61 protein-coding genes and 1 other annotated feature are annotated in these 53,546 nt (G+C 42.3%); of the genes, 60 read left to right on the forward strand and 1 reads right to left on the reverse strand.

Annotated features, from left to right (window positions below; all coding sequences use genetic code 11):
* The first annotated feature begins 218 nt into the window (after window positions 1–218).
* The 11 genes from PV403_RS22085 (at window position 219) to PV403_RS22135 (ending at window position 10,730) form a co-directional block, all read left to right on the forward strand.
* A complete protein-coding gene (locus tag PV403_RS22085; protein WP_332085998.1) occupies window positions 219–911 on the forward strand; it encodes a DUF2953 domain-containing protein in 693 nt (230 codons plus the stop codon).
* Between the two features lie 96 nt (window positions 912–1,007).
* Complete coding sequence (gene ytfJ / locus PV403_RS22090; protein WP_213529635.1) at window positions 1,008–1,445, forward strand: GerW family sporulation protein; 438 nt, start codon at window positions 1,008–1,010, stop codon at window positions 1,443–1,445.
* Window positions 1,446–1,593: 148 nt separating this feature from the next.
* Window positions 1,594–2,790 carry a D-alanyl-D-alanine carboxypeptidase family protein gene (locus PV403_RS22095; RefSeq protein WP_332085999.1) on the forward strand — a complete coding sequence of 399 codons (1,197 nt, stop codon included), beginning with the start codon at window positions 1,594–1,596 and terminating at the stop codon, window positions 2,788–2,790.
* Window positions 2,791–2,817: 27 nt separating this feature from the next.
* Window positions 2,818–3,459, forward strand: coding sequence for a nucleoside recognition domain-containing protein (locus tag PV403_RS22100; RefSeq protein ID WP_213529631.1), 642 nt, complete (start codon window positions 2,818–2,820; stop codon window positions 3,457–3,459).
* Between the two features lie 4 nt (window positions 3,460–3,463).
* Complete coding sequence (locus tag PV403_RS22105) at window positions 3,464–3,997, forward strand: spore maturation protein (RefSeq protein ID WP_213529629.1); 534 nt, start codon at window positions 3,464–3,466, stop codon at window positions 3,995–3,997.
* A gap of 118 nt (window positions 3,998–4,115) precedes the next feature.
* Window positions 4,116–4,862, forward strand: a complete 747-nt coding sequence (locus PV403_RS22110; protein WP_213529627.1) for a pseudouridine synthase — start codon at window positions 4,116–4,118, stop codon at window positions 4,860–4,862.
* Window positions 4,863–4,978: 116 nt separating this feature from the next.
* Complete coding sequence (locus PV403_RS22115; protein ID WP_160033333.1) at window positions 4,979–5,506, forward strand: redoxin domain-containing protein; 528 nt, start codon at window positions 4,979–4,981, stop codon at window positions 5,504–5,506.
* 23 nt (window positions 5,507–5,529) lie between these two features.
* Window positions 5,530–7,206 (forward strand): cytochrome c biogenesis protein ResB, encoded by a 1,677-nt coding sequence (gene resB / locus PV403_RS22120; protein WP_332086000.1) that lies wholly within the window; start codon window positions 5,530–5,532, stop codon window positions 7,204–7,206.
* Window positions 7,203–8,468: a cytochrome c biogenesis protein CcsA gene (gene ccsA, locus PV403_RS22125; RefSeq protein ID WP_213529623.1), complete on the forward strand. Its 1,266-nt coding sequence runs from the start codon at window positions 7,203–7,205 to the stop codon at window positions 8,466–8,468. The genes resB and ccsA overlap by 4 nt, the downstream gene beginning before the upstream one ends.
* Window positions 8,469–8,547: 79 nt before the next feature.
* A complete protein-coding gene (locus PV403_RS22130) occupies window positions 8,548–9,264 on the forward strand; it encodes a response regulator transcription factor (RefSeq protein ID WP_160033327.1) in 717 nt (238 codons plus the stop codon).
* Window positions 9,264–10,730: an ATP-binding protein gene (locus PV403_RS22135; RefSeq protein WP_213529621.1), complete on the forward strand. Its 1,467-nt coding sequence runs from the start codon at window positions 9,264–9,266 to the stop codon at window positions 10,728–10,730. The genes PV403_RS22130 and PV403_RS22135 overlap by 1 nt, the downstream gene beginning before the upstream one ends.
* A 207-nt stretch (window positions 10,731–10,937) precedes the next feature.
* On the opposite strand, the gene serA is transcribed toward PV403_RS22135, so the two are convergent.
* On the reverse strand, window positions 10,938–12,533 hold the full coding sequence (serA, locus tag PV403_RS22140; protein ID WP_160033323.1) for a phosphoglycerate dehydrogenase: 1,596 nt from the start codon (window positions 12,531–12,533) through the stop codon (window positions 10,938–10,940).
* A gap of 200 nt (window positions 12,534–12,733) precedes the next feature.
* Window positions 12,734–12,970 (reverse strand) — a binding site (T-box leader).
* A gap of 230 nt (window positions 12,971–13,200) precedes the next feature.
* Here serA and PV403_RS22145 point away from each other — a divergent pair.
* The 49 genes from PV403_RS22145 (at window position 13,201) to PV403_RS22385 (ending at window position 53,379) form a co-directional block, all read left to right on the forward strand.
* Window positions 13,201–13,794, forward strand: a complete 594-nt coding sequence (locus PV403_RS22145) for a CPBP family intramembrane glutamic endopeptidase (protein ID WP_213530239.1) — start codon at window positions 13,201–13,203, stop codon at window positions 13,792–13,794.
* Entirely contained in the window at window positions 13,791–14,207 is a 417-nt protein-coding gene (locus PV403_RS22150) for a hypothetical protein (RefSeq protein ID WP_213529620.1), read from the forward strand. Before PV403_RS22145 ends, PV403_RS22150 begins: the two co-directional genes overlap by 4 nt.
* Window positions 14,208–14,338: 131 nt before the next feature.
* Window positions 14,339–14,698, forward strand: a complete 360-nt coding sequence (locus PV403_RS22155; protein ID WP_332086001.1) for a hypothetical protein — start codon at window positions 14,339–14,341, stop codon at window positions 14,696–14,698.
* A 194-nt stretch (window positions 14,699–14,892) separates the two neighbouring features.
* The gene (locus PV403_RS22160; protein WP_332086002.1) at window positions 14,893–15,510 is read left to right on the forward strand and encodes a genetic competence negative regulator; all 618 of its coding nucleotides are present in this window, start codon (window positions 14,893–14,895) and stop codon (window positions 15,508–15,510) included.
* Between the two features lie 47 nt (window positions 15,511–15,557).
* Window positions 15,558–16,262, forward strand: a complete 705-nt coding sequence (prsW, locus tag PV403_RS22165) for a glutamic-type intramembrane protease PrsW (protein ID WP_332086003.1) — start codon at window positions 15,558–15,560, stop codon at window positions 16,260–16,262.
* Window positions 16,263–16,372: 110 nt separating this feature from the next.
* A complete protein-coding gene (locus tag PV403_RS22170) occupies window positions 16,373–16,522 on the forward strand; it encodes a hypothetical protein (RefSeq protein ID WP_213529613.1) in 150 nt (49 codons plus the stop codon).
* Between the two features lie 80 nt (window positions 16,523–16,602).
* On the forward strand, window positions 16,603–17,958 hold the full coding sequence (ypeB, locus tag PV403_RS22175; protein WP_332086004.1) for a germination protein YpeB: 1,356 nt from the start codon (window positions 16,603–16,605) through the stop codon (window positions 17,956–17,958).
* Between the two features lie 127 nt (window positions 17,959–18,085).
* A complete protein-coding gene (locus PV403_RS22180; RefSeq protein WP_213529609.1) occupies window positions 18,086–18,742 on the forward strand; it encodes a flagellar brake protein in 657 nt (218 codons plus the stop codon).
* Between the two features lie 88 nt (window positions 18,743–18,830).
* A complete protein-coding gene (locus tag PV403_RS22185; RefSeq protein WP_332086005.1) occupies window positions 18,831–19,064 on the forward strand; it encodes a DUF5359 family protein in 234 nt (77 codons plus the stop codon).
* Window positions 19,065–19,161: 97 nt separating this feature from the next.
* Window positions 19,162–19,866, forward strand: coding sequence for a (d)CMP kinase (gene cmk / locus PV403_RS22190; protein WP_213529605.1), 705 nt, complete (start codon window positions 19,162–19,164; stop codon window positions 19,864–19,866).
* Window positions 19,863–20,453 carry a lysophospholipid acyltransferase family protein gene (locus tag PV403_RS22195; protein WP_332086006.1) on the forward strand — a complete coding sequence of 197 codons (591 nt, stop codon included), beginning with the start codon at window positions 19,863–19,865 and terminating at the stop codon, window positions 20,451–20,453. Before cmk ends, PV403_RS22195 begins: the two co-directional genes overlap by 4 nt.
* 117 nt (window positions 20,454–20,570) lie before the next feature.
* On the forward strand, window positions 20,571–21,800 hold the full coding sequence (gene rpsA, locus PV403_RS22200; RefSeq protein WP_332086007.1) for a 30S ribosomal protein S1: 1,230 nt from the start codon (window positions 20,571–20,573) through the stop codon (window positions 21,798–21,800).
* 182 nt (window positions 21,801–21,982) lie between these two features.
* Entirely contained in the window at window positions 21,983–23,305 is a 1,323-nt protein-coding gene (gene der, locus PV403_RS22205; RefSeq protein ID WP_160033301.1) for a ribosome biogenesis GTPase Der, read from the forward strand.
* A gap of 12 nt (window positions 23,306–23,317) precedes the next feature.
* Window positions 23,318–23,938 carry a glycerol-3-phosphate 1-O-acyltransferase PlsY gene (plsY, locus tag PV403_RS22210; protein ID WP_213529598.1) on the forward strand — a complete coding sequence of 207 codons (621 nt, stop codon included), beginning with the start codon at window positions 23,318–23,320 and terminating at the stop codon, window positions 23,936–23,938.
* Entirely contained in the window at window positions 23,931–24,971 is a 1,041-nt protein-coding gene (locus PV403_RS22215) for an NAD(P)H-dependent glycerol-3-phosphate dehydrogenase (protein ID WP_213529595.1), read from the forward strand. Before plsY ends, PV403_RS22215 begins: the two co-directional genes overlap by 8 nt.
* 96 nt (window positions 24,972–25,067) lie before the next feature.
* On the forward strand, window positions 25,068–25,346 hold the full coding sequence (locus PV403_RS22220; RefSeq protein WP_191799234.1) for a stage VI sporulation protein F: 279 nt from the start codon (window positions 25,068–25,070) through the stop codon (window positions 25,344–25,346).
* 193 nt (window positions 25,347–25,539) lie between these two features.
* On the forward strand, window positions 25,540–25,719 hold the full coding sequence (locus PV403_RS22225) for a DUF2768 family protein (RefSeq protein ID WP_160033293.1): 180 nt from the start codon (window positions 25,540–25,542) through the stop codon (window positions 25,717–25,719).
* A gap of 47 nt (window positions 25,720–25,766) precedes the next feature.
* The gene (locus PV403_RS22230) at window positions 25,767–26,366 is read left to right on the forward strand and encodes a hypothetical protein (RefSeq protein ID WP_332086008.1); all 600 of its coding nucleotides are present in this window, start codon (window positions 25,767–25,769) and stop codon (window positions 26,364–26,366) included.
* Between the two features lie 39 nt (window positions 26,367–26,405).
* The gene (locus tag PV403_RS22235) at window positions 26,406–26,750 is read left to right on the forward strand and encodes a 2Fe-2S iron-sulfur cluster-binding protein (protein WP_332086009.1); all 345 of its coding nucleotides are present in this window, start codon (window positions 26,406–26,408) and stop codon (window positions 26,748–26,750) included.
* Between the two features lie 48 nt (window positions 26,751–26,798).
* Window positions 26,799–27,560, forward strand: a complete 762-nt coding sequence (locus tag PV403_RS22240; protein ID WP_332086010.1) for a hypothetical protein — start codon at window positions 26,799–26,801, stop codon at window positions 27,558–27,560.
* 405 nt (window positions 27,561–27,965) lie between these two features.
* Window positions 27,966–29,444 carry a stage IV sporulation protein A gene (spoIVA, locus tag PV403_RS22245; protein WP_213529587.1) on the forward strand — a complete coding sequence of 493 codons (1,479 nt, stop codon included), beginning with the start codon at window positions 27,966–27,968 and terminating at the stop codon, window positions 29,442–29,444.
* A 368-nt stretch (window positions 29,445–29,812) separates the two neighbouring features.
* Window positions 29,813–30,085: an HU family DNA-binding protein gene (locus tag PV403_RS22250; protein WP_160033283.1), complete on the forward strand. Its 273-nt coding sequence runs from the start codon at window positions 29,813–29,815 to the stop codon at window positions 30,083–30,085.
* 83 nt (window positions 30,086–30,168) lie between these two features.
* Window positions 30,169–30,396 carry a trp RNA-binding attenuation protein MtrB gene (gene mtrB, locus PV403_RS22255; RefSeq protein ID WP_213529585.1) on the forward strand — a complete coding sequence of 76 codons (228 nt, stop codon included), beginning with the start codon at window positions 30,169–30,171 and terminating at the stop codon, window positions 30,394–30,396.
* Between the two features lie 127 nt (window positions 30,397–30,523).
* Window positions 30,524–31,078: a hypothetical protein gene (locus PV403_RS22260; RefSeq protein WP_332086011.1), complete on the forward strand. Its 555-nt coding sequence runs from the start codon at window positions 30,524–30,526 to the stop codon at window positions 31,076–31,078.
* A gap of 94 nt (window positions 31,079–31,172) precedes the next feature.
* Window positions 31,173–32,024, forward strand: coding sequence for a heptaprenyl diphosphate synthase component 1 (locus PV403_RS22265; protein WP_213529581.1), 852 nt, complete (start codon window positions 31,173–31,175; stop codon window positions 32,022–32,024).
* Window positions 32,025–32,066: 42 nt separating this feature from the next.
* Window positions 32,067–32,795, forward strand: a complete 729-nt coding sequence (locus PV403_RS22270) for a demethylmenaquinone methyltransferase (RefSeq protein ID WP_213529579.1) — start codon at window positions 32,067–32,069, stop codon at window positions 32,793–32,795.
* Window positions 32,788–33,654: a UbiA-like polyprenyltransferase gene (locus PV403_RS22275; RefSeq protein WP_213529578.1), complete on the forward strand. Its 867-nt coding sequence runs from the start codon at window positions 32,788–32,790 to the stop codon at window positions 33,652–33,654. Before PV403_RS22270 ends, PV403_RS22275 begins: the two co-directional genes overlap by 8 nt.
* 1 nt (window position 33,655) lies before the next feature.
* Window positions 33,656–34,264: a UbiX family flavin prenyltransferase gene (locus PV403_RS22280; RefSeq protein ID WP_236570537.1), complete on the forward strand. Its 609-nt coding sequence runs from the start codon at window positions 33,656–33,658 to the stop codon at window positions 34,262–34,264.
* Window positions 34,261–35,121, forward strand: coding sequence for a menaquinone biosynthetic enzyme MqnA/MqnD family protein (locus tag PV403_RS22285; RefSeq protein ID WP_332086012.1), 861 nt, complete (start codon window positions 34,261–34,263; stop codon window positions 35,119–35,121). Before PV403_RS22280 ends, PV403_RS22285 begins: the two co-directional genes overlap by 4 nt.
* Window positions 35,118–36,092 (forward strand): polyprenyl synthetase family protein, encoded by a 975-nt coding sequence (locus PV403_RS22290; protein WP_332086013.1) that lies wholly within the window; start codon window positions 35,118–35,120, stop codon window positions 36,090–36,092. The genes PV403_RS22285 and PV403_RS22290 overlap by 4 nt, the downstream gene beginning before the upstream one ends.
* Before the next feature lie 78 nt (window positions 36,093–36,170).
* Window positions 36,171–36,614, forward strand: coding sequence for a nucleoside-diphosphate kinase (gene ndk, locus PV403_RS22295; RefSeq protein ID WP_332086014.1), 444 nt, complete (start codon window positions 36,171–36,173; stop codon window positions 36,612–36,614).
* A gap of 34 nt (window positions 36,615–36,648) precedes the next feature.
* Entirely contained in the window at window positions 36,649–37,443 is a 795-nt protein-coding gene (locus PV403_RS22300) for a CheR family methyltransferase (RefSeq protein WP_332086015.1), read from the forward strand.
* A 43-nt stretch (window positions 37,444–37,486) separates the two neighbouring features.
* A complete protein-coding gene (locus PV403_RS22305; RefSeq protein ID WP_332086016.1) occupies window positions 37,487–37,696 on the forward strand; it encodes a hypothetical protein in 210 nt (69 codons plus the stop codon).
* Window positions 37,697–37,854: 158 nt separating this feature from the next.
* Window positions 37,855–39,024: a chorismate synthase gene (gene aroC, locus PV403_RS22310; protein WP_332086017.1), complete on the forward strand. Its 1,170-nt coding sequence runs from the start codon at window positions 37,855–37,857 to the stop codon at window positions 39,022–39,024.
* Window positions 39,025–39,026: 2 nt separating this feature from the next.
* The gene (gene aroB, locus PV403_RS22315; protein ID WP_332086018.1) at window positions 39,027–40,121 is read left to right on the forward strand and encodes a 3-dehydroquinate synthase; all 1,095 of its coding nucleotides are present in this window, start codon (window positions 39,027–39,029) and stop codon (window positions 40,119–40,121) included.
* Between the two features lie 6 nt (window positions 40,122–40,127).
* Window positions 40,128–40,505, forward strand: a complete 378-nt coding sequence (gene aroH / locus PV403_RS22320; protein WP_332086019.1) for a chorismate mutase — start codon at window positions 40,128–40,130, stop codon at window positions 40,503–40,505.
* 520 nt (window positions 40,506–41,025) lie between these two features.
* Window positions 41,026–42,588, forward strand: a complete 1,563-nt coding sequence (gene trpE, locus PV403_RS22325) for an anthranilate synthase component I (protein ID WP_332086020.1) — start codon at window positions 41,026–41,028, stop codon at window positions 42,586–42,588.
* Between the two features lie 21 nt (window positions 42,589–42,609).
* Window positions 42,610–43,659 carry an anthranilate phosphoribosyltransferase gene (gene trpD, locus PV403_RS22330; RefSeq protein WP_332086029.1) on the forward strand — a complete coding sequence of 350 codons (1,050 nt, stop codon included), beginning with the start codon at window positions 42,610–42,612 and terminating at the stop codon, window positions 43,657–43,659.
* Window positions 43,643–44,440 (forward strand): indole-3-glycerol phosphate synthase TrpC, encoded by a 798-nt coding sequence (trpC, locus tag PV403_RS22335; protein ID WP_332086021.1) that lies wholly within the window; start codon window positions 43,643–43,645, stop codon window positions 44,438–44,440. Before trpD ends, trpC begins: the two co-directional genes overlap by 17 nt.
* Window position 44,441: 1 nt before the next feature.
* Entirely contained in the window at window positions 44,442–45,140 is a 699-nt protein-coding gene (locus PV403_RS22340) for a phosphoribosylanthranilate isomerase (RefSeq protein WP_332086022.1), read from the forward strand.
* On the forward strand, window positions 45,137–46,333 hold the full coding sequence (gene trpB / locus PV403_RS22345) for a tryptophan synthase subunit beta (protein WP_332086023.1): 1,197 nt from the start codon (window positions 45,137–45,139) through the stop codon (window positions 46,331–46,333). Before PV403_RS22340 ends, trpB begins: the two co-directional genes overlap by 4 nt.
* Before the next feature lie 8 nt (window positions 46,334–46,341).
* The gene (trpA, locus tag PV403_RS22350; RefSeq protein WP_332086030.1) at window positions 46,342–47,148 is read left to right on the forward strand and encodes a tryptophan synthase subunit alpha; all 807 of its coding nucleotides are present in this window, start codon (window positions 46,342–46,344) and stop codon (window positions 47,146–47,148) included.
* A gap of 42 nt (window positions 47,149–47,190) precedes the next feature.
* Entirely contained in the window at window positions 47,191–48,288 is a 1,098-nt protein-coding gene (hisC, locus tag PV403_RS22355; RefSeq protein WP_332086024.1) for a histidinol-phosphate transaminase, read from the forward strand.
* Window positions 48,289–48,298: 10 nt separating this feature from the next.
* Window positions 48,299–49,408 carry a prephenate dehydrogenase gene (locus PV403_RS22360; RefSeq protein WP_332086025.1) on the forward strand — a complete coding sequence of 370 codons (1,110 nt, stop codon included), beginning with the start codon at window positions 48,299–48,301 and terminating at the stop codon, window positions 49,406–49,408.
* A 703-nt stretch (window positions 49,409–50,111) separates the two neighbouring features.
* The gene (locus PV403_RS22365; protein ID WP_213529558.1) at window positions 50,112–50,705 is read left to right on the forward strand and encodes an RNA polymerase sigma factor; all 594 of its coding nucleotides are present in this window, start codon (window positions 50,112–50,114) and stop codon (window positions 50,703–50,705) included.
* Complete coding sequence (locus tag PV403_RS22370; protein WP_332086026.1) at window positions 50,702–51,295, forward strand: hypothetical protein; 594 nt, start codon at window positions 50,702–50,704, stop codon at window positions 51,293–51,295. Before PV403_RS22365 ends, PV403_RS22370 begins: the two co-directional genes overlap by 4 nt.
* 27 nt (window positions 51,296–51,322) lie before the next feature.
* Window positions 51,323–51,925, forward strand: coding sequence for a histidine phosphatase family protein (locus PV403_RS22375; RefSeq protein ID WP_332086027.1), 603 nt, complete (start codon window positions 51,323–51,325; stop codon window positions 51,923–51,925).
* Between the two features lie 109 nt (window positions 51,926–52,034).
* A complete protein-coding gene (locus tag PV403_RS22380) occupies window positions 52,035–53,138 on the forward strand; it encodes a hypothetical protein (RefSeq protein WP_332086028.1) in 1,104 nt (367 codons plus the stop codon).
* Window positions 53,139–53,196: 58 nt separating this feature from the next.
* Window positions 53,197–53,379: an IDEAL domain-containing protein gene (locus PV403_RS22385; RefSeq protein WP_160033227.1), complete on the forward strand. Its 183-nt coding sequence runs from the start codon at window positions 53,197–53,199 to the stop codon at window positions 53,377–53,379.
* The last annotated feature ends 167 nt before the right edge of the window (window positions 53,380–53,546 follow it).

The following is a 53,546-nucleotide window of genomic DNA, read 5'->3' on the forward strand; positions in this document are numbered from 1 at the left end:
AAGTGAAAGTGACAAATAACACTGAGCCTGAACAGATTTATGGTCAGGCTAGCGTCTTTAGGCGCAGTTTGGCGACAAGGGGTTATACCCCAAGTACAAACCACCCGTTTTACGGGTGGTCCTGATTCAGCAGCAGAATGCTTTCCATTTTTTATGAACATACTAGACTAATGTATGCATGCAAGTAAGCAGAGACTTATAAAACAGGAGGAAACCGCGTGTGGATTTGGATTGGATCGATATGTTTAGCTGTTATTATTCTACTCCTCATCTTGGTCTTGTTATCCAATATACATATTGAAGCTAGTATAAAGACGCGTAACACCCATGCAGAAATGGAATTTCGGGTGAAGTTGATATATGGCATAGTCCGTTTTCATTACGAACTTCCAGCTGAGCGTTTTGAAGAGCTCAAGCGACATTTCGCTCAATTGGTAACAGAGAAATTATCCGAAAAAAAGGGTAACGATGGATCTCAAGATGCTCCTTCTACAAATAAACGAGGTAAAAAAGGATTCAATTATCAAATCAAGGACCTTATGAAAAGTGCTTATGCACTCCGTATCTGGGAGACAAATGACTTTTCCAAGCTCCGCATAACGAAACTTGTTTGGCATACCAGGCTGGGTACGGAGGATGTGGTAACCACATCTGTACTGACTGGCTTGTTGTGGGGGATTAAAAATACCTTGCTCGGATGGTTGTCTTACAAAGTGACATTTACAGACGGACCTGATCTAAAAGTAAATGCCAGCTGGGAGGAAAAGTGGTCCTTTGATACCCTTCTGGAGTTTCGGGCCTATATTCGATTTTTCAGGTTGATGAAAATCTTCCGTACCATTAGTCACGGTATCGTAAATGCGCATGGTGGAATCAGGGCTTGGCGCCGTGAATTAAGTAGCAGAGAATAACGAGAATCTTTTTTTCTTCAATTTACACATAGCAAGACGGAAAGTTGGGAAACCTATATTATGTCAAACTATTGATTAGCAGGAGGTATGTATTCTATGTCCGATCATCCGATTCAAGGTCTAATGAAAACAGCCATGGAAAATATTAAAGCGATGGTTGATGTGAATACCATTGTAGGAGATGCAGTAGAAACACCGGACGGTACCGTTATTTTACCGATCAGCCGCGTTGGTTTTGGATTTGCAGCAGGAGGAAGTGATTTTCATCTAGATACAGAACAGCAGTATGACCGCAGTGGCGCCCATTCGTCATCATCCGTTCCTTTTGGCGGAGGTAGCGGGGGCGGTGTATCCATACATCCGATCGCCTTTCTTGTTGTGGGAAAAGATGGAGTGAATATCGTTCCTCTAGATAACAATACGCATCTGTTCGAGAAAATTATTGATCAAGCGCCTAAATTAATTGATCAAATGCAGCAGCTTTTTAAGAATAATCAAACAAACACAACAACGACTATATCTTCTTCCCAGTAGTAATAAAAAAACAAATTCCCTTCCAGTCTTGTGCTGGAAGGGAATTTGTTTTGGTAACGACAAGCAGTTTGTCCAAACAAGGACATACTTCGATGGACAAGGACATAGTATAGTACAAGATTCTGCAAAAGGACCCGGAGGAGAACTTATGAAACTATTGAAAAAATGTGTGTTGCCCCTGGTAGTAACACTTATGTTATCACCTCTTACTGCTTATGCTGATCATAAACCCGAACATAAGGAACCCCCAGCACTTCATACCAATGCAGAAACGGCTTCTCTCATTGATGTGAGTTCTGGTCGCATTTTGTACAGCAAAGACGGAGATAAAGAAATGAGAATTGCAAGTCTAACCAAAATCATGACTGCCCTAGTTGCGGTGGAAAAAATGGACTTAAAGAGTATGGTCACTGTAAGTAAAAATGCAGCCGGTAAGGAAGGCTCCTCTTTGTATCTGAAACTTGGAGAGGAAATGTCGCTGGAGAATATGCTGTACGGTCTTATGCTCCGCTCAGGAAATGACGCAGCAACCGCGATTGCTGAACACGTTGGGGGATCAGAAGAAGGATTCGTTCACTTAATGAATCTGAAGGCTGAGGAAATCGGGCTCAGTCACACTCAGTTTAAGAACCCCCACGGGCTTGATGCCGAAGGTCACTATTCTACAGCTAATGATGTGGCCAAGCTAACCGCGTACGCACTTCATAATGCGGATTTCAAACGCATTGTCGGTACGCAGCAGAAAAAAGCACCCAATCCGAATGAAACCTGGGATTATAATTGGCTGAATAAAAACAAGATGTTGCGGCTTTATGAAGGAGCTGACGGAGTAAAAACCGGGTATACCAAGATGGCATTTCGCTGTCTTGTGAGTTCTGCAACTCGCGAAGGGCAACAGCTCGCAGCGGTAACTTTAAATGATGGGGATGACTGGAACGATCACGCTAAAATGCTGAACTATGGATTTGAGCACTATCCGCTTGTTGATCTCGCACAAAAAGGCCAGTCGATCCAAAAATTTCAATATGTCACAGGTAACTCATTTAAATACCCTTTACTCGTATCCGAAGCGGAAAATATCAAAACAAAGCTGATTCTTTATGATCAGCAACTTGAAGAAGCTAAAAAAATTGTGGATAAGGATGCAGACTTTGGGCTTAAAGGCCGGGTAGAATTTATGCTGAATGGAGTGAAAATCGGTCATATCCCTGTGTATAAGAAGGGAAGTTATATTCCGAAGGATACTTCAGCCGAAACTTCCGTCTTATCTTACAATCTGGTTCATAAAAGTACATTTTTAAGTTCGCTCCGAGAAGTCCTCGGCCAAATATTCACAAGAGAATAAAGGAATCCGAAGCGGGAGGGGTTCGCGTTGATAAATGTCATTTGGCTTGCCATGATTGTGATTGGATTTTGTTTTGCAGCGGCAAAAGGGAACATTGAAGTGGTTACTCAGTCCGCCTTTGATGGTGCCGCTACCGGTGTAACGGTGTGTTTTGGACTCATTAGTGTGCTTGTCTTCTGGATGGGAATGATGAAGATGGCGGAAGATGCTGGATTACTGTCTAAGATTGCAAAACTTTTAGGACCCGTTGTTGCTTTTTTATTTCCTGATGTTCCTAAAAATCATCCTGCCATGGGATATATCCTCTCCAATATGAGTGCCAACTTACTGGGGCTTGGAAATGCAGCTACGCCAATGGGGATAAAAGCAATGCAGCAACTTCAGGAACTGAATCCGGATAAACAAGTAGCAAGTCCAGCGATGTGCACACTACTGGCTATAAATACAGCAAGCATTACGTTGATTCCGACCACACTGATAGCGATCCGGCTGAATTACCATTCTGCCAATCCCGCTGAAATTGTGGGGACTACCCTTGTTGCTACTGCATTTGCAACGGCGGCAGCCATTATCCTGGATCGCTATTACCGAAGTAGGTTGCCGAGGACACCTAAACGCATAGTAGATAGAAAACAGCCACCGCAGGCGGAAACAAGTGTGAAAGGGTGAGCACATGTTAGCATTCGTTAATCTCATTTCTACATGGGCCATCCCGATCATTATTGCTTTTGTTCCATTATATGCCTATTATCGTAAGGTCCTTGTGTATGAATCCTTTGTAGACGGAGCCAAAGAGGGATTTGGAACTGCGATTTCTATCATTCCTCAACTCGTAGCCATGATGGTGGCAATCAGTGTATTTCGCGCTTCGGGGGCACTCGATTTCTTTTTGAGTTTCTTTACTCCCTTTTTTCAGTGGATGGGGGTTCCTTCTGAAATATTACCTCTCGGTATACTTCGGCCGCTGACAGGGACAGGTTCTCTTGCCTTTACAACGGATTTGATTGGAACCTATGGTCCTGACTCCATGATTGGAAGAATCGCTTCAACGGTGCAAGGAAGCACGGATACGACGCTATATGTACTTACTGTTTATTTTGGGGCTGTCGGTATTAGAAATGGCAGATATGCACTCAAAGTAGGGCTTCTTTCTGATTTAGTTGGCTTTGTTGCAGCTATTTTTATATGTCTTCTTGTATTTGGTTAAAACCCTTTTACGCTGATAGCAAGCCCTTGGAGAATGCCCCGAGGGTTATTTCCTTTTCATAACCTTGTTATTTCTCCTTCTGATGGGTATCATTAATTCCTGAGGTGACTTATTGAATATGGAGAGATTACAAAAAATTATTGCACAAGCAGGGATTGCTTCCAGACGTAAAAGCGAAGAGCTTATTTTGTCCGGTAAGGTTGAAGTCAACGGAGAAGTAGTGACCGAGCTTGGTACGAAAGCAAATCCTGATGAGGATATCATTACGGTAAACGGCAGACCGATTCGTAGTGAGAAGAAAATTTATGTCATGCTGAATAAACCAAAAGGAGTCATCACAAGTGCTTCTGATCCAGAAGGCAGAAAAATTGTGTCAGACTATCTGAAAGGGATCAAAGAAAGAGTCTATCCGGTAGGAAGACTGGATTATGATACCGAAGGACTTCTTTTGCTAACTAATGATGGTGAATTTGCACATTTGCTAACGCATCCCAAACATCATGTACCTAAGACTTATCTGGCTACAGTAAAAGGAGTTCCGCACGGAACTGCACTGGATCAGCTGAGAAAAGGGATTATGCTGGACGATGGAATGACATATCCTGCAGAAGTTGAATATAAGGATGTAGATACCGACAAGAAAGAAGCGGTCATTAGTATCACGATTCATGAAGGACGTAACCGTCAGGTTCGACGTATGTTCGAAGCCATCAATCATCCGGTAACCAGACTAAAACGGATATCTTTTGGCGGACTTCTCCTTCAAAACTTGAAACGGGGATTATATCGCCACTTGACGAAAGAAGAAATCAATAACTTGATGCAATCTGCTCAATCCGCAGCAGAGAAGAATAACAGAAAATAAATCCGTAAGGACACATAATTTTCAAAAAACAGACGAAGTTTTGTGACATTTTTCGTTATAATTATCCATAGGCTGGATAATTGGAACATAATTGTCATAAAAGGAGCGCATTAACGATGGGGAAATCAAAAAGAACCGTTCAGGTTATTATTTTGATATTCATTGTCATCTTGGGTGCCTACGCCATTGGCTCGTCTGTTTTTGGTTCGGATGGAAAACCCGGTGTCGGTGATCGTGTGCCTGATTTTGAATTGCTTGGAATGGATGGCAAAGTTCATACCCTTGCAGAATACAAGGATAAAGTCATGGTTATCAATTTTTGGGGGACTTGGTGTGAGCCATGTGTTGATGAAATGCCCGCCTTGCAGAAACAATGGGACAAATGGAAAGAGCAGGGCGTGGTATTCATCGGCGTAAATGTAGGGGAAGATCAGATGACGGTGGATCAGTTTGTTCGCGGAGTCGGTGTAGATTTTCCAATTATGTATGACAAGGGAAGAAAAGTGACGGGTGAGTTTGGTATTTCACCGATGCCTTCTACTTTTTTTGTATCTAAAGACGGAAAAATCTCCGAGAAATTTGAAGGTCAGCTGAATTTGGACACGTTGGAGTACAAAATCAAGCAGCTAGTCAATTCAAATTGAAGGAATAGGAGGTTAACGTCACCATGATTCAAAACACAAAGTGTGAATGCGGCCACCAGAATCCAGTGGGTACCGTACTGTGTGAAGCCTGCGGTAAACCGCAAGACGAAAAAGATCTTGTTTCCACTGAACTGCTTGAAATGCGTTATGACGGCAGGGCGAGGCGTTCACAGCGAAGTAATCCAAATACGATTGACCGAGTATGGAATTTCTTTTCATCTGTTAAAGTGGCGATCTATTTGATCGTCTTTACTTTGGTTGGAGCCATGCTTGGAACTATTTATCCTCAGGAGAACGCTTTTGTTAATCTAGATCCTTCTGTCTACTACAAAGAAACGTATGGTCTACCAGGAAACATCTATTACATATTAGGACTTTCACATACATACGAATCCTGGTGGTTTATTTTACTGCTTGTTATGATCGGTGCTTCTCTTGTTATTTGCAGCATAGATCGGGTACTACCGCTGTATAAGGCACTGAACAAGCAACGAATTCCTAAACATATGCAGTTCCTAACAAGACAAAGAATTACCTATCAGACAGAAATGTCTGAAGAGCAAACAAAAGAATGGATTGAGAAAGCGGTTACCCCGCTTAAGAAAAAAGGATATCGTGTAAAAACAGACGAATCTGCACTGCTTGCAGAAAAGTATCGTTTTAGCCGGTGGGGTCCCTATGTTATACATATTGGACTGATTATTTTCTTACTGGCGGTATTGGCAAGAGGGCTGCCTGGCCTGCATATGGACAAGCATGTTGCTTTTCCGCAAGGTGAAATTGTGAATTTACCGGATACTACGTTTTATCTCGAAAATGTAAATTTCCGGGTGGAATATTACAGTGAGGAAGAAACGCCGGAAGAGTTTAAGAATGTAGGAAGAATTGTTCCCAAACTGTTTGAGACAGAAGCGAAGCTGTATGAATGTACAGCGGATTGTACAGATCTATCAAAAGAGCCGCAGTTGAAACAAGTAGATCATCATTTTATTCAGGTGAATGACCCGCTAGACTACAAAGGACTCAAAGCGTACCAGTATGATTATGATTTGACTCCTATTCTTAGGGCCGTTTCACCAGAAGTGATCGATACGAAAACAGGCGAATCTTATGGAACGATTGAGCTTAGTATGAATGATCCGCAGCTTGAGTATGAAGCGGGACCCTATCATTTGGAACTCACCAGCAAATTTATGGATTTTGGCCTAAATGACCGGGGAGAACCAGTATCCAAGACTCCAAGTCCCAATGCGCCTGCCTTTTTATTTACAGTTACAGGCAAGGATCTTCCAGCAGACGGGGTGAAGTATCTTTATTTTCCGAAGGAAATTGATAAGGAACGCTTTCAACAGGATCTGATTAATGAAAGACTAAGTGAAGGAATCATGCCGCTAAGGCTTGATGTGAATGGAATGGATAATGTCGATATCATTAACTCCACTACTTATCTTAATATTCGTGTTGATAAAGCCATGCCGTTTGTTTGGCTGGGAGCAGCAATTGTTATGCTTGGTCTGATTATGGGATTCTACTGGCAGCATCGCAGAATTTGGATTCGAATTGACCAGGGAACTCTTACCTTAGGTGCCCATACAAATAAAAACTGGATTGGTCTTAGGCGAGAAGTGGCTGATGTGCTGAAGAAAGGTAATCTTATAGTGGATGAAAAGTCACTGGACAACGGAGGGAATAAAGCGTGAACATGCTTAACGTAAGCAGTAATGCATTTATGATTGCCTTTTTCTTATATTGTGGAGCTTTTATCGTACATGCAATCGCCGTTATGGGTCGCAAGTTCAGTAATCGAGAGCCGGAAGCTCATGTTAGAAAATGGGGAAGATTTGGTTTAATTCTTACCTTAATCGGTCTAGGATCACAGCTCGTTTATTTTTTCACTAGATGGGCAGGGTCAGGACATATTCCCGTGTCTAATATGTATGAATTTATGACCTTCTTGTCTATGATGGTCATTGTTGCTTTTGCTATACTTTACATGATATATAAAACATCGCTTCTCGGACTCTTTGCATTGCCTATTACAATTATACTAATGGCATATGCAGCTGTCTTTCCACAGGAGGTGCAGCCTCTAGTTCCATCCCTGAAATCGATTTGGCTGAATATCCACGTTACCCTTGCTGCTCTTGGTGAATCGTTCTTTGCAGTGGGCTTTGCAGCAGGGCTGATGTATTTGCTTCGAACTGTTAAATTCGATAGTTCTGCGAAAGTGGATAAAAGACAGCAAAAGTGGCTTGAATTTACGTTAGTTGTTATTATTATTGTTATAGGATTTATTGGTACCGTATTTGCCTTTCGCGCAAGCGGGTACGAAGCGGTATTTGTTCAGCAACAGGTGACTGACGTTGACACCGGGGGGACAAATAATAGTAAAATAGAGAAAGTCATTTATCACATGCCGCCTCTTGTAGCACCACATAACAGTGATACAGAAAGTTATACTTCATTCCTTGGAATGAAAGAACCTTTATTTGAAGCACCTTCATGGATGAATGGTGTAAATGCAGGACGCAAACTGAATACAGTCGTATGGTCTGTTATTTCGGGTCTGCTATTATACGGGGTGCTTCGATTAATCATTAGGAAACCACTTAGCCGGGCGCTGAGTCCTTATCTGGCGGATATTGATCCTGATGATTTGGATGAAATCAGTTACCGTGCAATTGCGATAGGGTTTCCCATCTTCACCTTAGGTGCACTTATTTTTGCCATGATTTGGGCAGAGATCGCCTGGGGACGGTTTTGGGGCTGGGATCCCAAAGAAGTATGGGCACTAATTACTTGGCTCTATTACAGTGCTTATTTGCATCTTCGTTTGTCTAAAGGTTGGCAGGGACGTAATTCCGCATGGCTTGCTGTACTCGGCTTCCTGATCGTGATGTTTACACTGGTTGGCGTGAACTTGATTATCGCTGGACTTCATTCCTATGCTGGAACAGAATAACTGGAAATGAAGTTTATGTTTTTATTCAAATAGAGCATACTATGAGAACTGGTTTAAGAAAGTGAGGCGAATCGTACGAATGGCAGATCATGAGAACCGGATACTCGTCGTCGATGATGAAGAAAGAATTCGGCGTTTGTTAAAGATGTATCTGGAAAAAGAAGGCTATGACATCGACGAGGCGGAGGATGGTGAATCCGCACTCAGTAAAGCGACATCAGAAGATTATGGCTTGATCTTGCTGGACGTAATGTTGCCGGGTATGGATGGTATTGAAGTGTGTACTAGGCTGCGTCAAGTGAAATCAACTCCTGTGCTAATGCTTACAGCCAAAGGGGAAGAAATTAATCGCGTACAGGGTTTTGAAGTTGGGGCAGATGATTATGTAGTTAAGCCTTTCAGCCCTCGTGAAGTAATCTACCGGGTTAAGGCTATTTTGCGTAGAGCTTCTGCAACCGCTTATCTATCTAAAGAAAGCAATTCAAGCAATAATATTGTTTTTCCTCACTTACTTATTGAGCATGATGCTCATCGGGTTACAGCAAATGGGTCAGAAGTTAGTCTTACTCCAAAAGAGTACGAACTGCTGCATTATCTCGCTGTATCGCCGGACAAGGTCTTCTCCAGGGAAGATTTACTTAAAGATGTGTGGAATTATGAGTTTTTTGGCGACTTACGTACGGTGGATACTCATGTGAAACGTCTTCGTGAGAAGCTGAATAAAGTTTCTCCAGAAGCGGCATCGATGATAACAACGGTATGGGGAGTTGGATATAAGCTGGAGGTTCCGAAGTAGTGAAGTTCTGGAAATCACTAGTTGGCAAGCTGTGGTACACCATCATACTATTAGTGGCCTGTATCCTCATGACACTGGGAGTATTCCTACTCCCATATATTGATATCAATTTCTCTGCGGATGAGTCCGGGGAAATTAAGAAAATGTTTGTGCTTGTCTGTATTATTGGATTTAGTTTAACTACTTTTTTTGCACTCTTTCTTCTAAGTAAAATAACACAACCGATGCAGAAGCTGATTCAGGCAACAAATGAGATTCGTAAAGGAAATTACGATACAAGACTCTCTCTTGTTACAAGCGATGAGATCGGTGAGCTGGCGAGTACTTTTAATCACATGGCCGGAGAATTAGAAGATACCATTCGGAACTTAAATCATGAGAAAGAACGTGTTGCAAGCGTCCTGCGCAGTATGAGGGATGCAGTTGTCTCTTTTGATAGTGAAGGGAAGATCATTTCTACGAACCCGCAAGGAACGAAATTGATGTCAGCTTGGCAAGGAATTGAATGGAATAAGATCGATGTGAGATACTCTCCTCAGGAACAGAATGGGGATGCCTATAATGATGTCCCTGAACCGCTGAGACCACTGTTTAAAGCGGTGGTAAGCCATGGAGAAGACCAAAGTGCAGAAGTACATGTAAAACAGAGTGTATGGTCCGTACAGATGGCTCCATTGCATACAGAACCAGGAAACCGAGGGGCAGTTGCTGTACTGAGGGATGTGACGGAGGAAGCACATCTAGAGAAGATGCGCAGTGATTTTATAGCCAACATTTCTCATGAGATCAGAACCCCCTTATCGATGATTCAAGGATACAGTGAGGCACTGCTTGATGGAATGGCGGCTTCTCCAAAAGAAAGCGAAGAACTCATACAAGTAATTCATGATGAGTCCCTGCGGATGGGCAGATTAGTTAAGGATTTGCTGGACCTTGCTCGGATGGAAGCAGGGCATACCGATGTCACCCTCGACAGAGTGGATTTGAACCAGCTGCTTGATCGTGTATACCGCAAGTTTAGTGTGGCTGCTAAAGATCAGGGGTTACTCTTAGAGTATAAGCATCAAGATGGACCTTTGATACTAGAAGCAGCCGACGAGGACAAGCTGGAGCAGGTATTTACCAATTTACTTGATAATGCTTTCAGACACACTCCATCAGGGAAACATATTTATATTATCTGTTCTATGATCAATGAGGATGAACTGGAGATTCGTATTCAAGACGAAGGGAAAGGAATTCCTCGGGAAGATCTACCTTTTATCTTTGAAAGATTCTATAAGGCAGATAAAGCGAGAGTTCGTGATGTAGGCCGTGGGACTGGTCTTGGGCTTGCCATTGTTAAGCACATCATTGATGCGCACAAAGGGACAATTGAAGTAGACAGTATTCATGGAGAAGGCACAGAGTTCACGGTTGTACTTCCTATAAAACAACACAAATCGGATAAATCAAAGCTTACTTGATCTTTTCTACGAAAAAGCACCTTACGGAGGGTGCTTTTTTTGTTGAACAGTACCGATTAATCTTGTTCAACGTGGAACAATTTTATTTATAACCTGTTAGACGTGTGAATAAGATTGAGAACAAGACCGTGCTCGTAAAATGATTGAGCAAAAGAAAAAAGCTGACCGAGATGGCCAGCTTTTATTATATTACAGATGAATGATAAATTATTTTTGAAGTACAATTTCTTGAGCTGTATTCAGTTCAGGCAGCTCTGTAAGTTTTTTGAGCACTTCTTTTGGTACTTCTTTATCAACAGTCAGAATCATAATAGCTGCACCGCCAATAATTTTACGACCCACCTGCATGGAGGCAATATTGACATCATTCTCACCGAGAAGTGTTCCTACACGGCCAATGATTCCTGGTTTATCGTTATGAGAGATGAAAATTTGGTGATCTTCAGGAGCAAAGTCTACTGGGAAATGATCGAGTCTTACAATACGCTCACCATATCCAGCGAGAAGTGTTCCGGCAATACGTCTTTCTTGCTCATGTTGGTTTTTAAGCGTTACGGTAATCAAGTTAGTGAAACCTTTTGTACGCGGCGCTTGGGATACGACCACATTAATATCGCGGATCTTCGCTAAATGCAGAGAGTTTACGATATTAGCTTCACTTCCAAGATGTCTCTCAAGTATGCCTTTTAAAACATAACGTGTCAGCTGCTGGGTATCGACTTCCGACAAGTCGCCAGAGTAGTCAATATGGATTTCCTGAATTGCTTCATTTGCCATCTGTGCTGCAAAGCTTCCCAGGGTTTCGCCAAGTTTGAAATAAGGTTGAATAATATTCATAACACTTGGAGCCACAGGAGGCATATTAACCGCATTTTTAAAAGGTTCGTTCCGTAAGATATGAAGCACTTGCTCAGATACGTCAATCGCTACGTTCTCTTGTGCTTCTACTGTAGATGCACCAAGGTGAGGGGTAACGATGATATTCGGATGACTTAGGAATGGATGATCTGCTGCAGGAGGCTCACTTTCAAATACGTCAAAGGCAGCGCCTGCTACGATCCCTTCATCAATAGCTTCAATTAAGGCCATCTCATCAATAATTCCGCCACGAGCACAGTTGATGATTCTCATGCCTTTTTTCATGACTTCAAATTGTGGCCGAGCAATCATGTGCTTTGTTTCTGGAGTCAGTGGAGTGTGAACTGTCATGAAATCTGCATTACGAATAATATCATCAACGGAAGCCAGGGTGACACCCATTTTTTCAGCACGTTCTTTCGTTAAGAATGGATCGTAGCCGAGAATGTTCATACCAAATGCCTTGGCTCTTTTTGCTACTTCACTGCCGATTCTACCCATACCAAGGACACCAAGTGTCTTGTTGCGAAGTTCTACGCCAAGGAACGTCTTACGGTCCCATGTACCGTTTATTGTCTTAGCATAAGCTTGAGGAATATGTCTTGCTAGAGCCATCATCATCGCAAATGTATGTTCACAAGTAGTGATGGTATTTCCATCAGGTGCGTTAATAACGATAATACCTCGTTCAGTAGCTGCTTCGAGATTGATATTGTCAACACCAACTCCGGCACGTCCAACCACTTTGAGGCGTGTGCCAGCTTTCATAATGGCAGGAGTTACACGGGTTTGGCTGCGTACAAGAAGTGCATCATAATCTCCAATAATTTGAATAAGTTCATCTTCCGAAAGACCCGTCTTTTTGTCGACTACAACATCCTCAGCATCCATAAGCTGCTGAATTCCCAAATCGCTGATTGGATCAGATACCAAAACTTTTAACATTGATCATCGTCCTCCTTGATTTTGAACAACATGTATAGAATAAGAAGCGGCATTCACGTATAAAGCTAAGCCATTTCCTTAAACTCGGTGAAAAATTAATGCGTTGAAGTGACATAGTACAACATTGTAACAAAAGAAGCTATACCAAGAATCTGAAGGGATAACGCAAAAAAACTCTCAATCCGCATACTACTACCGTAGTAAGGGACGAGAGTTGTCGTGGTGCCACCCTAATTCGCTATTACTCTTCAAAGAGAGCAACGGCCTTAATGGTCTACAATAGACCAGATTCATAACGTGAATCATGCGACTATATCTACTAATTATTCAATATAGTAACTCGGGAGCGCTAAAGTATACTGTATGATTACTGATTCTCACCAACCATCAGCTCTCTGAACAATCGGTACAGTTCTTTTCTCCGTCATCGCTGTTTAGATATTGTTAAATAACAATTTTTTCATAATGTATCATGTGTAACATCACCATGTCAATAGTTCGAATTACTAAAAAGAGGAAGAAAACCCAAAGCAACCTCCTAAATTTTCCCTCCAACTATCGAAGGTTCTTGAATCTATTGATTATTTTGGATATCATTTAAATATTCCCTTTATTTACATCAGAGATCAAGACATCATTTATAGAATAGGAGTAAGAATTGGCGAGAATGAAAAAACAACAGTGGAAGAAATTAAAATTTCAAAAGATTGAGCCTCACCAGCTGACGGATCGCCTTCTTCTTATCAACCTTTATTTAACACAAGCATTCACATTAATTATAGGTATTATCTGGATTCTTTTTCAAAAAAGAAATCCGCTGGAGTTATTAAGTTTACCCCAAGGCTGGCAATTTGTAATGTATGGTCTTGGACTTGCTGCAATCATGCTGGTAGTTGATTTCTTGTTATCGGCGGTTATGCCTGAGGATAGTATGGACGATGGCGGTATTAACCGTATGTTATTTCGCAAAAGACCTATATGGCATATTGTATGCATCGCTGCCGTTGTCTCGATTTGCGAAGAACTTCTGTTTAGAGGTGCCATTCAGCATTCCTTTGGTCCTTATTGGACAAGTATCATTTTTGCTCTCATTCATTTTAGATATTTGAATCATTGGCTTCCTACAGGCTGGGTTTTTGTATCCAGTTACGGCTTAGGATATATTTATGAGCAATCCGGAACGTTATGGGCTCCCATTCTGTGCCATTTCCTAATTGATTTAATATCCGGACTCGCCATTCGTTTTCGGAGGGAAACATGAACCAACAACTAAGTAGATCACAAAAGTATGGTCAACATCGTCGTCGCAAAGAGGGAAAGGAACTAAAACCTTCTAAGTCACTTCATAAGATCGTCGAGAATAGTAAACCGACAAATAAAACAGTTACGAATAAGCCAGTATACAGAAAACCAGTGAGTAAAAGTCAGCCCGTTCCTGAGTTATCCAGAATGCAGCGCAAACTCCAGGCTGAACAAAAGCAAAAGAAGGAAGCAAGTGGACGTATCCAAGAAGCAGAAACGCTTCCCACAAGGGCAGAACTGTTTCCATCTCGAAGAGTAAGACTCAGCAAGTGGTTCATCAACTCACTTATTCTCATTTTTATTCTTCTAACTGGATTTCTTGTTTATTGGGGGATGATAGGAGCTCCTCCACTAAATACAATGATCCCTTAGCTATCCTAGATCGATCAGCAGCTAAGGTTCAGGCTATTCGGTCTGAAAATTTTCTTGTGTGATCCGCGCATGACTTCTCTTATTTACGTGAACAATAAGGAATGCATCCTATCACACAAGGAGGTTTATCAATGAGAACTTCTTCGTTTCTAATGGGCTTAACTGTTGGTGCTGTAGCTTGTTCTGTCCTTTCTCAAAAAGGAAATATTCCTACGGCAAAACAAGCGAAAAAATATCTGCATGATGCCAAAGAAAAGGTGATGGACATGACCTTTCCTGGAATGGATAGCATGCTGAGCAAAGCATTGACAGATGAGAACACAACGAATGCAGGGTCAAATTCGAAATCTTCGGCACAAAAATTATCGACATCAGAACAAAAAGCCGAGAATTTAGATTTGATTAAATCTTTTATCCGTTCGAATCCAGACGTAAAAAAAGAAGTGGAAAAAGTGCTGGCGGAATCGCATACAGCGATCCCTGGGTTGTAAAGAAATAAGGATTTGAGGAAAGAATCATTTGCAGATCCTTATTGGACTGTAAATGATTCTTTTTTTATCGTTTTTATTACGTGCATTTGTGGGTATAAAATGATAACATACTTACATAATCCATTTTGAGCACATACTCACAGAATAGAACATAATCTGTTTATAACACATGCTTAATAAAGGGGAGATCCTGTATGAAAATAGAACGCTTAAGCAATGACAAGATACGGATTTTCCTGACTTTTGATGATTTAAGCGAGCGTGGTATCCAGAAGGAAGATATGTGGCAGGAAGAACCAAAAGTTCATGAACTGTTTACGGAAATGATGGACCAGGCCTACAGCGAACTTGGATTTGATGCTACTGGCCCTTTGGCCGTTGAGGTCTTCGCGTTACCAGCTCAAGGAATGGTCGTTATTGTCACAAGAGGCAAATATGATCGTGAACGATATGGTGCAATACACGAAGATGATATAGCAGACGAAATATACGAAATGGAAGTAACACTCGAGCAGAGTGATTCTGTGATGTATGTATTTAAGGATTTTGAAGTATTGATTGAGGCAGCTCACATGCTGAAAGCAAAAGTAACGGAAGCTGGACGTTTGTATCATTATAAGGACAAATGGTTCTTGCATCTTGAACCGGACGAAGTCGACACGGAACAGCACGGAGCGCTCATTGCCCTTCTTGCTGAATTTGGCGAGGGAAGTTCGGTTACAGCAGCCGTACTCGGAGAATATGGCAAGCTCGTTATGGCAGAAAATGCAGTCGGAACAATTTGTGAACACTTCAAACGTCATGATTCTTAAATTTTGATGAGTAAGTATGTGAAACCATTATCTTGGAGGGATGTTCGGTGCTTTTGTTTTCGGTCTTGACGGCAGCAATTGCGCCGGGGCTTTCCCTGCTTACGTATTTTTATCTCAAAGACCGTTACGATGCCGAACCTCTCCATATGGTTATTCGAATGTTTTTTTTCGGACTCCTTATCGTATTTCCAATTATGTTCCTGCAGCGAGGGGTAATGCTTTTTCTCGGTGATTTCGGAAATCAACCGTTTCTGCATGCATCCATCGTTTCTGCTGGTATTGAGGAAATACTGAAATGGCTTGTTTTATTTTTCGTTATTTATCATCACACTGAATTTGATGAACCTTATGACGGAATATTATATGCGGTAGCTATCTCGCTTGGTTTTGCAACAGTGGAAAATTTGCTTTATGCATGGGCTGGAAATGCTTCGATGAGTTTCATGCTTTATAGAGCGTTACTCCCTGTTTCGGGCCATGCGATGTTTGGTGTTATTATGGGATATTATATGGGCAGGGCAAAATTTAGCGACAAAAAGAACTTGCGGCGCAAGTTTCTTGTCATGTCGATTCTTCTTCCGATTTTCTGGCACGGACTTTACGATCTGATTCTCGGTGTGGAACAGGCTTGGTATTGGTTTATCGTACCTGTTATGCTCATCCTTTGGTATGGGGGTATGGGGAAAGTATACCGTGCTAATAATCGTTCTCCATTTCGATTCGTGAAACGTGAGGAAGAGGTTAACCTGTAATTGATTTGGATACACTTGTTTCTAGTTGACAGTATTTTTCTGTCTATTTTAGAGACAAGTGTTTTTTTGTGTTTGCTTCCAAAATCAGCCAAGGAGTGAGGGTTTAAATCATGAGAGTAAAAGTGAAGATTCGCTGCAAGCAATGCGGCGAAAGGTTTGTCTTACGCGGTAAAAAAGAACGGGGAAGAATTGAAACTGGATTCAAACAGTGTGTCTGTGATAACAGGGACATGTTTGATATTGAGGAAGAAAGCTTCTAATTTTAAGATCATCCATGCATAACCTTCCTTTCTTCTTGTCACAATAAGGTCATCGTACCTGAAGAAAGGAGCAACACAAGATGTATAGAAGATTAAGTTCGGTGTTATTCCCAATTGTATCAATACTGCTCATTGGTTCTTTGATCTGGGGGTATCAACAATATCAACAACGTAATGCAGTTGCTATGAAGTCGGAAAATCAATATCAACGTTTATTTCATGATCTCTCGTATAACATGGACCGGATTCATTCGGAACTAGGGAATACGCTTGCGGTTAGCAGCGCATCAGATGGAATGCATAAAAAAGGGCTTATGAATGTCTGGATGCTCGCGAGTCAAGCGCAGAGTGAACTTAATCAGCTTCCACTCACATCGCTTCCCGTGAACAAAACAGAAGAGCTTCTATCTCGCATATCTAAATTTGCGTATCAAACTTCGTTAAGAGATCTACGCGAGAAACCGTTAACTGCTCAAGAAAAAGAGAATCTTAGAACTTTGTACAAAAACTCAGCTGAGATCAACAAAGATTTGGATCAGGTACAATTATCTGTACTCTCTGATAACCTGAAGTGGGGTGACGCAGAGGCTGTTATCAACGCGCAAGGGAATAAGCAACAGCAAAATGTAATTCTAGACGGTCTTCGAGCTGTGGATCAAAAAGTCGGTAACTATCCACCTATGGATTGGGGACCATCCGTTTCGAGTCTTTATGAGCATCGTACTGTGCGTAAACTAGGCGGAGTACCCGTTACTGCGGAAGACATTAAACGAAAAGCACAAAAGTTCACAGATATAGACAGTCCCGCTATTCAGGTGATTCAGAACGGGAAAGGAACAGATTACAGGTCCTACACCGCAAGCCTTACTGCTCCAGACGGTCATTTGATTCGTATGGATTTTACTGTGGATGGCGGCCTGCTGATTTCATATAACGATGAAAGAGAAGTAGGTCCAAAACAAGTAAATCGGGATACAGCAATGTCTAAAGCCGATCGTTTCCTTGAGCACAAGGGATATCGTGATATGAAAGCTGTTGCTTACAATGAATATGACAATCTAGGTAACTTCACTTATGTAAGAGAACATGATGATGTGCTCGTTTATCCTGAGAAAATCACGGTCCGTGTAGGTCTCGATAACGGAGAGGTTATTGGGATCCAAGCATCTGATTTCCTTAACGAACATAAGGATGATCGTAAATTTACAGAGCCGAAAATTAAGCTGAAAGATGCGAGAGCACAGCTGAATCCTGACTTTAAAGTATCCTTTACGCGGAAAGCGTTAATTAAAAATGAGTATAATGAAGAAGTACTGTGCTATCAATTTGGCGGTAAAATTAACGATACGATGTACCGTATATACATTAATACAGAGACAGGTGTTGAAGAAGCAGTGGAAGAAATCCCTGCTCCAACCGCAGGATCTAAAATGTAGATGGAAAGCTTCTCCTTTGGAGAAGCTTTTTTTTTGCATTTTTCTGAATGTAATTTCAAGAACACATGGTATAATATTCCTGTTATATTTCATGATTGTGCGACTATAGACAGGGAGTGAATGAGGTTTGTATCCGAAAGTAAATGATGTGTTGTTCATACAGTTACCCTCAGAAGGTGAGAAAGAAGCGAATTACGAATACCGTTCAAGAATTGCCGAAACAGATGAAGATGATATTTATATGGAAGTTCCGATTCGTGAAGGAAGCGGGCAACTGAAAAAACTCCATATGGGTGATGAGCTGTCGATCTACTTTCTAACAGAAGGTGGAGTAAAGCATTACTTTAATACATACGTGACTGGTTTCAAAGAAGATGTAATAAGAATGGTGAAGTTTCGCAGGCCGTCTGCAGAAGAAATTTTTCAAATACAGCGGCGTAATTTTTTAAGAGTCCAGTCCGAATTAGAACTGGCTGTTAAGTTCAAACACGATTTTACCCGGTTTCTAACCTATACCGATGATGTAGGCGGAGGAGGCATTTCTTTTTTAGGGGATTCCAAACATGAAGTAAAGGAAGGACAGATTCTTTCTTGTTGGCTGTTGCTTCCTTATAAGAACGGAGAGCTGGAACATGTTCCTTTTGAAGGAATCGTGGTTCGGAGTATTACCCTCGAAAGTGGCCGGCAGAAATCCATGCTTGAATTTACACAAATCTCTGACATGGAGCGTCAAAAAATAATAAAGTACTGTTTTGAACGCCAACTTGATTTTAGAGGAAGATAAATAAATTCATACAAGAATTATTCATTAGTGAATGATTATTAATTTCTCAGGGCACAATGAACAAAATTGTTCTGCAGGAGAGATGAAAATGAAGCAGTCAGGTGAGGAAGCCCGCAGATATGAAGCTTTATTTATCAAGTTCAGTACTCAGGTTGAACGCAGATTTAAGAAACTGCTGCTATGTCTTTTTCTGTTACTGCTTGTTTTTCAAGTTTTGCTTCATAACAGATACACAGCACCCCATATGTCAGCAGTGTTTCGGCTTGAGGGAACACCCTTGCCTGCTTCTTTCCAACTTCCAAATATGCTGAATAAAGAGTGACCATTTTTGCATCACTGGTGGTTGTGTGGTATAATTTTCTCGTCGCAGGCAATGCCTGCTTTTTTCTTGAGGCTTAAGTTTGAGGAGGAATGCCCCGTTGACAAGCCAGAATACAGCAGAGAACGGGAAATTGAACGTGGCTATTGACGGTCCCGCAGGAGCTGGGAAAAGTACCGTTGCTAGACGCGTGGCGAGCAAACTGTCTTATGTGTACGTGGATACAGGCGCTATGTATCGTGCTGTAACCTATTATATGCTTCGCCATGAGATTAAACCGGAAGAGGTAGATACCGTACTTGCGCACGTTAGAAGACTGGATATTGAACTTATACCAGCTGAAGGCGGGCAGAAGGTATTCCTTAATGGGGAAGAAGTATCAGGGCCGATCCGTTCGAGAGAAGTTACTGGAGTCGTATCCTTATATTCGCAAATCGAAGGTTTGCGTCATCACCTTGTTGAAATGCAGAGAAAAATGGCACTTCGCAAGGGCGTTGTTATGGATGGAAGGGACATCGGAACGACGGTTTTACCAGATGCAGAAGTGAAAATTTTTATGACCGCAAGCGTTAGGGAACGTGCACTTCGTAGGTTCAAGGAACTCGATAAGACGGAAGAGGTAACACTTGATCAGCTCGAAAAAGAGATTGCGGCTCGGGACAAGCTGGATCAGGAACGTGAAGTTTCGCCACTGCGTCAAGCAGAAGATGCCTTCGTTCTTGATACCACATCAATGAGTATTGATGAGGTTGTTGAACACATTGTAGCGCGCTGTATGGAAGTCAGGGGAGAGGTTGGATTATGATTTATTCAATTGGTCGGTTTCTGTTAAACGTAATTTACACGGTTATATTTCGTTTAGAGGCCAGTGGGAGAGAGAATATTCCCCGCGAAGGCGGCGTGGTATTGTGTTGTAATCACATTAGTAACTTTGACCCGCCAACTCTTGGAATTAAGATTCACCGCAAGATCCGATTTATGGCAAAAAGTGAATTGTTTGAAGTTCCGGTGTTCGGTCCGATCTTAAAAGAACTCGGAGCGTTCCCTGTGAAACGGGGCGGTGTGAGCAAGGATTCCATTAAAACAGCGCTTAACATCCTTCGGGGTGGAGAAGTCTTGGGGATTTTTCCGCAAGGCAGTCGTCATAATGATGGCGGTATGGGAAAAAAGGGAGCTGCTAGTTTCGCACTGCGAAGCGGAGCTGCTGTAGTACCTGCTGCTGTAATCGGTGAATACAAACCTTTTAGAAAAATGAAAATTGTTTACGGTGAACCCGTTGATCTGGATGAATTCAGAGATGATCCTTCAGGAGAGTCACTTGAACGGGCAACGGAAAAAATTATGTCTAAAATTGATGAGATGGCGAGAACTGGTGTACCATCGAAGCCATAAAGCCAATGAATGACACATCATATTTTATGGTAAGCTATGCATTACCAGGTTATGTTTTGAACTCTGCTACGGCAGGTTTAAATAAATGGGGTTTTTGAATTGAGGAGGGTATTGATTATGTCGGAAGAAACTAAAAATCAAGAAGTAACAGAAGCAGCAACCCAAGATGAATTGGATTCATTCGTATCATTAAAAAAAGGCGATACTGTAAAAGGAACCATTGTCAAATTGGAAGATAACCAAGCTTATGTAAGTATTGGATATAAATATGACGGTGTGATTCCAGTTCGCGAACTTTCCTCTGTACAAGTGGATAATGCCAGCGAAGCAGTAGAAGTTGGCCAAGAAGTGGAATGCAAAGTAGTTAGCATCGATGACGAGAAAGAAAAACTAGTTCTTTCCAAACGTGCAATCGACAGCGAAAATGCTTGGGAAGATCTTGCTAAAAAACAAGAGTCTGGTGAAGTATTTGAAGTTGTTGTATCTGATGTCGTTAAAGGCGGCGTAGTTGCTGACGTTGGCGTACGCGGATTCATCCCTGCTTCTATGGTTGAGCGTCATTTTGTGGAAGATTTCAGTGATTACAAAGGAAAAACACTTCGCGTTGTTGTAAAAGAACTTGATCGTGAAGCTAACAAAGTAATCCTTTCCCAAAAAGATGTTCTGGATGCAGAACACGAAGTTAACAAACAAAAAGTGATTGCTGAACTTACAGAAGGACAACAAATTGAAGGTACTGTACAGCGCCTGACTCAATTTGGAGCTTTTGTAGATGTAGGCGGCGTTGACGGTCTTGTTCACGTATCCGAGATTGCTTGGAGCCATGTGGATAAACCATCTGACGTTCTTTCCGAAGGCGAAAAAGTGAATGTTAAAGTACTGAAAGTTGATCCTGAAAAAGGAAAAATCAGCCTCAGTATCAAAGCAGCACAACCAGGTCCTTGGGAAACTGCTGCGGAGCAGTTCAAAACAGGCGATATCGTAACAGGTACTGTAAAACGTCTAGTTCAGTTTGGTGCTTTCGTAGAAATCGCACCAGGTGTAGAAGGTTTGGTTCACATTTCCCAGATTTCTCACAAACACATCGGTACTCCGCATGAAGTGCTGAAAGAAGGACAAGAAGTTCAAGTGAAAGTTCTGGAACTGAACTCTGCTGAGCAACGTGCAAGCCTGAGCATCAAAGAAACAGAAAAAGCTCCTGCTGATGCAGCGCCGCGTGCTGAAAAATCCAGAAAATCAAATGCTCCACGTGAAGTAGTTAACAACCCTAACGTTTCCTTGAGCAACGAAGGACTCAGCGTTACACTGGGCGACCTTTTCGGTGATAAATTAAGTAAATTTAAATAATGAAGTCGCGTTAAGCTTATCTTCATACAGGCAACACAAACAGGTTGCTAATCACGATTGGCGGATCCTTCGGGGTTCGCCGATTGTTGTTAGAACCTGTTTTTTGGATAAGGAAAGCATTAGCTTAATTATCTTTTTTTTGCTATGATGAAGCGTAAGAAGTGACAGGAGGAGTGTATTTTATGGCAAGACCCGTTGTGGCTATAGTCGGACGTCCGAATGTAGGGAAATCAACAATTTTTAACCGGATCATCGGCGACCGGTTGGCCATTGTGGAAGATAAACCGGGAATTACGCGTGACCGTTTGTATGGTGTGGCGGAATGGAACGGCAAACCTTTCAGTATTATTGATACGGGAGGAATCGAAATTGATGGTGAAGATATCATTCTGAGATCCATCCGTATGCAAGCAGAGCTCGCTATTGAAGAAGCTGATGTCATCGTATTTATGTGTGATGCGAAGACAGGAGTTACGCAAGCTGATGAAGAAGTGGCTCAAATTCTGTATCGATCCGGTAAACCGATCATCGTTGCAGTTAATAAAGTAGACAATATGGGTCGAAGCGACCTCATTTATGAATTCTATTCTTTTGGATTTGGTGATCCGATTGGTATCTCCGGAAGTCATGGTACTGGAATTGGTGACTTGCTTGATGCGATTGCTAGTAACCTCCCTGAACTCGAGGAAGATGGGTATGATGAAGATGTAATTAGAGTTGCTCTCATCGGACGACCAAATGTGGGGAAATCATCGCTAGTCAATGCAATTCTTGGGGAAGAACGCGTTATCGTAAGTGATATAGCCGGAACAACAAGGGATGCGATTGATACTCCGTTTGAAAAAGATGGTCAGCGTTATGTCCTTATTGACACGGCAGGTATGAGAAAACGCGGCAAGGTATATGAAACTACCGAGAAATACAGCGTAATGCGTGCAATGCGTGCGATTGAACGTGCTGATGTTGTACTGATTGTTATTAATGGCGAAGAAGGAATCATTGATCAGGACAAGCATATTGCTGGTTATGCTTATGAAGCAGGCAAAGCTTCCTTATTCGTGGTGAACAAATGGGATGTTGTAGATAAGGACGACAAAACCATGCGTGAATTCGAAAAGAACATTCGGGATCATTTCCTGTTCATGACCTATGCACCGATCGTATTCCTTTCTGCAAAAACCAAACAGCGCTTACAAAAATTGCTTCCTGTAGTACAGCATGTATCGCAGCAGCATGTCATGCGTGTTCAGACTCATTTACTTAACGATGTAGTATCTGATGCAGTGGCTATTAACCCGCCGCCAACAGACAAAGGAAGACGACTGCGCATTAATTATGTAACACAAGTAGCAGTGAAGCCCCCTACAATTGTTGTTTTTGTAAATGATCCGGAACTGATGCACTTCTCTTATGAGCGTTACCTTGAGAATAAAATACGTGCTGCTTTCAATTTTGAAGGTACACCTATTCGTATATTTACTCGGCGTAAGTCCGACGAAGGTTAGGGGAGAAACAATGTGATTTATGCTATCATGGCTATAATCATCAGCTATCTTCTAGGTTCCGTAAGCTTTAGCTTTTTGCTTGGTAAACTAACAAAAGGCATAGATATACGGGATCATGGAAGCGGCAATGCAGGCGCAACGAATACATTACGTGTCCTTGGAAAAGGGCCGGCTATTCTTGTGCTTGTACTTGACGTTGCAAAAGGGGTCGCAGCGGTATGGATCGGCAAATGGCTTGGCGGTGATTCACAGTGGGTTCCAGCGCTGTGTGGAGTCGCTGCCATTGTTGGTCATAACTGGCCCGTATTTTTCCGTTTTCGTGGAGGGAAAGGGATTGCAACCGCCATTGGCGTGCTTGCAACCCTTTGTTTATTACCCGCTTTATATGCAGGAATTATAGCGATTATGTGTATTATAATTACTAGATACGTATCCTTAGGTTCTTTAATTTTCGTATTTTTAACTCCTGTGTTCTTATTTATCCTTCTTTATCCATGGCCATTATTTTGGTGTAGTCTCGTGATTTGTATACTAGCCTTCTGGAGGCATCGGACGAATATCATGAAACTGATACGCGGGGAAGAAAATAAGCTGGGATCTCGTTCATCAAAAGGGGGTAAACGGGTTGTCTAACAAAGTAACGTTACTGGTAGCTGGAAGCTGGGGAACTGCACTGGCAAGTGTTCTTGCAGACAATGGCCATGATGTGTACATGTGGACACGAAGTAACGAGCAAGCCGCTGAGATTAACGAACAGCATACGAATGCAAGGTACTTACCCGGTATTATTTTATCCGAACGAATTATGGCTACAAGTGATATGAAAGAAGCGGTAGAAGGCAGTCAGGCTATTATTATTGTAGCTCCTTCCTCTGCGATGCGTTCCGTGGTACAACAACTGCAGCCTTTTTACAAAAAAGGCACACTTATTGTACATGCAACGAAAGGCTTCGAGACGGCAACTCTAAAAAGAATGTCTGTCGTCATTTCGGAGGAACTCGGCTGTCCTGAGGGAGATATTGTAGTGCTTTCAGGTCCGAGTCATGCGGAAGAAGTCGTTCAGAAAAAACCGACCACAACTGTGGTGGCATCCTTAAATGATGAGCTTGCTAATCGTGCTAGAGATTTGTTCATGAATGTGAACTTTAGAGTATACACCAATCGAGATTTGCTTGGTGTTGAACTAGCAGGTGCGTTTAAGAATATCATTGCTTTAGGTGCAGGAATGTCGGACGGTCTTGGATTTGGCGATAATGCCAAAGCAGCGATCATAACCCGCGGCCTTGCGGAGATTGCTCGAATTGGTGTAGAGATGGGGGCTAACCCGCTTACCTTTTCAGGACTCGCTGGCGTAGGGGATTTAGTCGTGACCGCAACAAGCAAGCATAGCCGTAACTGGCGTGCTGGATATGCGCTTGGACAAGGCAAACCGCTGCAAGAAGTACTAGATGCCATGGGCATGGTTGTGGAAGGAATTCGTACTACAGAAGCAGCTCATGCGATATCACAAAAGTATAATGTCCAAATGCCGATCGCTGATCAGCTCTATAAAGTGCTATTCACAGGCAAAGACAGCCGTACTGCGGTAGAAGCGCTGATGGGCCGTGATCCTAAGACAGAGATGGAAGTCATGAGACTCGAAACATGGGAGCAGTGGCACACTTAGATTAATGGGCTCTTTTCTCATTTCTTCCCTTTCCATCACCCTTCGATAAGACAGCTCATATAATATGTTGAGTTTTTGTCTTAAGGAGGGGAATAAATGGCTGACAATATTTCTAAAGATGCTCTAAATGCAATTAATAAAAAGACGGGGAAGAAGATCTCGGAAGGCGCAGTGAAGAAGCTCGCTAGTACGGTGAAACCTTCTACTTTACAAAATGAGGATCAGCTGAGAACGCTGATCAAGCAAGTTTCTGCAATGGCAAAAATACCTGTTAGTGAAGAAACGATCCAGGAAATCGTCAATGCGATCAAGAAAAGCGGTATGAATCCGAGTAACATGGAAGCAATCATGAAAATGATGATGAAAAAGAAATAATATATCCAGTTAAGAAAGAGATATTCACCTCTTTCTTGCTACGAAGAACAAAGATGGCCCATGCCTATAATCTTTGTTCTTTTTCTTTTTACAAGGAGGAACGGTTAAGATTTCATGTTATAATCACTTTATCTGAAAAAAGATGGGTAATACATTATTTTCTGGGATCGATAGATGTATTGGAGGATGAAACATGGATGCAATGGACAAGATGTGGCTTTCGATTATCGCTGTTCTAATTATGGGATTGTCTGTCTTCTTGATTACTTTTGCACGTGCGAAGACAAAGGGTATAATAAAAGGAGTTTTATCTTTCCTTGCTTTTATAATTATGCTGCTCGGACTTCTTAGTGGTCTGGTATCTATTATGTAATTATAAAAAGGAAGTCTGAATTCATTAAACGATTGGAGTCATGATAAGTGCTTGATACAGCTTTAAACGTCTTAGGTAAGGCTTGGAACCCAAAGCGATACAAATGGCTGTTAGGAGGAAGCTGCAGCCTTCTGTTGCAGGGAGTAGAACTAACGGACCCGCCGAATGATATTGATGTATATGCTGATTTTGAAACCGCTAAACCATTACATAAAGAGATCAGTTCATTTTCAGTGGATGAGCAGCGTCTGGATCGAAGCGGTACCTATACTTCTTTGCTCAGTCATTATCAGATCGGTGAAGCATCTTTGGAATTATCCGGAGGGTTTGAAATTTGTACATCAGACTCACTTTATCGAACAGATATTGCTTTTTTGATTCCTTATGCACAGAAATATAATATTCCGGGTACGCATCATTCCATTTTTATGACACCGCTCAGTCATGAGCTCATGTTTAACATCCTTCGTGAGCGGGCAGATCGATATGATCTGATAGCAAAGAAAATGAATGAGAATATAGACGCTCATACCCCTTTATTAAAAGATCTAATTCGACGTAATGTGTGGTCATCAGCACATCTGAAACAGTTGGAGGATGTACTAGGAGTAAATGGTGATTCACTACGACAACAGGGGCGGCTCTGACACAGCTAGAATGTGTACGGACAAGCAGGGGGGCAAGTGATGAAGGTAACCTTTTTACCAAGTGGCAAACAGGTTGAAGTGAAGCAGGGAGTTACTTTGCTTCAAGCAAGTCGTTTAGCAGGGATAACCATCCCTACAAGGTGCGGAGGTAAGGCTGGATGTATGATGTGCAAAGTTGACGTTCCCGAGGGAGAAGAAGGTCATCTGAGTAAACCAGGGGGAGCAGAACGTAACAAGCTCGGCACATGGCTCGATCGTGGGACACGTCTAGCTTGTCAGGCTACTGTTCAGGACTCGGTCACAGTTCAAGTACCTGAGGATAAGCTGAAAGCAGCGATCCGCAAACAGCTCGAAAGACAAGCGGAAGAAGATACACTATGGTAAGATTCCGGAAAATGATAGCTAGATTCTAATAAAGGATGGGCTTAATTTATGAGGAAAGTATACGGAATCATAAGAAAACAGCGTGTTTTCCTATGTGCTGCTATAACTGCGCTCATGTTGTTACTGTCGGGCTGTATGCACTCTTCAGGGGAAAGTAACAAAGAAGCGTGGGCTACGAATTATGACGGGAGTGTCTCGAGGGTTCAGAATGCAATAGATGCCTTTCAAGAATCGAATGGTGTCTTGCCGATTATTACGGCTGGGGCTGAAGTCCCGATTTATGAGAAGTTTCGAGTTGATATGAGCAAACTTGAACGAGAAGGATATGTTGACGATATTCCAAAGACGGCCTTTGAGAAAGGTGGAAGTGCGTATTTTCTCGTTCAAAATGAAGAAGTCGATCCGGTCGTTAAAGTGATGGATCTTTTAACCGTCCAAAAAGTAACTCTAGTTCAGCGTCTAGTTGATTCTTATTATGCCTCTCATGGAACATGGCCAGTGAAGGAAGAAATGTATCCGAACATTCATCTAGTGGACATAGAAGCCATTCAAAATTCGGGGAACCGGGTTGAAGATTTGGCAAGTGTGTACTCTGGTGAAATACTCCCTTACATCATAGACCCTGAAGGAACGGTGTATGCAGATTATGCTTTTGACATTATGCAGCTCATCGATCGAAAAAAAATCAAGCCGATAAGATCTGAAGACTTAAGGAAACACCTAACGGAAGAATCTCATTTTGTGCCTGTAAAATCACTTCCTTATACGTGGGATGGTGGTCAGCCTATCGCTGTCCCAACCCTTTCGTAATCATGATCTAGCATTAACACCGTCCCTTTGAGGGGCGGTGTTTTTATATATTAGAGAGCCATTCGTCATAATTGATAGCTAGCATTCATATATTTAGCGTGGATGGTCTTCAGGAGATCGTGAATCTTCTTAAAAAGAGAGTGCTTCAAGAATAACCAACCAAAAAAAATAGAAAAGACGTCATACTGCAAAGGTCATGTACATACTATGATACTAGTCCAAAAGCATGTACGAGTTACGCCGCTCATCTTTCTTTCATCAGAATGTGATATGTCGGCGGCGGACGACTTCCGGGCAATCGTTATAACTGCTCTACCGTTGCAGGGATTAACGTCTTCTGATTGAAAACGAAGCGGATGCTCTTTAGCATTTTTCCTTCGGAGTATGTTTAGGAGGGGATTTCATTTGGAAAAAGTAGACATTTTCAAAGACATTGCTGAGCGAACCGGTGGAGACATTTATCTCGGAGTAGTCGGTGCAGTTCGCACAGGGAAATCAACATTCATCAAACGATTTATGGAAACTATTGTTTTACCTAACATTACTAACGAAGCAGACAGAGTAAGGGCGATTGATGAACTTCCGCAAAGTGCAGCAGGAAAAACAATTATGACCACTGAACCTAAATTTGTACCTAACAGTGCTGTACAGATTAAAGTAGCAGATGGCCTTGACGTTAATGTCCGTCTTGTGGATTGTGTAGGATATGCGGTAGAAGGAGCCAAAGGATATGAAGATGAAAATGGCCCTCGTATGATTTCTACCCCATGGTTTGAAGAACCCATTCCTTTTCAAGAAGCAGCAGAGATTGGGACACGAAAGGTCATTCAGGAACATTCTACACTCGGTGTAGTGGTCACAACCGATGGCACGATTGCGGAGATTGCACGTGAATCCTATGTGGAATCCGAAGAAAGAGTCATCGCTGAACTGAAAGAAGTAGGTAAACCTTTTGTTCTCATCATAAACTCAACGAAGCCTAAGGGCGAAGAAGCATTACAGCTTCGTGCTGAACTTGCCGAAAAATATGATGTCCCTGTTATGACGTTAAGTGCTGCAACAATGACAGAAGAGGATGTTACCGGTGTACTTCGAGAAGTACTGTATGAATTCCCGGTTCACGAGGTAAATGTAAATTTACCAAGCTGGGTTATGGTACTGAATGAAAATCACTGGCTGCGTGCAAGTTATGAGAACTCAGTTCGGGATACGGTAAAGGATATTCGCAGACTAAGAGATGTGGATCACGTGGTATCTCAGTTTATGGAATATGAATTTATTGACCGGGCGGGACTCAGCGGAATGAATATGGGGCAAGGAGTTGCAGAGATTGATCTCTATGCACCAGATGAGCTTTATGATCAGATTCTATATGAAGTAGTGGGAATTGAGATCAGAGGTAAGGATCATCTCTTGCAACTAATGCAGGACTTCTCCCACGCCAAAAAAGAGTATGACCGTTTTGCAGAAGCACTGGAAATGGTCAAAACAACAGGGTATGGAATTGCTGCTCCATCGCTTGCTGAGATGGCTTTGGATGAACCCGAACTTATCCGTCAAGGAACTAGATTTGGGGTTAGGCTGAAAGCAACAGCACCATCGATCCACATGATCCGTGTCGATGTAGAGTCTGAATTTGCACCAATCATTGGTACCGAGAAACAGAGTGAGGAACTGGTCCGATACCTCATGCAGGATTTCGAGAATGACCCAATTAAGGTATGGGATTCAGATATGTTCGGCCGTTCCCTGCATTCCATTGTAAGGGAAGGAATTCAAGGTAAAATTGCCATGATGCCGGATAATGCAAGATATAAACTCCAAGAGACGCTCGGACGGATTATTAACGAAGGTTCTGGCGGACTTATAGCAATCATATTGTAATTCATGGCCTGGCCCATAGATTTACCACCAAAATAACCGCAGGGGTTTCTCCCTTTCGGTTATTTTGTGTATCTTAGCTCCCTACCAAAATAGGGAAAATAATCAATTAGTAGTGTGGCTTTTTATCAATTTTGTCCCGAGAACGGTGATTCTACTTGAAATTGTGTCCTGACTGTATTACTATAAACCTTGTTCCGCTTGAGGGATAGAGATTCACTTGAAGTAACAAAGATGAACCTAGTCTCTTGCGGAGAAAGTATGAACCTATGAACAATATTACTTGGGAATAGGTATATCTTATGTATATTTTGTGATGAAACGGGAACAAAGTATAACACTTAGATAATAATATCAGGAGGTGAATTGACTTGAATAAATCTGATCTGATCACACAAGTAGCTGAATCTACTGAACTCGCTAAGAAAGATGTGACGAAAGCGGTTGATGCCGTATTCGAAGCTATTTCTGAAGCATTGCAAAAAGGTGACAAAGTACAACTCGTTGGTTTTGGTAACTTTGAAGTACGCGAGCGTTCTGCACGTAAAGGACGTAACCCGCAAACAGGTGAGGAAATCGAAATTCCAGCGAGCAAAATTCCTGCTTTTAAACCAGGTAAAGCGCTCAAAGACGGAATCAAATAAGATTTCTACATACTTTTATGTAATCGAAAAGTCCGTGAATTCGTTCACGGCTTTTTTCTTTTTAGTAGGAAGGGGTGAAGTTCATGGAAGGTCCAATCAACAACGGGGATTATATCGTAATCAAGGCACAAGAAAACGGTGTTCATGTCATTGGTTTGACGCGAGGTCATGATACCCGGTTCCACCATACGGAGAAGCTCGATAAGGGTGAGGTTCTCATCGCACAATTTACAGATCATACCTCTGCTATTAAAATTCGCGGCAAAGCAGAAGTCATGACAAAACACGGTGTTATTGAATCAGATCAATAAAAAGAGCGGGAAATTAGAAACCGTCTTTTCATTTTAAAAAGCAGGCATAGCCTGTTTTTTTCGTTGTACAATAGAGTATGGGCCTTCTGTTAGATGTTTACACTAAGAAGGACAGGAGGTCTATCTATTGAAAAAGAGAAGAATATTATCCCTTGTTCTCGTCATGTCTCTTGGTGCAGCGGTACTTTTGTCAACGTTTGTTACGGGGCAAAGTAAAAAGTGGATAGCAGAAGAATCAAAAGAAGTGCTTTCGGCAAATGAACAATTAACACTAACTGATAAAAATTTGGTTGACGCTTTGCATGATCTTTCTTTACATACGCCGATCAGTAAAGTGAAATGGAGTAAAAATGTGCTGACCCTAGATCTCAAAGTGACAGGGAACTCCATCATACCTTCCGAAATTTATATAGATATTGCGAGTATCGCATCCTTTTCCATGGAGCGAACGAATAACGTAAGTCAGCTTATGCTTCGTGTGCTTGCGGAAGATGAATGGGCAGGGAAGAGGCATTTACTTCTCTCTGCAGATATAAAACGCGCTGAATGGGACAGACAAGCATGGATGAAGTTAAGCGAATGGAAAAACTCGGCGCTACCTGATGAACTGATTCAAAGGTTTCATATGACAGAGACAAATCTATGGCGTGAGCAGTTTATTTCCTCTGAAAACGGTTATTGATGCCCTGTGCGGGTATAAGAAACATATGTTATAATAGATAAGATTGTGACGAAGATGCTTGATTATTTTTGAATGAACGCTCGGAGGATTTATAATGATTTCATACCGCGTAGCAAATCTTGCAAAAAAATATACGGATTATGATATGATACAGCGGCATACGGAATTGCCGACGTTTCCTAATGGCCGTGTACAGTTGCTTTACACGTTTTTGAACCAAGGGCAGAGACATTCAGTTGAGGACAGCGAACTCTTTTCCTTAGTTACAGCACTTGTACAAATGGGACTAGATACGCATGAGATGATTGATGTTCAGGAAGAAGATCTTGGAGAGCAGGATATGCGTTCTCGTCAGCTTAAAGTGCTCGGAGGCGATTTTTTTAGTTCACGGTTTTATCAATTGCTAGCCCAATCCGGTCATATATCGGTTATTGCTTCGCTCAGTGATGGGATCTGCCGATTGAATGAACGGAAAATGAGCCTTTATGACCGTATGAAGAAACACAAGGTTTCCTCCGAAGATTATGTGCAAGAATCGGTACAGCTGAAGAAGCAGCTGTTTCTTTCTTTTCAAAACATGATTTCGGAACAACAAGCGGGGCTCTATGACCAGTTTCTAACCTCATTTAGTCTGTTGGATATGCTTGTTGAAGAACGGGAAGCTGCAAACGACGTTGAACGTTCAAAATCAAGATTCGCTTATTTACATGTTTATGAAAACGAAAGTTTGGATGTACGCTCTGCCTTGGCAAAAGGGATGGTTACGCCATCCGAATGGAATGAACTGATTAGTAAGCATAAAACAATCGAAGTGCTGACGAAGAAGATAGACCAGTCCGTGCTTTCGGTTCAAGGTTTATTAGAGAATCATGTGCACGATCATGTGCTTCGTGAAGAACTAAAGACCCTCTTAGAACCCTATTTCTTACATAGGGCAAGTGCATAAGTTTATTGTTCGATGAAAAGTGAATAAAGGTGGTATTTATACATGCAGCATGGGGGGAACAAGCCGAAGGAACAGTACGTCCATTCGGTTTTTCAGAGTATTGCTGGTAAGTATGATGTAATGAATGACACGCTTAGCTTTAGACGTCATAAGGCCTGGCGTAAATTCACAATGAAAAAAATGAATGTACAGCCTGGACAAACGGCATTAGATGTCTGCTGTGGCACTTGTGACTGGACGCTCGCACTTGCAGAAGCAAGTGAAACGGGTCACATCGAAGGACTTGATTTTAGCAGCAATATGCTGGAAGTAGGTCAGCGTAAAGTTGAAAAACTAGGCCGCAAACAGCAGATTACGCTCATTCAGGGGAATGCGATGAGTTTGCCTTATGAAGATAATAGCTTTGATTACGTAACAATTGGCTTTGGTCTTCGTAATGTGCCGGATATCAAACAAGTATTAAACGAAATGCAGCGTGTAGTAAAACCAGGAGGGAAGGTCGTCTGTCTGGAACTCTCTAAACCTACCTGGCAGCCGTTTAAAGGTTTGTATTATTTTTATTTTAGAAATATGCTTCCTTTTATTGCCAAGCTGTTAGCAAAGCGTTACGAACAGTACAAATGGTTACCTGACTCCCTTATGATGTTTCCTGGAAGAGCGGAACTCGAACAGATTTTCAAAGAGACCGGCTTACAAAACGTCACTTCCTATGCCTTAACGGGCGGAATAGCAGCATTACATATCGGGATCAAGGAGAGTCAGCATGTTTAAGAAAATTGGTATTTTTCTAGAAATGATTAAAATTGAGCATACGCTGTTTGCGTTGCCTTTTGCATTTATGGGTGCTGTGCTGGGATCGACAGAAATAACAGGCCATTTACCGAGTTGGGCTCAGATTGGCTGGGTACTGCTCGCTATGATTGGTGCGCGAAGCGCTGCCTTTGGACTCAATCGAATGATAGACCGCGTGATTGATGCCAAGAACCCTAGAACGGCTGGACGAGCCATTCCAGCAGGACTTCTCAAAATCAGCGAAGTTGTTGTTTTTGTAATTATCTCTTTTATTTTATTATTTTGGGCAGCATCACAGCTTAATCCGCTTTCGGTAAAACTCCTTCCGATTGCTGTATTTATGCTCGTTATTTATTCTTATACCAAACGGTTCACATGGGCTTGCCATATTGTACTAGGTTTTACCATTGCCCTTGCTCCGCTTGGCGGATGGGTCGCAGTGACAGGAGAAATTAACCTGAGCAGTCTTGTGCTTTTTGTAGCGGCCGCTTTTTGGACAGCAGGTTTTGATATTATTTATGCGTGCCAGGATATTGATTTTGATAGAGAAGAAGGCGTGTACTCCATTCCTTCGCGTTTTGGTATCGCTGGGGCATTGACTATTGCAAAAGTATTTCACATCATTACTGCGGCTGGCTTTATTGCCTTATTCTTTATCACAGGTTTAAGCTGGATCTATGCAGTAGGAATTCTGATCTCTTGTGCGCTGCTCATTTATGAGCATTACATTGTGACACCGAGTGATCTAAGTCGTTTACAGACGGCTTTCTTTACTCTGAACAGTGTAGTCAGCATCGTAATCTTTGTCTTTACTTTGATTGATGTGGTGGTGTTTTAACTTGACAGCAAACCGGTTGAAAAGACTTGCCGTTGGCATTACAGGGGCAAGCGGCAGTATATACGGAATACGGCTGATTGAAACTTTACTTGATCAGGCCTATGAAGTTCACCTTGTCGTATCAAATGCAGGCTGGCGTGTCATAAAAGAAGAACTAGGCTGGAACGTTACGGACCGGGAAGGGATTTTGAACGAGAAGTTCGGGAGCCGTCCCGGTTCTCTTGTTTATCATCCCGTAAATGACATCGGGGCTTCGATCGCAAGCGGTTCATTTTTAATGGACGGGATGATCATCATGCCATGTTCTATGGGCACCTTATCAGCCATTGCTCATGGAGCCTCAGATAATCTGATGGCTCGCGCGGCAGATGTGATGATGAAAGAGGGCCGTTCCTTAGTTTTGGTTCCGAGAGAGACGCCGCTTCATGCGATACATCTCGAAAATATGTTGAAGCTGTCACGCCTTGGAGTCAAAATGATTCCTGCGATGCCGGCCTTTTATTACCATCCCAAAACGATGGATGATTTAATTAATTTCCTTGTTGGAAAAGTACTAGATACTCTTCATATTGAGCATGATCTGTTTACGAGATGGGGGGAGACAACATGAATACTCACAGCAAAACCGTTCTCGGTAAGATTAGTTATACCAATGCTTGGCCTATCTTTCATTATTTTGATCCCAAGAAACTTACCCATCCGGTCGAGATGGTTACAGAAGTCCCCGCTGTACTGAATCAAAGAATACATGAAGGTACACTTGATCTGAGTGCCATGTCTTCTTTTGCTTATGGTATGGAATCAAGGCGCCTGATGGCATTGCCTGATATATCGGTCAGCAGTAAAGGCGAAGTGAAATCAATTCTGCTCTTCAGTAAAAAGAAGATAGAAGACCTGGGCAGTGGAACAATCGCTCTGACAAATACGTCGGCTACTTCTGTGAATTTATTGAAAATACTAATGACGAAGTTCTACAAATTGAACCCAACGTATATTACACAGGAACCGGATCTGCCTTCTATGATGGAGCAGGCAGATGCAGCTTTATTGATCGGCGATTCTGCGATACAGGCATCTTGGACAAATCATGGCTATCATGTCTATGATCTGGGCGAGAGATGGCACTATTTCACGAACCAAAGTATGACTTTTGCGGTATGGGCAGTTTCATCTGATTATGCCAAATGTCATAGTGAAGTGATTCATGAGATCACAGATGCTTTTATATCAAGTAAAGAAAAGATTATGCAAGAACTTACTCCGGTTATAGATGAAGCGATACAAAAAATCGGAGGAACGAAATCTTATTGGTATGATTATTTTACGAATTTATGTTACGATTTTGGTGAAAATGAGTTGCAGGGCCTGCAACTGTATTTCCGTTATGCACATGAGCTTGGTCTCATGGAGCATGAGGTCCGGCTGGATCTCTGGAATGAGAATAAGCTGATACGGGTGACGGAATGAAACTACTGGATATATTGACTGAACTTAAAAAAGATATGAAGTACATCGAGAAAGAATTGTATAAAAGTGTGGAAACGGATCAGAAGCTGCTTGCTGAGACTTCCTTACACTTGCTGAAAGCAGGTGGTAAGAGGCTGCGTCCTGTCTTTGTTTTGCTGGGCGGTAAATTTGGAACCTATGATATTGAAGTGCTGAAACATATCGCTGTTCCGTTAGAACTCATTCATTCTTCTTCTCTTGTTCATGATGATGTGATTGATAACGCGAAGACACGCCGCGGACAACTCACAGTGAAATCCAAATGGGATAATCGGATTGCGATGTACACAGGAGATTACATTTATGCCAGAGCAATGCTCATGATTACGGAACTCCCTAATCCACTGATCCATCAGACCATGGCAAAAGCGATGGTTCAGATGACCATTGGTGAAATGGAACAAATCCGAGATTTCTTCAATACGGATCAGAGTATTCGGAATTACTTACTTCGTATCCGCCGGAAGACGGCTCTGCTGATTGCGATCAGTTGCCAGCTAGGGGCCGTGGCCGCGGGAGCTTCCAGTGACATTTGTAGACGCTTATACAGCTATGGATACAATGTGGGGATGGCATTCCAAATTCAGGATGACCTGCTGGACCTTAGAGGAACAGAGAAGCAGCTTGGTAAACCACCGGGAAGTGATATGCTTCAAGGCAATATTACAATACCCGTCATTTATGCGTTACAGGATGAGAAGATTAGACCCGATCTGTTGCAACTGATCGCTAACATTCGAGATCAGAATGATATGGGTAGTGTTCGTGCTGCAGTGGGTATGATTAAAGAGAGTGCGGGAATGACTAAAGCGGAGGAGCTTGCTGACCGATATATGAATAAAGCTCTTGATGCCTTGGAAGGACTCCCTGACATCAAGACAAAGAAAAATTTGCGGGATATCGCTCATTTTGTCGTAAAACGTTCATATTAATCAGGCAGGAAGATGTTCTCACGAAGTCGAAAGCTTACGAAGCAGCGCATTCATAATTAAGCCTGGAGGAGAATACACATGGAACGTACTTTTTTGATGGTGAAACCAGATGGCGTACAACGTGGACTCATTGGACGAATTGTTAGTCGGTTTGAAGATAAGGGGTTTAAACTGGTTGCAGGTAAATTCGTACAGATGACTGACGAACAAGCAAAACGTCATTATGCGGAACATGAAGGTAAGCCTTTCTTTGATGAGCTCGTGTCTTTCATTACTTCTGGGCCGGTCTTTGCCATGGTATGGGAAGGTGAAGATGTAATTGAACTCGCTCGGGTGGTCATTGGGAAAACCAAAGTGAAAGAGGCACTCCCTGGAACGATTCGTGGAGATTTTGCAGCAGTTACTCCGCATAATCTGATTCATGGTGCTGATTCTCCTGAAAGTGCAGCTCGTGAGCTTGCTAACTTCTTTAATGAGGATGAGCTGGTATCTTACAGTAAAACGATTGCTGCCTGGACATAAACGAGTGATCTTTCCGTAAGAAGGAAGGAATCAAATGTCACTGCTTGAAAAAGGTTCTGAACAGGATGACTATGTCCTGTTTATTCATAAGATCAAGGCAGCTACTGGAATTGATCTTGCCCAGTATAAAGAAACTCAAATGAAGCGGCGGTTGACTACCCTTAGGTTAAGACATGGGTACGATTCTTTTGCCGCTTTTTTTGAAGGGATGGAACAAAACAAAGCACTTTTTCTAGATTTTCTAGATCGAATGACGATTAATGTGTCTGAATTTTGGAGGAACCGGAATCGGTGGGAAGTACTGCAAAACACATTGCTTCCTTCCCTTACTTCCCATCTTCCGCTTAAAGTATGGAGTGCCGCTTGTTCTACGGGAGAAGAGCCCTATACAATCGCAATGATTCTTGACATGGCTGGTTTGCTCTCAAGCAGTACAATTATGGCCACTGACATTGATGATGGTGCTTTGGCGAAGGCAGGGCAAGGTACATATTTGAAACGTTCCTTAAAGGAAGTTCCTGAGCAGGTAGTCAAAAAATACTTTAAACCTGAGGGATTGCATTATAAAATCGATCCTAAACTGGCGGAAGCTGTCCATTTTAGTAAACAAAACTTACTTATGGACCCCTTTGAGGATGGGTTTGACTTGATTGTGTGCCGAAATGTGATGATCTATTTTACAGAAGAAGCAAAACATGTGCTTTATCAGAAATTTGCAAATGCACTTCGTCCTGGCGGTATTTTATTTGTGGGAAGTACAGAACAAATTTTCTCACCAGGAGAGTACGGCCTTGAAGGAGCAGAGACTTTTTTCTATCGTAAAAAATAAATGCATAAAAAACAGCTAGAATGTCTCATACTGTAGCAATCAGATGTTATGGATAGATCTGGAGGCGAAAGTTATTGACAAGCAAGTTGTGATTACTGCCTACCGGCAGGGAATGATTAGTATTTTGGAATGTGCTCAGATTCTTGGACTCGATCCTTCTCAAATGAGACAGGTCCTTGGCAGCATAAAGCCCGATAGTAATCTACAGAACAGCAATAGATCCAGGCAGACTAGTCTGATGGGAAGCAAGTAAACTTACGTAATAGAGAACACGCAGATTCCCCATTTGAATCTGCGTGTTTTTTTATGAATGAGAACATTTCTTGTCAAAGATAACATGCTATACTATAATGATCAAAGATTAAGGATTTTAGCAGTTTAAAGCTTAACAGTATAAAGGGGGAACGTATTATGAGTCTTCGTTATTTAACCGCAGGGGAAACGCACGGACCCCAATTAACCGCAATCGTTGAAGGTCTTCCGAGCAATATGAAGGTGGATTTTGAGGAACTGAATTTCCAGCTCCATCGCCGTCAAAAAGGATATGGCCGAGGTCGTCGTATGCAAATTGAGAAAGATACCGCTGAAATTGTGGGTGGAATTCGTCACGGATATACAACTGGAGCACCAGTGGCGCTCGTAGTTGAGAATAAAGACTGGACGCATTGGCGTAATATTATGAACATTGAACCAATCGAAGGTAATGATGAAGAGAAACGCAGAATGCATCGTCCACGTCCAGGTCACGCAGATTTGAATGGCGGACTTAAATATAATTTGAAAGATCTCCGTAATGTACTAGAACGTTCTAGTGCAAGAGAAACAACGGTACGTGTTGCTGTGGGCGCGCTTGCACGCCAACTACTCTCCGAGTTTGGAATAGAGGTTGCCGGCAGAGTGCTTCGGATTGGGGAGATTGAAGCTCCTTATGAAGACCTTCCGCTGGAAGAACTTCGTGCTCGTACAGAAGCCTCATCGGTTCGCGTTACGGATGAAGAAACAGAGAAGAAGATGGAAGCTTATATTGATCAGATTAAGCAAGAAGGCGATTCAATCGGCGGGATTGTAGAATGTATTGTGGAAGGTGTTCCTGTTGGTCTTGGAAGCTATGTTCAATATGACCGGAAGCTTGATGGACGTATTGCCCAAGGGGTTATGTCAATTAATGCATTTAAAGGTGTAGAGATTGGAATTGGGTTCGAGGCGGGCACGATTCGTGGTTCCCAGGTACATGATGAAATTCTGTATACGGAAGAGAAAGGATACCACCGTGCTACGAATCGCCTTGGCGGATTTGAAGGCGGGGTAACGAATGGTATGCCAATAAAAGTACGCGGTGTAATGAAGCCAATTCCGACGCTTTATAAACCGCTGCAAAGTGTAGATATTGATACAAAAGAGCCGTTTACCGCTCAGGTTGAACGTTCGGATGCATGTGCTGTACCTGCTGCGAGTGTGGTAATGGAGCATGTGGTTGCTTTTGAAGTAGCTAAAGCGTTCTTGGAGAAATTCGGCGGAGATTCTATAGAGGAGATCCGGGCCAACCTCGATAACTATAATGCACAATTGGAGCGTTACTAGTGATGAGGGAGCTAAAGGTTGATCTCGGTGAACGATCGTATCCAATCTATATTGGCAGTGGACTTCTTGAAGAAGCAGGAGATTATATTCAGAAGCATGGAATCAGCGTAAAAAGTTCTTTGCTTGTTATTACGGATGAGAAAGTTGCTCCTCATTATCTTGATACACTTCTCACTTCTCTGGAAACCGCAGGGTATGCTGTAGCATCTGCTGTGGTACCAAGCGGTGAAACTTCTAAGTCGCTGAAAGTTTATGAAGAGATGATGACAAGTGCAATTGAAGCAAAGCTGGATCGCAGCTCGGCTATTCTTGCGCTTGGAGGCGGAGTGGTTGGAGATTTAGCTGGATTTGTAGCCGCTACTTATATGCGAGGAATCAAATTTGTGCAAATTCCGACTACCATCCTAGCTCATGATAGCAGTGTGGGCGGAAAAGTAGCGATTAATCATCCACTCGCTAAAAACATGATCGGTGCTTTTCATCAGCCAGAGCTAGTCCTTTATGATGTAAACACGCTGCTCACACTACCGCGTCGTGAGGTATCTGCTGGGCTTGCAGAAATGGTTAAGCACGGACTGATCAGGGATGCAGATTTTGCCCATTGGTGCGAGGAGAATGCAGATCAGTTATTAGCTCTTGATAAGGATGCTTTAGCGTATGGACTACTCAAAGGTTGTGCGATCAAGGCAGAGATTGTTTCTCAGGATGAGCAAGAAAACGGAATTCGCGCGATCCTGAATCTTGGTCATACCATTGGTCACGCGATTGAAGCCATTGCTGGTTATGGGGAGTTCCTTCATGGAGAAGCCATATCCATCGGGATGGTTGGATCAGCTAAGCTTGGTGTCATGAGGGGAGCAGATGCTTCGCTATATGAAGACACCAAACGGATGCTTAAGGCGATTGGACTACCGACTTCCCTCCCTGAGCATCTGAGTACTGAGGATATTATGTCTGCGATGATGCATGACAAGAAATTCAGAGAAGGCCATATGGTCTTTATCATTCCTACAGCGATTGGTGAGGTCACCATTGCCAAAGATGTACGGGCCGAGGATGTTCGTCTGGTGCTTGAGGAACTGAAGAAGGAGGTGTAGGATCGCATGTACACAAGAGGAATTCGCGGTGCAACAACGGTTGCAAGCAATACGGAAGCAGATATTGTGAATGAAACGAGCAGACTTCTCAAAGAAATCGTTCAGAAGAATTCACTTGATCCTGAGGCGATATGCAGCGTATGGATTACGCTGACGAAAGATCTTGATGCTGCATTTCCAGCCAAGTCTATTCGAGAATTACAGGGATGGGAGCTTGTTCCCCTCATGTGTTCCCAGGAGGTACCTGTCAAGGGATCACTGGAGAAATGTATTCGATTCATGATTCATGTGAATACAGACAAAACGCAAAAGGAAATGGTTCACGTATATTTGAATGGAGCCAAGGCTTTGCGGCCGGATTTAGCAGAATCATCGAATACATAGGTGAAAATGGCTTCTTGCCAAAACCTGTAGATGTAATGTATAGTGATTGTTAGCAGAGATGAGAAGAGTTTAGAGTTTAGATAAAACTTTAATTGAGTAGAGTATAGCAGAGCTGAGACGAGTTCCTATGATTTATGGCTTATGTGCGGTAGCGCATATGGGTAGCATAAAGAGTGAGGAACAACCATGGATTCATACTTTAGTGTATGGACCCATATGGAGAGATGAACATGGATTTTTGCAATATCTTGTACATATAAATCACAGCATGGGCCATATTTATAGAAATATGGATGCTGCGGATAAGAGTTCATATGCTTCCTTAGATTACGTATCTTAGGATAAGACTCTTTCTTTGTACATAGATAGATGAACCTCCATGATCGGATCATGCTGTTTACACTTCACTTTATTATTGTTTTTATAAACCTCTACGTTCTCGTAGAGGTTTTTTTGCGTAAGCATATCCCTACTTCCATCCATCTACACTCTGCCTATCTCAATGAAAAAGGAGTGTTTTATGATGAATAGCGAAGCACAGCAAGTATTAAAATTAGCAACAGAATATAATCTAATTCCTGTTGTAAAGCGGATTTTGGCTGATATGGAGACACCCATTCGATTGTTCAGCCGATTTGCAAATGAGGAATATGCATTTTTACTGGAAAGTGTGGAAGGAGGCAGCCAGTGGGCTAGATATTCTTTTATTGGCACAGCTCCTTTTTTATCGATAGCAGGGAAGAATGGTGTGTTAACACTCACGCATAAAGGTGAAAAATCACAAATGAAAGGAAAACCGATTGAAGAATTGAAGGCACTGCTTAGGCAATATCGCAGTCCGAAAATAAAAGATTTGCCTCCCTTTACAGGTGGAGCTATTGGATTCTTCGGATATGACTTGCTTCAATATTATGAAAAACTTCCGAAACATCAAGTGGATGATCTTCAAATGGAAGATATTCAGTTTATGTTCTGTGATGAAATTATTGTTTTCGATCATGTGAAGCAGCAGATCCTGCTTGTTGGCAATGTACATGTGAATCCGGGAGATCTGGATCAAGATATTCTTGAAACTTATCAAAGAGTGACAGATCGGCTGGAACAGCTCGCAAGCCAGCTGGCAGAAGAAGGACCTTCGGAAAATGTGAATCGTCGATCGATTCCAGACGGTGTGGAGCTGGGGACGGTGCACTCGAATCTAACGAAAGAAAAATTTCTCGCAAATACGGAAAAGGCTAAGGAATATATTCGGGCCGGAGATATTTTTCAAGTCGTATTATCCCAGCGTTTTCATATCGAAACGGAAGTATCGCCGCTTCAAGTATACCGTGTACTTCGTACCCTTAATCCTTCACCTTATATGTATTATCTAAAAATGGAGGAAGAGATCATCGTCGGCACTTCACCTGAACCGCTTGTAAAAGTGGACGGAGGTCGCGTGCAGACAAGACCGATTGCCGGAACTAGGCCACGAGGCAAGACAGAAGCACAGGATGCGGAATTTGCACAAGATTTACTTACGGATGAGAAAGAACGTTCAGAACATCTCATGTTAGTGGATCTTGGTAGGAACGATATTGGGAGAGTCAGTGAGTTTGGCAGCGTCAAGTGCGATTCTTATATGGAAATCGAGAAATATTCGCATGTCATGCACATGGTATCCAATGTCTCCGGCACACTTAGAGAAGATCGTGATTTCTTTGATGCATTTCTGTCATGTCTGCCAGCAGGCACGGTATCTGGGGCTCCTAAACTGAGAGCAATGGAGATTATTGCTGAACTAGAACGTGAAGCGAGAGGAGCCTATGCAGGCGCAATCGGGTATCTCGGTTTTACAGGCAATATGGATACATGCATCACAATCCGGACTATTATTTTCAAAGAAGGTAAAGCTTACGTGCAAGCAGGGGCGGGAATTGTATGGGACTCGGTACCGGAAAAAGAATATGAAGAAACCGTAAATAAGGCGAAAGCATTGCTGACCGCCATTCGCTGTGCAGAAGCGATGTTTCCCGTACAGCCACCCGGTCCAGCGTATGCTAACCAAGACTACATTTGTATGTCATCGAATCTTAAAGGATAAGGAGGAGGAGAACACATGAGTATGCTAAGCAGCGTAACTGCCATCCAGCAGGGTCTAAATAAGATATTAGGTGGTAATCATCTGTCACAGGAAGAGGCAAGGCTTGTTATGTCCAGTATCATGAACGGAGAAGCGACATCCTCACAGATTGGCGGATTGTTAACAGCACTGCGCATGAAGGGCGAAACGGTGGATGAGATTACAGGTTTTGCTCAGGCAATGCGAAGTTCTGCTAATAAGATGATTACGGACCAGGAAAATTTGCTGGATACTTGCGGTACCGGAGGCTCTGGTATCAGTAAGTTTAATATTTCCACAGCTTCAGCGATCATTGCCTCCTCCGTATCGGTACGGGTAGCTAAACACGGCAATCGTTCCGCAAGCAGTAAAGCAGGCAGTGCGGATGTACTTGAAGCATTAGGCGTAAATATTCACCTGAATAATACTCAAGCTAAGGCTTGTTTAGATGAAATTAATATTTGTTTCCTATTTGCACAGCTTTATCATCCTTCGATGAAGTACGCCGCAGCACCGCGTAAAGAACTCGGTTTTCGTACCGTATTTAATATGCTTGGTCCGCTTACCAATCCGGCTGGGGCAGATCGGCAGGTATTAGGACTATATGATATCAACAAGACAGAGATTATTGCTGAGGTACTAGGAAGACTTGGCCTCAAAAGAGCACTCGTTGTAGCAAGTTATGACGGTCTTGATGAGATCAGTATTTCAGACAGAACAAAGGTTTCTGAACTGAAGGATGGAGCCGTTCATACGTATGACATTCATCCGAGCGACCTTGGCCTTCGTGTACATCCGCTAACTAGTGTGCTTGGAGGCAATGCGGCTGAAAATGCGGAGATTATAAAAGGTGTCTTATCGGGTGAAATGAGCCCTTATCGTGATATCGTACTTGCGAACAGCGGTGCTTCAATCTATGTAACGGGCCTTGCGGGAAGTTTGGCCGAAGGTGTTCATATGGCGAAGGGTGCTATTGATTCCGGCAAAGCCTATGCAAAGCTCACACAACTTATTCAGAAAACGGGGGAGTATGACCATGAGTACGTATCTTGATCGCATTGTAGCCACCAAAATAGAAGAAGTAGCAAAGCTTAAGCAAAGCTTTGATCTTACTGCAGCAGAAAGAAAGATTGCACAAATGCCTAATACGAAAGGGTTTGAGCAGGCTTTATCGAGATCGCACAGCTGCGGGATGGGACTTATTGCAGAAGTGAAGAAAGCATCCCCTTCAAAAGGACTGATTCGCCCTGATTTTGATCCCGTGCGGATTGCCAAAGCCTATGAAGAGGCAGGAACGGATTGTATATCCGTTTTGACAGACGAATTATATTTTCAAGGTCAGGCGGCCTATTTAACGGAGATTAGAAATGCAGTGAACGTTCCCTTACTTCGTAAAGATTTTATTATTAGTGAGCTTCAGATTGCGGAGGCACGCCTAATCGGTGCAGATGCAGTCTTACTTATTGCCAGCATACTGACACAAGAACAGATGGGAGCCTATCATCAGTACGCTAAAGATCTTGGTCTTGATGTGCTCGTCGAAGTGCATGATGAGCATGAACTTACACAGGTACTTGATCTGAATGTTGCCACCCTTATTGGAATTAATAATCGGAATCTGAAAAGCTTTGAAACGGATCTGAATACAACCGCACTTCTATCACAACAGGTTCCTGCGGGCATCACCTTAATTAGTGAAAGCGGCATAAGAACCAAGGCGGATGTTGATTTTTTAAAAACAACAGGGGCAAAAGGAATTTTGGTCGGAGAACAGTTTATGCGTAACGAAAATGTGGGTGAAGCCGTGCTTGAGATGATGGGAACGGGGAACTAAAATGATGTCTATTTCTAAAGTGAACGAGAAGCCGCTTGTAAAAATATGTGGACTTCAGGACGTTGAAGTGCTAAAATCTATGAAACACTTAACTGTCGATTTTATTGGATTCGTTTTTGCAAGATCAAAGCGTCAGGTGACTGCAGCACAAGCAGCAGGCCTAGTGAATGTGTTGTCAGAATGGGAAGTGCGTCCATTACCCAGATCTGTTGGGGTATTCGTAAATCCCTCAGTGGAGGAGATTGAAGAAATTCTTCGTCAAGTATCGCTGGATGTAATTCAGCTGCATGGTGATGAATCTCCAGCATTATGCCGAGAACTAAAAGCTAAGTTTGGTGTGAATGTATTCAAAGTGTTTTCTTTGAATAACGATCCCAACCAGGCGGTTGAAGATATAGATGTAAGTCTCGCTCCCTATGAAGGAGTAATAGATGCCGTTCTTATAGATACCTATGATCCTGTATACGGAGGCGGTTCTGGCCGGACTTTTTCCTGGGAACGAAGCATTCCCTATCAGTTATGGGCACGGAACATGCAAATTCCGCTCTTTATAGCCGGAGGGTTAGAACCTGATAATGTACATGAACTTGTGAATGGGTATGCACCGGGTGGCGTTGATGTATCCAGCGGTGTAGAGACAAATGGAATCAAAGACATCAATAAAATGACAGCTTTTGTGGAAAGGGTGAAGAAGGCATGACACTGGTACCGGATGTATATGGTCGTTTTGGACCTTTTGGAGGACGTTATGTACCTGAGACATTAATGAATGCCCTGATTGAACTGGAAGAGGAATTTAAACGTTTTTCCGAAGATGATGAATTTAATGAGGAACTTCGTTATTTGTTAAAACAATATTCAGGGAGAGAAACACCTCTCTATTACGCTGAACGCCTTAGTCATCATTTGGGTGGTCCAAAAATTTATTTGAAGCGTGAAGATTTGAATCACACAGGCGCTCATAAAATTAATAATGCACTCGCGCAGGGGCTGCTTGCAAAACGGATGGGCAAAAAGAAAGTCATCGCGGAGACAGGAGCAGGACAGCACGGAGTAGCTACTGCTACTGTTGCAGCGCTGTTAGGTCTTGAGTGTAAAGTATTCATGGGTGAAGAAGATACAAAACGGCAGCAGCTGAATGTGTTCCGTATGAACTTACTCGGAGCGGAAGTCATTCCGGTTACGTCAGGTTCTCGCACGCTGAAAGATGCGGGCAACGAGGCCTTAAGATACTGGGTGAGTAACGTGGAAGATACGTTCTATATATTAGGTTCTGCAGTCGGACCTCACCCGTATCCGCTCATGGTCCGTAACTTTCAGCGTGTGATTGGTGATGAGACCCGTCGTCAGATCCTGGATAGCGAAGGCAGACTTCCGGATGTGGTGGTTGCACCTGTTGGCGGCGGAAGTAATGCGATCGGTATGTTTTATCCTTTTGTTGAAGATGAAGATGTGCAGTTGATTGGCTGTGAGGCTGCTGGTAAAGGGGTGGATACTGAATTCCATGCCGCAACGATGAGCAAGGGAACACAAGGGGTGTTCCAAGGTTCGATGAGTTATTTACTTCAAGATGAATTTGGGCAAGTCCAAGAGGCTCACTCGATCTCAGCTGGACTAGATTATCCGGGTGTAGGTCCAGAACATTCTTATTTGAAGGATATCAAACGTGCACAGTATGTGCCTATAACAGATCAAGAGGCGCTGGATGCACTACAGCTGCTCAGCAGAATTGAAGGGATTATTCCTGCACTTGAATCCGCACATGCGGTTGCAGAAGTTGTGAAACTAGCTCCAACTATGAAGAAAGACCAGATCATTGTCATCTGTCTATCAGGCCGGGGAGACAAAGATGTGGAATCCATTATGAAATATACGGGAGGTGGACTCGCATGAGTATCCGATTGAACCGGATGGATGAGACCTTCCAAACCCTGCAGATGAGCGGCAAAACAGCACTTATTCCTTTTATAACAGTGGGAGATCCAGATCTGAGCACGACTGTTGAGATCATTCGTGAACTCGAAAAGGCAGGGGCTGATGTGATTGAACTAGGCGTGCCTTATTCTGACCCGCTTGCAGATGGACCCGTCATTCAGCGTGCTTCTGAACGAGCACTAAAACAGCAGATTACGATTCGTACATGTATGGAGACAGCTAAACGTGCACGTGCAGCGGGAGTGAAACTGCCATTTGTACTCTTTACATACTACAATCCCGTGCTTCAGACAGGACTAGAACTTTTCTTTGACTTGTTAGTAGAGCATGATATTAGCGGAATAATCATTCCGGATCTTCCGATTGAAGAATCTGCACAGATTCGTGAGTATGCGGATCGTGCTAATATTCACCTTATTCCCTTAGTTGCGCCGACATCGAAGGAAAGAATAAAGAAGATCGTCTCGAGCGCAAGAGGATTTATTTACTGTGTATCATCACTAGGTGTAACAGGAGAGAGAGCTGCATTCCACCAGAAAGTAGATGAATTTATTACAACGGTAAAATCATATACAACGCTTCCCGTTGCTGTTGGATTTGGGATATCCAGTCGTGAACAGGTAGAACATTTTGCTGAAATTTGTGATGGGGTTATCGTAGGCAGTGCCATTGTGAGAGAGATCGAACATACGATTCCTTTGTTATCAAATCCAGATACGAAAGAAAAAGGACTTTTGCAAATACGCCAGTTTGTGGCACAATTAAAAGTATAATTTTGGATATTTTTTTCATTATCCACAAGGGAGGGCTTGTTTATGAAACATAAGTCTACTATTGGCAATTTACCCGTATATAAACCAGGAAAGCCCGTTGAAGAAGTGAAAAAAGAGCTGGGACTCAGTGAAGTGATTAAGCTTGCATCGAATGAGAATCCTTATGGCAGTTCGGCACTTGTGAAGGATGCAATTCAGGCAGAACTTGCAAATCTGAGTATCTATCCAGACGGTTCAGCAGGAGAACTTACAGCTGATTTGGCCGTACATCTGGGTGTGCGTAATGATCAAATTATTTTTGGCGCAGGTTCGGATGAAATCATTGCCCTGATCGCTAGAGCCTTTCTCGTTCCAGGTGACGAGACAATTATGGCGGATCAAACTTTTTCAGTATATAAGAGTAATGCAGATATTGAAGGAGCGGTAAGTATTGAGGTTCCACTTGTTGACGGTACGCATGATCTAGAAAGTATGTTATCAAAAGTGTCTTCCGAAACAAAAATCATCTGGGTATGTAATCCGAATAATCCTACAGGCACCATTATCACCGAGAAAGAGCTTGTTTCCTTTATGGATCGTGTCCCTTCCGATGTGATGGTCGTTCTTGACGAAGCTTATTATGAGTTTGTTACGGATGAATCCTATCCAGAGACGATACCTATGTTGGAGAAATACAATAACCTTGTCATATTACGAACATTCTCCAAAATTTACGGACTTGCGTCTTTACGGATCGGCTATGGGATCGCGAGTTCCGAAGTAATCTCTTTAATTAATCAAGTCAGAGAACCTTTTAATACCACAAGATTCGGTCAGGTTGCTGCTCGTGCGGCTTTGCAGGATCAAGACTTTGTAAAAGATTGCCGTGATAAGAATCGTCAAGGTGTTACTTATTTACAAAGCGAATTTGATCGTTTAGGTCTTCACTATTTCCCTTCACAAGGTAATTTTATACTTGTACAAATTGGCAGACCGGCTGCCGAGATGTTTGATATCTTACTGCGACAAGGGATCATTATCCGTTCTGGGTTCCAGGTTTATCCTGACTACATCCGGGTATCTGTAGGTACACCAGAACAGAATCAAGCGTTCATCAAAGCTCTAGAGCATGCGCTTACCCCTGAACGCTCGGAAGTATAGTGGACTCGGAATGAGAACAGAAGGAATAAACTGCAAAATTGCAATCTTTGGCGTGGGACTCATCGGAGGGTCTCTCGCCCTTTGTTTTAAAGGGAAGCCGGGAATAGAAGTAGTTGGTTATGCGCATGAACCGAAAATTCAAGAAAGATATCTAAAGAGCGGTGTACTTGATCATGTGACCTTATCCATTGAAGAGGCGGCACTGGATGCGGATTTCATTTTTTTAAGTGTACCGGTCGGCATGCTGAATTATTATCTTCAGGAACTAAATAAACTCCCGCTAAAGAAAGGCTGTATTATTACGGATGTAGGCAGCACGAAAGCCTCGATTACAGCAGCTGCGAAGACACTCGATTTTCGAGATGTATATTTTATTGGCGGGCATCCGATGGCGGGTTCAGAACGGTCTGGCGTAGAGGCGGCTTCTCCGTTGCTATTCGAAAATGCATACTATGTTCTTACACCTCAGCCGGAGATCGAGGAAGACGTCTATAATAAGCTTCATCATCTGCTGTCTTATACTAGAGCACAAGTTATCCGGGTAGAACCTGAACATCACGATGATATCGTGGGCGCTATTAGTCACTTGCCTCATATTATTGCGGTAGCACTAGTTAATCAGATCAGCAGCTATAACCAAAATGAACCTTTATATCAGCTGCTTGCAGCCGGCGGTTTCCGTGATATTACCCGTATTGCGTCGAGTGATCCGGTAGTATGGCGTGATATTTTACTGAGTAACCGTGATGTATTACTGCGACTTATTCGGGACTGGAATAAGCAAGTAAGCCAGTTTACTCAGGTGCTGGAGGAAAGTAATGGGGAAGCGATCGAAGCTGCTTTTCGTGAAGCCGGTTCTTTTCGAGATCAATTACCGGAGCGAAGAAAAGGAATCATTAATGCTTTATTTGACATTTATATTGATGTTCCGGATACCCCAGGGATTATTGGACGAATTGCAACGGAACTGGGGACGGCTCGGATCAATCTGAGCAATATGCAGATCATTGAGAGCAGAGAAGATGTACCCGGCATTCTCAGATTGTCCTTTCGGCAGGAGGATGATATGGAGAGAGCAATTGAACTTCTTACCAATCTGGGTTATACCGTACGAAGCTAAGAGAGAGGGGAAGCCCTCTTTCTTTGTTTATAAAACCGCTTTATTTATGTAAATATGCAAGATCCTAAATAAATGTATAATTATGGTTGACAGAATGAAAACGGATACATATAATAAAAGTACAGTATGGTTTCTCTCCACTCCTATCCAATAACTGGTTGTTCTGAAAGATGAACAACGGGCCGCGATGATTCGCGGCCTCTTTTTTTTGAAAGTAAACATACTATGAATAATGATATTTTTATAATTCCTTTCATATTTGTTTTAACGCTTCCTGAACTTTTTCAAAAGCTTAAATATTTCAATCATGAAATTTTAATAATACAGATTTTGAACAACGGGCTGCGATAAATTCGCGGCCTATTTTTTTGCTTACATGACTAGATCAAACCGGTCCACTTAGTCTTAAAGTATCATAGACGTAAAATAAATAACAAATTTTTCATAAATTAAAAGGGAAACTTTGGTTGATTATATGGTATAATGTTCCTTGGAATTATAGGAATGATTAGGAAAGTGTTACTACATAAGGATTTACAAGCAAGAGAGTAAGAACTAGTTAGCTATTTACAACCTCATAATAAAAATTACATTTCTGTAATTATATTCAATCATAATAATAGGTTCCTGCTCTAAAAAGTGTTGTTACAGGCATTTTTATATACCTGGGCACTATGGAACTGCAAGGAGGAGCTTAGACCTAATGGATGATTCAGAGTTGATTAAAGAAATAAAAGCAGGAAAAGTCGAGCTATATTCTGAGCTCATGGGACGATATGAAAGAAAGATGTATGCTTTTGTCTACCACATGCTTCGCAGTTCTGGACTTGAACATATGTCAGAAGATTTAGTATCAGAAACATTTTATAAAGCTTATCGAAGTCTAAATTCCTTCCGCGAGATTGATGCATCTTTCTCCACCTGGGTGTATACTATTGCTAGAAATACGGTTCTTAGCGAACTTCGAAAACATCGAGGAAGTAATATTCCGCTTGAAGAAAGTGGAGTTATTCCTGTTGCTTCTTTGGATACAGCTCCTGAACAAGCGATGCTGAGAAATGAACGTGTCATTAAAGTGCGTGAAGCAATTAATAATTTGCCTGATAAGCAGCGAACGGCTCTTATTCTCAGAGAATATGATCAGCTCGAATATCAGGAAATTTCGGATATTTTAGGGCAGACCGTGAGTTCCGTCAAATCTTTATTGTTTCGTGCACGGATGAGCGTCAAGAATCAGTTGCATTCGTATTTCTTTGAACCGATCTATGAGGAATATGAAGGGATGAAAAGTCAATGAATTGCAACGAAGCCCAGGAGTGCATGGCGCAAGTTTGGGATTTGTCCGCACATCATCCGGTACGAGTTGAACTGAATAAACATATAGAAGAATGCTCTGATTGTGCCTTTGAATATAGCAGGTGGGAGGAATTATATGACCTGATTCCCGAGACTTTAGATCCTGTTCCCGACAAGTCGCTTCAATCGATGCACGGTAAGGTAATGGACAAGATATACAGCGACCATCCGCATATTCAAAGAACAGATATCAAACCCTACAAATGGACGGAAACAACGGTCACTCGTTTTTCAATCTGGATTTCTGCTTGTTTAGCCGTGTTGTTGTGCAGCATCGTGCTCATGGTATGGAAGGTAAGTACTAGTAGCGATGCTGGCATGAATAATGGTGCTGGAATTGTTCCTACTGGAGTAGCGAGTAATACACCGGCTTTCAGCTTGTTTTACCATGATACTAAAGGTGCTTCTGGTATTATTGAACCCTTTGTAGCAGGGATTCCCGCTTACCCTGAGTACTGGATATTCATATCTTTGCTAGCTTTGGGGATGGCTTTATTCTCTTTACGCAGAATGCATCATATAACCAAATAACAAAAAGAGAAGGAGGCATATCTTGAAATGAGAATTGGTTTAATACGTCATGGACTTACGGATTGGAATGTAGCTGGACGAATTCAAGGACGCAGCGACATTCCTCTGAATGATGAAGGCAGACTGCAGGCAAAGTTGCTTGGAGAACGTCTTCTAACTGAACCCTATGAGTGGGACTATATTATAACGAGCGGATTGTCTCGCGCACAGGAAACAGGAGAAATCATAAGCCGTATTATTAATGTTCCTATGCTTCCGCCTGATGAACGACTTCAAGAAAGATCTTTTGGGCAGGCCGAAGGCCTAACGCAAGAAGAACGAGAAGCAAAATGGGGAGTAGACTGGAATTTATTAGACTTAGGGCAGGAAAAAGAACCTGATATGCGGGTAAGGGCCCTTACCTTTATTAATGAATTGGCACAGATGCATCCTCATCAGCATATTCTTGTCGTTTCTCACGGGGCTCTGCTTGCTCAGTTATATAAAGCACTTTACGAAGATCGATATACTGAGAGAATTGGAAATTTGTCTCTTACCATACTAGAGAATGAAGAAGAAAAATGGAATCCGTTGCTTTATAACTGTACGAAGCATTTAATGGAATGTTCGTTTGAAAAATCAAAAAAATAATTGCTGTGTAAATAACCCGAATGCAGATTCGGGTTATTTTTTTTGCCGTAAAGGAATAAATGTTGCAATAATTCCCATAATGGTAGTAAAACGGCGAGGCGATGGGACAATGAATTTAGCGGATCTACTTACGTATGCTGACATTGGTCAGCTGAACCGCATTGCAAACCATTATGAATGCAGCAGCAACACCCATTCCAAACATGAATTAATTCAGAGTATTTTAGTTACACTCGGTAATTCCTCCTTTATTGAAGAACTGGTATATGATCTGCCAGAGGGTCAGCTTAGCTTTCTAAATGCACTACTGTTTGATGGAAGGGTAAATTACAGCATAGAAGAACTTACGGCCCTTGCAAAGCAAGCAATGGAACCCAAGGGAGAACGTCCTGCTGCCTATTTTCGCGATATTGTTGTTCAGTTTACGAAACGCGGCTGGTTATTTAATGGTTCAACACAGCAAACGAAATATTTGTATCGTGTTCCCCAAGATTTAAAAATGAAATTTATGGGCGTAATACGTTCAAAATTTATACAGCTTGCTGAGGTTGTCCCTGAACCTTCTATCTATCGTGAAGAACATCATTTAATGTTCGAGGATATGAAATTAATGCTTAAATTCACTGATCAGTATGAAATTCCTCTGAATCAGGAAGGATTTATGTATAAGAGGACGCAGCAGCAACTGCTGGATTTTCTACATGTAAAAGAACCATTGGTAGGAAAAGCAGGATGGCGTTTCGGATATGGGAGAAGCTATAAAGAATACCCTGATCGGTTAGCTCTACTGTATGATTATGCAATTCATCAGCGGTATATAGCAGAAAACAATGGAATTCTTGCTATTACCAATGAAGGCACCCATGTTTTTGAGAAGTCATCAGATGAAGAGTTGATGCAGATTTTTCGCTATTGGTTAAGACTTTATAAAGGAGCTATTCCAAGTCTTGCTTCTGTTGTGTATTGGATCGGGGAGTGTGCGAAGGAATGGATTACTGTTTCCTCCTTACTGGAAAGCATGGGTGTGATCATTCATCCCTTCTACTACGATACGAATGAGGCTGTTCTTAAACAGCGAATACTTCAAATGATGATGCATCTAGGAATGGTTCGGATCGGAGAACATGAGGAGAAGGGACAGGTTGTTAGAATGACACCTTGGGGAAACCGGTTAACGGTAACCTGCAATGCGGTTCAATATACATCCCGTTAACCCGTGAAAATAATTTAGCTTAGCCTAAAAATATAACAATTGGTTGGAGGTGCATCCTATGGATAAAATGAAAGTTACTTACGAGGTCATGTTAGGACTGGCTGCAGAAATGGTCTGGGACGCGGCATTACGCAAACATCGGAGTGAACAATTGTATGATGAAATTGACAAAGCACTGGCATCGGGGGATGAAGTGGCTTTCCGCAGCCTGACGGATGAACTGAGATTAATTATTTCGTAAGACAACCCTACGTTAAAAAAGAACCCTTCTCCTGAAAAATGAGGCCACTGAAAAAGTCCAATATCTAAAATCAGGATGCCTTTCCTCAATATTGAGGAAAGGCATCCTGATTTTTTGTATAATAAAAGTATAAATTTCAGGTGGTGTCTCGGATGATTTCAAATCAA

Origin of the sequence: Paenibacillus sp. GYB006, assembly GCF_036577645.1 — a bacterium.
Classification (GTDB): Bacteria; Bacillota; Bacilli; order Paenibacillales; family Paenibacillaceae; genus Paenibacillus.

Coding starts and splice junctions, on each gene's coding strand:
- ytfJ (WP_213529635.1), top strand. CDS start 1,008: ATGTCCGATCATCCGATTCAAGGTCTAATGAAAACAGCCATGGAAAAT.
- PV403_RS22095 (WP_332085999.1), top strand. CDS start 1,594: ATGAAACTATTGAAAAAATGTGTGTTGCCCCTGGTAGTAACACTTATG.
- PV403_RS22105 (WP_213529629.1), top strand. CDS start 3,464: ATGTTAGCATTCGTTAATCTCATTTCTACATGGGCCATCCCGATCATT.
- PV403_RS22110 (WP_213529627.1), top strand. CDS start 4,116: ATGGAGAGATTACAAAAAATTATTGCACAAGCAGGGATTGCTTCCAGA.
- PV403_RS22115 (WP_160033333.1), top strand. CDS start 4,979: ATGGGGAAATCAAAAAGAACCGTTCAGGTTATTATTTTGATATTCATT.
- resB (WP_332086000.1), top strand. CDS start 5,530: ATGATTCAAAACACAAAGTGTGAATGCGGCCACCAGAATCCAGTGGGT.
- PV403_RS22130 (WP_160033327.1), top strand. CDS start 8,548: ATGGCAGATCATGAGAACCGGATACTCGTCGTCGATGATGAAGAAAGA.
- serA (WP_160033323.1), bottom strand. CDS start 12,533: ATGTTAAAAGTTTTGGTATCTGATCCAATCAGCGATTTGGGAATTCAG.
- PV403_RS22145 (WP_213530239.1), top strand. CDS start 13,201: ATGAAAAAACAACAGTGGAAGAAATTAAAATTTCAAAAGATTGAGCCT.
- PV403_RS22150 (WP_213529620.1), top strand. CDS start 13,791: ATGAACCAACAACTAAGTAGATCACAAAAGTATGGTCAACATCGTCGT.
- PV403_RS22155 (WP_332086001.1), top strand. CDS start 14,339: ATGAGAACTTCTTCGTTTCTAATGGGCTTAACTGTTGGTGCTGTAGCT.
- PV403_RS22160 (WP_332086002.1), top strand. CDS start 14,893: ATGAAAATAGAACGCTTAAGCAATGACAAGATACGGATTTTCCTGACT.
- PV403_RS22170 (WP_213529613.1), top strand. CDS start 16,373: ATGAGAGTAAAAGTGAAGATTCGCTGCAAGCAATGCGGCGAAAGGTTT.
- ypeB (WP_332086004.1), top strand. CDS start 16,603: ATGTATAGAAGATTAAGTTCGGTGTTATTCCCAATTGTATCAATACTG.
- PV403_RS22185 (WP_332086005.1), top strand. CDS start 18,831: ATGAAGCAGTCAGGTGAGGAAGCCCGCAGATATGAAGCTTTATTTATC.
- PV403_RS22195 (WP_332086006.1), top strand. CDS start 19,863: ATGATTTATTCAATTGGTCGGTTTCTGTTAAACGTAATTTACACGGTT.
- rpsA (WP_332086007.1), top strand. CDS start 20,571: ATGTCGGAAGAAACTAAAAATCAAGAAGTAACAGAAGCAGCAACCCAA.
- der (WP_160033301.1), top strand. CDS start 21,983: ATGGCAAGACCCGTTGTGGCTATAGTCGGACGTCCGAATGTAGGGAAA.
- PV403_RS22220 (WP_191799234.1), top strand. CDS start 25,068: ATGGCTGACAATATTTCTAAAGATGCTCTAAATGCAATTAATAAAAAG.
- PV403_RS22225 (WP_160033293.1), top strand. CDS start 25,540: ATGGATGCAATGGACAAGATGTGGCTTTCGATTATCGCTGTTCTAATT.
- PV403_RS22235 (WP_332086009.1), top strand. CDS start 26,406: ATGAAGGTAACCTTTTTACCAAGTGGCAAACAGGTTGAAGTGAAGCAG.
- PV403_RS22240 (WP_332086010.1), top strand. CDS start 26,799: ATGAGGAAAGTATACGGAATCATAAGAAAACAGCGTGTTTTCCTATGT.
- mtrB (WP_213529585.1), top strand. CDS start 30,169: ATGGAAGGTCCAATCAACAACGGGGATTATATCGTAATCAAGGCACAA.
- PV403_RS22265 (WP_213529581.1), top strand. CDS start 31,173: ATGATTTCATACCGCGTAGCAAATCTTGCAAAAAAATATACGGATTAT.
- PV403_RS22270 (WP_213529579.1), top strand. CDS start 32,067: ATGCAGCATGGGGGGAACAAGCCGAAGGAACAGTACGTCCATTCGGTT.
- PV403_RS22275 (WP_213529578.1), top strand. CDS start 32,788: ATGTTTAAGAAAATTGGTATTTTTCTAGAAATGATTAAAATTGAGCAT.
- PV403_RS22285 (WP_332086012.1), top strand. CDS start 34,261: ATGAATACTCACAGCAAAACCGTTCTCGGTAAGATTAGTTATACCAAT.
- PV403_RS22290 (WP_332086013.1), top strand. CDS start 35,118: ATGAAACTACTGGATATATTGACTGAACTTAAAAAAGATATGAAGTAC.
- ndk (WP_332086014.1), top strand. CDS start 36,171: ATGGAACGTACTTTTTTGATGGTGAAACCAGATGGCGTACAACGTGGA.
- PV403_RS22300 (WP_332086015.1), top strand. CDS start 36,649: ATGTCACTGCTTGAAAAAGGTTCTGAACAGGATGACTATGTCCTGTTT.
- PV403_RS22305 (WP_332086016.1), top strand. CDS start 37,487: ATGTTATGGATAGATCTGGAGGCGAAAGTTATTGACAAGCAAGTTGTG.
- aroC (WP_332086017.1), top strand. CDS start 37,855: ATGAGTCTTCGTTATTTAACCGCAGGGGAAACGCACGGACCCCAATTA.
- aroB (WP_332086018.1), top strand. CDS start 39,027: ATGAGGGAGCTAAAGGTTGATCTCGGTGAACGATCGTATCCAATCTAT.
- aroH (WP_332086019.1), top strand. CDS start 40,128: ATGTACACAAGAGGAATTCGCGGTGCAACAACGGTTGCAAGCAATACG.
- trpE (WP_332086020.1), top strand. CDS start 41,026: ATGATGAATAGCGAAGCACAGCAAGTATTAAAATTAGCAACAGAATAT.
- trpD (WP_332086029.1), top strand. CDS start 42,610: ATGCTAAGCAGCGTAACTGCCATCCAGCAGGGTCTAAATAAGATATTA.
- trpC (WP_332086021.1), top strand. CDS start 43,643: ATGAGTACGTATCTTGATCGCATTGTAGCCACCAAAATAGAAGAAGTA.
- PV403_RS22340 (WP_332086022.1), top strand. CDS start 44,442: ATGATGTCTATTTCTAAAGTGAACGAGAAGCCGCTTGTAAAAATATGT.
- trpB (WP_332086023.1), top strand. CDS start 45,137: ATGACACTGGTACCGGATGTATATGGTCGTTTTGGACCTTTTGGAGGA.
- hisC (WP_332086024.1), top strand. CDS start 47,191: ATGAAACATAAGTCTACTATTGGCAATTTACCCGTATATAAACCAGGA.
- PV403_RS22360 (WP_332086025.1), top strand. CDS start 48,299: ATGAGAACAGAAGGAATAAACTGCAAAATTGCAATCTTTGGCGTGGGA.
- PV403_RS22365 (WP_213529558.1), top strand. CDS start 50,112: ATGGATGATTCAGAGTTGATTAAAGAAATAAAAGCAGGAAAAGTCGAG.
- PV403_RS22370 (WP_332086026.1), top strand. CDS start 50,702: ATGAATTGCAACGAAGCCCAGGAGTGCATGGCGCAAGTTTGGGATTTG.
- PV403_RS22375 (WP_332086027.1), top strand. CDS start 51,323: ATGAGAATTGGTTTAATACGTCATGGACTTACGGATTGGAATGTAGCT.
- PV403_RS22380 (WP_332086028.1), top strand. CDS start 52,035: ATGAATTTAGCGGATCTACTTACGTATGCTGACATTGGTCAGCTGAAC.
- PV403_RS22385 (WP_160033227.1), top strand. CDS start 53,197: ATGGATAAAATGAAAGTTACTTACGAGGTCATGTTAGGACTGGCTGCA.